General features: G+C 74.9%; 31 protein-coding genes and 1 pseudogene (2 of these 32 cut by a window edge). 9 read left to right on the top strand and 23 right to left on the bottom strand.

Going from position 1 to position 57671, the window contains the following annotated elements:
• The 4 genes from ACFVUY_RS07775 to ACFVUY_RS07760 all read right to left on the bottom strand — a co-directional run.
• On the bottom strand, positions 1-19969 hold the 5' portion of the coding sequence (locus ACFVUY_RS07775; protein ID WP_387728106.1) for a type I polyketide synthase. The gene continues 4904 nt to the left of window position 1, outside the view; only the first 19969 of its 24873 coding nucleotides appear in the window; it begins with the start codon at positions 19967-19969; the stop codon falls past the left edge of the window.
• 256 nt (positions 19970-20225) lie between these two features.
• Positions 20226-21479: a crotonyl-CoA carboxylase/reductase gene (ccrA, locus tag ACFVUY_RS07770; protein ID WP_359898534.1), complete on the bottom strand. Its 1254-nt coding sequence runs from the start codon at positions 21477-21479 to the stop codon at positions 20226-20228.
• Between the two features lie 164 nt (positions 21480-21643).
• Positions 21644-22381, bottom strand: a complete 738-nt coding sequence (locus ACFVUY_RS07765) for a thioesterase II family protein (protein ID WP_387695580.1) — start codon at positions 22379-22381, stop codon at positions 21644-21646.
• 758 nt (positions 22382-23139) lie between these two features.
• Positions 23140-24294 (bottom strand): transposase domain-containing protein, encoded by a 1155-nt coding sequence (locus tag ACFVUY_RS07760; RefSeq protein ID WP_387728104.1) that lies wholly within the window; start codon positions 24292-24294, stop codon positions 23140-23142.
• Positions 24295-24593: 299 nt separating this feature from the next.
• Between ACFVUY_RS07760 and ACFVUY_RS07755 the strand changes: the two genes are divergently transcribed.
• Positions 24594-27590 (top strand): AAA family ATPase, encoded by a 2997-nt coding sequence (locus tag ACFVUY_RS07755; protein WP_387728102.1) that lies wholly within the window; start codon positions 24594-24596, stop codon positions 27588-27590.
• Between the two features lie 81 nt (positions 27591-27671).
• On the opposite strand, the gene ACFVUY_RS07750 is transcribed toward ACFVUY_RS07755, so the two are convergent.
• The 3 genes from ACFVUY_RS07750 to ACFVUY_RS07740 form a co-directional block, all read right to left on the bottom strand.
• A complete protein-coding gene (locus ACFVUY_RS07750; RefSeq protein WP_387728100.1) occupies positions 27672-28106 on the bottom strand; it encodes a glutaredoxin domain-containing protein in 435 nt (144 codons plus the stop codon).
• 11 nt (positions 28107-28117) lie between these two features.
• Entirely contained in the window at positions 28118-28591 is a 474-nt protein-coding gene (locus ACFVUY_RS07745) for a very short patch repair endonuclease (protein WP_387728098.1), read from the bottom strand.
• A gap of 63 nt (positions 28592-28654) precedes the next feature.
• The gene (locus ACFVUY_RS07740) at positions 28655-29932 is read right to left on the bottom strand and encodes an MFS transporter (protein WP_387728096.1); all 1278 of its coding nucleotides are present in this window, start codon (positions 29930-29932) and stop codon (positions 28655-28657) included.
• A 192-nt stretch (positions 29933-30124) separates the two neighbouring features.
• Between ACFVUY_RS07740 and ACFVUY_RS07735 the strand changes: the two are divergent.
• Both ACFVUY_RS07735 and ACFVUY_RS07730 read left to right on the top strand, forming a co-directional pair.
• A pseudogene (locus ACFVUY_RS07735) lies at positions 30125-30409 on the top strand (HxlR family transcriptional regulator); the annotation flags it as partial.
• Positions 30410-30723: 314 nt separating this feature from the next.
• Positions 30724-31380, top strand: a complete 657-nt coding sequence (locus ACFVUY_RS07730) for a hypothetical protein (RefSeq protein WP_387695586.1) — start codon at positions 30724-30726, stop codon at positions 31378-31380.
• Positions 31381-31504: 124 nt separating this feature from the next.
• Here ACFVUY_RS07730 and ACFVUY_RS07725 read toward each other — a convergent pair whose 3' ends face one another.
• On the bottom strand, positions 31505-32374 hold the full coding sequence (locus ACFVUY_RS07725) for an NAD-dependent protein deacetylase (protein ID WP_387728094.1): 870 nt from the start codon (positions 32372-32374) through the stop codon (positions 31505-31507).
• Positions 32375-32904: 530 nt separating this feature from the next.
• Positions 32905-33708, bottom strand: a complete 804-nt coding sequence (locus ACFVUY_RS07720) for a class I SAM-dependent methyltransferase (protein ID WP_387728092.1) — start codon at positions 33706-33708, stop codon at positions 32905-32907.
• 271 nt (positions 33709-33979) lie between these two features.
• On the opposite strand from ACFVUY_RS07720, the gene ACFVUY_RS07715 reads away from it, so the two are divergent.
• Positions 33980-34666 (top strand): Tat pathway signal sequence domain protein, encoded by a 687-nt coding sequence (locus ACFVUY_RS07715; protein WP_380630408.1) that lies wholly within the window; start codon positions 33980-33982, stop codon positions 34664-34666.
• Between the two features lie 87 nt (positions 34667-34753).
• On the opposite strand, the gene ACFVUY_RS07710 is transcribed toward ACFVUY_RS07715, so the two are convergent.
• From ACFVUY_RS07710 to ACFVUY_RS07680, 7 genes are read right to left on the bottom strand one after another with little or no spacing between them, the layout of a single operon-like run.
• Positions 34754-35527 (bottom strand): methyltransferase domain-containing protein, encoded by a 774-nt coding sequence (locus tag ACFVUY_RS07710; RefSeq protein WP_387728090.1) that lies wholly within the window; start codon positions 35525-35527, stop codon positions 34754-34756.
• Between the two features lie 3 nt (positions 35528-35530).
• Complete coding sequence (locus ACFVUY_RS07705; RefSeq protein ID WP_380540500.1) at positions 35531-36289, bottom strand: SDR family oxidoreductase; 759 nt, start codon at positions 36287-36289, stop codon at positions 35531-35533.
• Positions 36290-36312: 23 nt separating this feature from the next.
• Positions 36313-37176 (bottom strand): TauD/TfdA family dioxygenase, encoded by an 864-nt coding sequence (locus ACFVUY_RS07700; RefSeq protein ID WP_387728087.1) that lies wholly within the window; start codon positions 37174-37176, stop codon positions 36313-36315.
• Between the two features lie 12 nt (positions 37177-37188).
• Positions 37189-38463, bottom strand: a complete 1275-nt coding sequence (locus ACFVUY_RS07695) for an aspartate aminotransferase family protein (protein WP_387728224.1) — start codon at positions 38461-38463, stop codon at positions 37189-37191.
• A gap of 11 nt (positions 38464-38474) precedes the next feature.
• Positions 38475-42926, bottom strand: a complete 4452-nt coding sequence (locus ACFVUY_RS07690; protein ID WP_387728085.1) for an AMP-binding protein — start codon at positions 42924-42926, stop codon at positions 38475-38477.
• Positions 42923-43501, bottom strand: a complete 579-nt coding sequence (locus ACFVUY_RS07685) for a DUF6309 family protein (RefSeq protein ID WP_387728083.1) — start codon at positions 43499-43501, stop codon at positions 42923-42925. The genes ACFVUY_RS07690 and ACFVUY_RS07685 overlap by 4 nt, the downstream gene beginning before the upstream one ends.
• An 11-nt stretch (positions 43502-43512) precedes the next feature.
• Complete coding sequence (locus ACFVUY_RS07680) at positions 43513-44340, bottom strand: phytanoyl-CoA dioxygenase family protein (RefSeq protein ID WP_380540512.1); 828 nt, start codon at positions 44338-44340, stop codon at positions 43513-43515.
• Between the two features lie 374 nt (positions 44341-44714).
• On the opposite strand from ACFVUY_RS07680, the gene ACFVUY_RS07675 reads away from it, so the two are divergent.
• The 3 genes from ACFVUY_RS07675 to ACFVUY_RS07665 all read left to right on the top strand — a co-directional run bounded on the left by ACFVUY_RS07675 (position 44715) and on the right by ACFVUY_RS07665 (position 46448).
• Positions 44715-45377: a TetR family transcriptional regulator gene (locus tag ACFVUY_RS07675; RefSeq protein ID WP_387728081.1), complete on the top strand. Its 663-nt coding sequence runs from the start codon at positions 44715-44717 to the stop codon at positions 45375-45377.
• Between the two features lie 127 nt (positions 45378-45504).
• Positions 45505-45699, top strand: coding sequence for a DUF1918 domain-containing protein (locus ACFVUY_RS07670; RefSeq protein ID WP_359898515.1), 195 nt, complete (start codon positions 45505-45507; stop codon positions 45697-45699).
• 44 nt (positions 45700-45743) lie between these two features.
• Positions 45744-46448 (top strand): DedA family protein, encoded by a 705-nt coding sequence (locus ACFVUY_RS07665; RefSeq protein WP_387728079.1) that lies wholly within the window; start codon positions 45744-45746, stop codon positions 46446-46448.
• A 7-nt stretch (positions 46449-46455) separates the two neighbouring features.
• Here ACFVUY_RS07665 and ACFVUY_RS07660 read toward each other — a convergent pair whose 3' ends face one another.
• The 6 genes from ACFVUY_RS07660 to ACFVUY_RS07635 form a co-directional block, all read right to left on the bottom strand.
• Entirely contained in the window at positions 46456-47196 is a 741-nt protein-coding gene (locus ACFVUY_RS07660) for a PIG-L deacetylase family protein (protein ID WP_387687950.1), read from the bottom strand.
• A gap of 252 nt (positions 47197-47448) precedes the next feature.
• Positions 47449-48654 (bottom strand): MFS transporter, encoded by a 1206-nt coding sequence (locus ACFVUY_RS07655; RefSeq protein ID WP_387687952.1) that lies wholly within the window; start codon positions 48652-48654, stop codon positions 47449-47451.
• Between the two features lie 5 nt (positions 48655-48659).
• On the bottom strand, positions 48660-49232 hold the full coding sequence (locus ACFVUY_RS07650; RefSeq protein WP_387687954.1) for a GNAT family N-acetyltransferase: 573 nt from the start codon (positions 49230-49232) through the stop codon (positions 48660-48662).
• Positions 49229-50443: a type III PLP-dependent enzyme gene (locus ACFVUY_RS07645; RefSeq protein ID WP_387728222.1), complete on the bottom strand. Its 1215-nt coding sequence runs from the start codon at positions 50441-50443 to the stop codon at positions 49229-49231. Before ACFVUY_RS07645 ends, ACFVUY_RS07650 begins: the two co-directional genes overlap by 4 nt.
• A gap of 159 nt (positions 50444-50602) precedes the next feature.
• A complete protein-coding gene (locus ACFVUY_RS07640) occupies positions 50603-51916 on the bottom strand; it encodes a DUF6271 family protein (protein WP_387728077.1) in 1314 nt (437 codons plus the stop codon).
• On the bottom strand, positions 51898-52992 hold the full coding sequence (locus ACFVUY_RS07635; protein ID WP_387728075.1) for a phytanoyl-CoA dioxygenase family protein: 1095 nt from the start codon (positions 52990-52992) through the stop codon (positions 51898-51900). Before ACFVUY_RS07635 ends, ACFVUY_RS07640 begins: the two co-directional genes overlap by 19 nt.
• 432 nt (positions 52993-53424) lie before the next feature.
• Here ACFVUY_RS07635 and ACFVUY_RS07630 point away from each other — a divergent pair, with 432 nt between their 5' ends.
• Positions 53425-55386, top strand: coding sequence for an FUSC family protein (locus tag ACFVUY_RS07630; RefSeq protein WP_387728073.1), 1962 nt, complete (start codon positions 53425-53427; stop codon positions 55384-55386).
• 84 nt (positions 55387-55470) lie between these two features.
• Here ACFVUY_RS07630 and ACFVUY_RS07625 read toward each other — a convergent pair whose 3' ends face one another.
• Positions 55471-56874, bottom strand: coding sequence for an amidase (locus ACFVUY_RS07625; RefSeq protein ID WP_387687962.1), 1404 nt, complete (start codon positions 56872-56874; stop codon positions 55471-55473).
• Between the two features lie 308 nt (positions 56875-57182).
• Between ACFVUY_RS07625 and ACFVUY_RS07620 the strand changes: the two genes are divergently transcribed.
• Positions 57183-57671, top strand: the 5' portion of a protein-coding gene (locus ACFVUY_RS07620) for a cytochrome P450 (RefSeq protein ID WP_387728071.1). Its footprint extends 861 nt past the window's final position; the window shows 489 of its 1350 coding nt (coding positions 1-489); its start codon is at positions 57183-57185; its stop codon lies beyond the right edge, outside the window.

Below are 57671 nucleotides of genomic sequence, written 5' to 3'. Positions count from 1 at the left end.
GCATCGCCACCAGGGAGGAGGAGCAGGCGGTGTCCACCGTGACGGCCGGGCCCTCCAGGCCGAAGGTGTACGCCACCCGGCCGGAGACCACGCTCATCGAGGTCCCGGTCAGCAGGTAGCCCTCCGCCCCGGGCGGGAGCTGGGCGCCCACACCGTAGGTCGAGGCGTACGCCCCGACGAACACACCGGTCGGGGAGCCGCGCAGCTCCGGGGCGACCAGGCCGGCGGCCTCGAAGGCCTCCCAGGAGGCCTCCAGCAGGATGCGCTGCTGCGGGTCCATCACCAGGGCCTCGCGCGGCGAGATCCCGAACAGCTCGGCGTCGAAGCCCGCGACGTCGTCCAGGAAGCCGCCGCGCGGGGCGTAGGACGCGTCCCCGACCCGCCAGCCGCGGTCCGCCGGGAACGGGGTCACCCCGTCGAAGCCCTCGGCCAGCAGGCGCCACAGCTGCTCGGGGTCGTTGGCGCCCCCGGGGTAGCGGCAGCTCATGCCGACGATCGCGATCGGCTCGTCGGCGTTCGCGGCGAGGACGGGCGCGGTCGGGGCGGGGGCCTGCGCCACCCGCTCGGACAGCGCCTCGGCGAGGTGGTCGGCCAGCGCGTCCGGGGTCGGGTAGTCGAAGACCAGGGTCGCGGGCAGTCGCAGCCCGGTCGCGGCGTTCAGCCCGTTGCGCAGCTCCACGGCGGTCAGCGAGTCCAGCCCGAGGTCCTTGAAGGCCTGCTTCGCACCGACCGCGTCCACCCCGGCGTGGCCGAGCACGGTCGCCACATGGGCCCGCACCAGGTCCAGCAGTCGGGCACGGCGCTGCTCGGCGTCCAGGCCCCGCAGTTGCTCCAGCACCGCGGCCCGGCCGCCGGCACCGCGCTCGGCGGCGCGGCTCCTCGGGGCCCGCACCAGGGCGCGGAACAGCGGGGGGATCCCGCCCGTCCGGGGCGCCCGGAGGTCGAGGGTCACCGGCAGGAGGTGCGGTACGGGCAGGGTGATCGCCCGGTCGAACAGGGCCAGCGCCTGCGCGGTCGGCAGACCGGAACCGCTGCGCGCCGAGGAGAGATGGCCGGTCAGCTCACTGGCCTGCTCCCACAGACCCCACGCCAACGACTGACCCGCCCGGCCCTCAGCCACCCGGCGGGCCGCCAGCGCGTCCAGGAAGGCGTTCGCGGCCGCATAGTTGGCCTGACCACCCGAACCGAACGTCGCCGCCACCGACGAGTACAGCACGAACAACGGCAGCTCCAGATCCGCCGTCAACTCGTCCAGATTCAGCGCCGCCTCCACCTTCGGACGCAGCACCGCCGCCACACGCTCCGGCGTCAGGGCGCCGAACACCCCGTCGTCCAGCACACCCGCCGCATGCACCACACCCACCAACGGACGGGAAAGACCGTCCAGCACCCGGGACAGGGCCGTCCGGTCGGCCGCATCGCACGCGACGACCTCGGCCTCGGCACCCAACTCGCCCAGATCGGCGAGCAGTTCGCTCACGGCCGGACTGTCCGCACCACGACGGCTCAACAGGGTCAGGTGCCGCACACCGTGCACGGCCGCCAGATGCCGGGCCAGCAACCCGCCCAGCGTCCCCGTACCACCCGTGATCAGCACCGTGCCGTCGGCATCCAACTCCATCGGAGTCTCCGCCAGTTGCAGGGAGGAGGCCCGGACCAGACGCGGCACCGACACCTCGCCACCCCGGATCGCCGCCTGCGGCTCACCACCGCCGACGACCGCCGGCCACAACTCCTCCGAACCATCCAGCGCATCCGGATCCAGGTCCACCAGCACGATCCGGTCCGGATTCTCCGTCTGCGCCGAACGCAGCAGACCCCACACCGCCGCCTGCACCGGATCAGCCCCACCAGCGGCAGGAACCGCAACCGCCCCACGCGTCAGCACCACCAGGCGCGAAGAGCCGAAACGCTCCTCCGCCAACCACTCCTGCACCACACCCAGCACCCGGGCCGTCAGCGCATACACATCACCCTCGACCGGCACCGGCAGCACCACCACCGGCGGCACCGCCGACCCACCGGCCTCCAACTCCCCCACCAGGCCCGCCACATCGACGAACCCCCGCACACCGGCGACCTCACCGATCGCCACCCAACCCGACGAACCCGCACCCTCCGGACCTGCCGGAACCGGCACCCAGTCCACCGCGAACAACGCCTCCGGCCCACCCTCACCGACCGGCCGAAGCGCCTCCGCCGAAACCTCCCGCAGTACCAGGGAACCCACGGACGCGACAGGAACACCGAGTTCGTCGGCGGCCAGGATCGCCACACCGTCGGCCGCCGGACTCACGGCGACGCGCAGCGCGGATGCCCCGACGGCATGCAGCTGGACGCCGGTCCAGGCGAAGGGCAGTCGTGTCGCCCCGCCCTCGGCCTCGACCAGACCACTGACGTGCAGTGCCGCGTCCAGCAGCGCCGGGTGCAGACCGAAACCGCCCGCCTCACCCGCCACCGCCTCGGGCAGCGCGACCTCCGCGTAAACGGTCTCACCCACCCGCCAGGCCGCACCCAGACCCCGGAACACCGGACCGTAGCCGTACCCGACCTCGGCCAGAGCCTCGTAGAAACCCTCCAGCGACAGCACCGTGGCACCGGCCGGCGGCCAGACGGCCAGATCGAACTCCGGCGCCCGCTCCTGCGCGGTCAGGGTTCCCACCGCGTGGCAGATCCACGGCGCGGCCCCGCCGGCGTCCGGCCGGGCGTGGATCTCCACCCGGCAGTCGCCCTCCTCGCCCGGGGCCGCCACCCGCACCTGGAGGTGCACGCCGCCCTGCTCGGGCAGCGGCAGCGGCGCCTGGAGCACCAGCTCCTCCAGGACCGGGCGGTCGATCTGCTCGCCCGCGCGCAGCGCCATGTCCACGAAGGCCGTCCCCGGCACCAGCGCCTGGCCCTGGACCGCGTGGTCCGCGAGCCACGGGTGGATGGCGAGCGACAGCCGTCCGGTCAGCAACAGGCCGTTGTCTCCGGCCAGTTGAACCGCAGCGCCGAGCATCGGGTGGCCGGCCGACAACTGGCCGACCGAACCGGCGTCCCCGGACCGAACGGCCGGGCGCGGCCAGTAGCGCTCGCGCTGGAAGGCGTACGTCGGCAGTTCGAGCCGTCGACCGGCCGGCAGCACGGCCGGCCAGTCCACGTCCACGCCGGCCGTCCAGAGCCGGGCCAGGGCGGTCAGCGCGGTGCCCGACTCCTCCCGCTCACGGCGCAGCAGCGGCGCGAACACGGCCTCGGCAACCGCCTGTCCGGCCAGGCCGGTCAGCACCGCGTCCGGGCCCAGCTCGACGTAGCGGGTGACGCCCTGCCCGTCGAGGTGGGCGACGCCGTCGGCGAAGCGGACGGCCTCGCGGACCTGGCGCACCCAGTAGTCGGGGGTGGTGAGCAGCCCGGGCTCGGCGATCCCGCCGGTCAGATTCGACACGATCGGAACGCGCGGCTCGGCGAAGGTCAACCCGGCCAGCACCGAAGAGAATTCGGACAGCATCGGCTCCATCAGCGCCGAGTGGAAAGCGTGCGAGACCGTCAGCCTGCGGGTCTTGCGACCCTCGGCCTTCCAGCGGGCCGCGTACTCGTCGACCACCCCGGTCGGACCGGAAACCACCACAGAGGTCGGGCCGTTGACGGCCGCCACGTCCAGGCGGTCGCCGATCGTCTCGCGGATCTCGGCCTCGGTGGCCTGCACCGCCAGCATCGCCCCGCCCTCGGGCAGCGCGTCCATCAGCCGGCCACGTGCCGCCACCAGCGCACAGGCGTCGGCCAGCGAGAACACGCCCGCCACATGGGCGGCCGCCACCTCACCGATCGAGTGCCCGAGCAGGAAGTCGGCCGTCACGCCCCAGGATTCGAGCAGCCGGAACGACGCCACCTCGACCGCGAACAGCCCGGCCTGCGCCCACACCGTCCGGTCCAGATCCTCGACGCCGTCGAGGACGACCTCGCGAACCGACCGCCCGAGCCTCCCGTCCAGCTCCGCGCAGACCGCGTCGAAGGCCGCCGCGAACACCGGGAACCGCGCGTACAGCCCGGCCCCCATCCCGACCCGCTGCGCACCCTGCCCCGTGAACAGGAACGCCGTCCGGCCCTCGACCGCCGTACCCGAGACCACGCCCTCGCCGGGCCGGCCCTCGGCCAGCGCGGTCAGGCCTGCCCCGATCGCGGCAGCCGTGTCACCGACGGCCACCGCGCGGTGTTCCAGCGCCGCCCGGGTGACGGCCAGCGCGTGCCCCGCGGCCGCCGGGTCGGGCCCGGTCGCCGCGAACTCGGCCAGCCTCGCCGCCTGTCCGCGCAGCCCCTCCGGGGTCTTCGCGGAGACCGGCCAGAGCACCGGGCCGTTGTTCTCCACCGGTTCCGGCGCGGGCGACGGGTCGCCCTGCTCCAGGATGACGTGGGCGTTGGTGCCGCTGATACCGAAGGAGGAGACGCCCGCGCGACGCGGGCGACCGTCCTCCGGCCACGGCCGGGCCTGCGTCAGCAGTTCCACCGCACCCGCCGACCAGTCCACGTGCAAGGTCGGTTCGTCCACGTGCAACGTAGCCGGGAGGACGCCGTGGCGCATCGCCTGCACCATCTTGATGACGCCCGCGACACCGGCCGCCGACTGGGTGTGGCCGATGTTGGACTTGATCGAGCCCAGCCACAGCGGCCGGTCGGCCGGCCGGTCCTGGCCGTAGGTCGACAACAGCGCCTGGGCCTCGATCGGGTCCCCGAGCGGAGTGCCGGTGCCGTGCGCCTCCACCACGTCCACCTCGGACGGGGCGAGCCGCGCGGAGGCCAGCGCCTGCCGGATCACCCGCTCCTGGGAGGGGCCGTTCGGCGCGGTGAGCCCGTTGGAGGCGCCGTCCTGGTTGACCGCGCTGCCGCGGATCACCGCGAGCACCCGGTGGCCGTCCCGACGGGCGTCGGAGAGGCGCTGGAGCACCAGCACGCCGACGCCCTCGGACCAGACGGTGCCGTCCGCCCCGGCGGAGAATGCCTTGCAGCGTCCGTCCGAGGCCAGGCCGTCCTGCCGGTCGAACTCGGCGAACACCCCCGGGGTGGACATCACGGTCACACCGCCGGTCAGTGCCATCGCGCACTCGCCGCGCTGCAGCGCCTGGATCGCCCAGTGCATCGCCACCAGGGAGGAGGAGCAGGCGGTGTCCACGGTGACGGCCGGGCCCTCCAGACCGAACACGTACGAGACGCGGCCGGAGAGGATGCTGGTGGCGGCACCCGTCATCAGGTGCCCCTCCGACTCCGGCAGGTCCATCCCGGCGCCGTAGCCGAACGCCGAGGCGCCGACCAGGACGCCGGTGGAGGACCGGTGCATGGACATCGGGTCCAGGCCGGCGGCCTCGAAGGCCTCCCAGGAGGCCTCCAGCAGCAGCCGCTGCTGCGGGTCCATCGCCAGCGCCTCGCGCGGCGAGATCCCGAACAGCCCGGCGTCGAAGTCGGCGGCGTCGTGCAGGAAGCCGCCGCGCGGCGTGTAGGTGGCGTCGGCGACCTCGATCTCCCAGCCGCGGTCGGCCGGGAAAGCGGTCACGCCGTCGAAGCCCTCGGCCAGCAGTCGCCAGAGCCGCTCGGGGTTGTCCGCGCCGCCGGGGAAGCGGCAGCTCATGCCGATGATCGCGATGGGCTCGCCGGTGTCCACGGCTGTCTCGACGAGCGGCGCCACGGGGGCTGCCCGCTCGAAGAGCAGCTCGTCGAGGTGCTCGGCCAGTACGGCCGGGGTCGGGTAGTCGAAGACCAGGGTCACCGGCAGCCGCAGCCCGGTGACGGCGTTCAGCCCGTTGCGCAGCTCCACGGCGGTCAGCGAGTCGAAGCCGAGCTCCCGGAACGCGTGCCGGGGGCCGACCGCGTCGGTGGCGCCGTGGCCGAGCACGGTGGCCGCGCTGCCGCGGACCAGCTCCAGCAGCTGCGCGCGCCGTTCCTCGGCCGGCAGCGGCCGCAGCCGGGCCAGAAGTCCGGACTCCGCGCCCGCGCCCCGGTCGGCGGCCCGCCGGGCGGACGGCCGGATCAGGCCGCGCAGCAGCGGGGGCACCCCATGGGTGGAGACGGCCTGCGCGGCGGCCAGGTCCAGGACCGTCGGCAGGAGGTGCGGTACGGGCAGGGTGATCGCCCGGTCGAACAGGGCCAGCGCCTGCGCGGTCGGCAGACCGGAACCGCTGCGCGCCGAGGAGAGATGGCCGGTCAGCTCACTGGCCTGCTCCCACAGACCCCACGCCAACGACTGACCCGCCCGGCCCGCAGCCACCCGGCGGGCCGCCAGCGCGTCCAGGAAAGCGTTCGCGGCCGCGTAGTTGGCCTGACCACCCGAACCGAACGTCGCCGCCACCGACGAGTACAGCACGAACAACGGCAGCTCCAGATCCGCCGTCAACTCGTCCAGATTCAGCGCCGCCTCCACCTTCGGACGCAGCACCGCCGCCACACGCTCCGGCGTCAACGCACCGAACACCCCGTCGTCCAGCACACCCGCCGCATGCACCACACCCGCCAACGGACGGGAAAGACCGTCCAGCACCCGGGACAGGGCCGCCCGGTCGGCCGCATCGCACGCGACGACCTCGGCCTCGGCTCCCAACTCGCCCAGATCGGCAAGCAGTTCACTCACGGCCGGACTGTCCGCGCCACGACGGCTCAACAGGGTCAGGTGCCGCACACCGTGCACGGCCGCCAGATGCCGGGCCAACAGCCCGCCCAGCGTCCCCGTACCACCCGTGATCAGCACCGTCCCGTCGGCATCCAACTCCACCGGAGTCTCCGCCAGTTGCAGAGCAGAGGCCCGCACCAGACGCGGCACCGACACCTCGCCACCCCGGATCGCCGCCTGCGGCTCACCACCGACGACCACCGCCGGCCACAACCCCTCCGAACCATCCAGCGCATCCGGATCCAGGTCCACCAGCACGATCCGGTCCGGATTCTCCGTCTGCGCCGAACGCAGCAGACCCCACACCGCCGCCTGCACCGGATCAGCCCCACCACCGGCGGGAACCGCAACCGCCCCACGCGTCAGCACCACCAGACGCGAAGAGCCGAAACGCTCCTCCGCCAACCACTCCTGCACCACACCCAGCACCCGGGCCGTCAGCGCATACACATCACCCTCGACCGGCACCGGCAGCACCACCACCGGCGGCACCGCCGACCCACCGGCCTCCAACTCCCCCACCAGGCCCGCCACATCGACGAACCCCCGCACACCGGCGACCTCACCGATCGCCACCCACTCCGACGAACCCGCACCCTCCGGACCCGCCGAAACCGGCACCGGAACCGGAACCCAGTCCACCGCGAACAACGCCTCCGGCCCGCCTTCACCGACCGGCCGAAGCGCCTCCGCCGAAACCTCCCGCATGGCGAGCGATGCGACGGTCGCGACGGGCTCGCCCACGCCGTCGGCGAGGAGCAGCGAGACGCCGTCCGCCGTACCCTCGACCCGCACCCGGAGCACCGAAGCACCCACCGCGTCCAGTCGGGCACTCGTCCAGGCGAACGGCAGCCGGGTGCCCCCGGCCTGGGTGGCCGGGGAGAGCCCGACCGCGTGCAGTGCCGCGTCCAGCAGCGCCGGGTGCAGACCGAAACCGCCCGCCTCACCCGCCACCGCCTCGGGCAGCGCGACCTCCGCACAGACGGTCTCACCCACCCGCCAGGCCGCACCCAGGCCCCGGAACACCGGACCGTAGCCGTACCCGACCTCGGCCAGAGCCTCGTAGAAGCCCTCCAGCGGCAGCGCCGTGGCACCGGCCGGCGGCCAGACGGTGAGGTCCGGTGCGGCGTCGGCGGCGGCGGCCTCGTCGGCCAGGAGTCCGGCCGCGTGGCTGATCCAGACGGCGTCGCCGGTGCCCTCGGGCCGCGAGTAGACCTCGACGGTGCGCTCACCGGTCTCGCCGGCGGCGCTCACGCTCACCTGGATCTGCACCCCGGCGTGCTCGGGCAGCACCAGGGGCGTGCGCAGGACCAGCTCCCGGATCGCCGGGGAGCCGGCCCGGCGGCCGGCCGCCCAGACCATCTCGACCAGTGCGGCGCCGGGCACCACCACCCGGTCCAGGATGACGTGGTCGGCCAGCCACGGGTGCGTGGCCACCGACAGCCGTCCGGTCAGCAACAGGCCGTTGTCACCGGCCAGTTGGACTGCGGCGCTGAGCAGCGGGTGGCCGACGGGCTCCAGGCCGACCGTACCCGGATCGCCGACCGGCGGGACCGCCTCCGGCCAGTAGCGCTCGTGCTGGAAGGCGTACGTCGGCAGTTCGAGCCGTCGGCCGGCCGGCAGCACGGCCCGCCAGTCGACGTCCGCGCCGGCGACCCAGATCCGGGCCAGCGCGCGCAGCGCGGTGTCCACGTCCTCCCGGTCGCGGCGGGCGACGGGGGCGAACACCCCTTCGGACACGGACTGTTGCGCCAGCCCGCTCAGCACGCCGTCCGGCCCCAGCTCGACGTAGCGGGTGACGCCCTGCCCGTCGAGGTGGGCGACGCCGTCGGCGAAGCGGACCGCCTCACGGACCTGGCGCACCCAGTAGTCGGGAGTGGTGAGCAGCCCGGGCTCGGCGATCCCGCCGGTCAGGTTCGACACGATCGGAACGCGCGGCTCGGCGAAGGTCAACCCGGCCAGCACCGAAGCGAATTCGGACAGCATCGGCTCCATCAGCGCCGAGTGGAACGCGTGCGAGACGGTCAGCCGGCGGATCCGGCGCCCCTCGGCCTTCCACCGGGCCGCGAACTCCTCCACCACCTCCGCCGGCCCGGAAACCACCACCGAGGTCGGGCCGTTGACGGCCGCCACGTCCAGGCGGTCACCGATCTCCGAACGCACCTCCGCCTCGGCGGCCTCGACCGCCAGCATCGCCCCGCCGCTCGGCAGCGCGTCCATCAGCCGGCCGCGCGCCGCCACCAGGGCGCACGCGTCCGGCAGCGAGAAGACCCCGGCGACGTGGGCGGCGGCGATCTCGCCGATCGAGTGCCCGAGCAGGAAGTCGGGGACCACGCCCCAGGATTCGAGCAGGCGGTACGAAGCGACCTCGACCGCGAACAGCCCGGCCTGCGCCCACACCGTACGGTCCAGGTCCGCCGCCCCGTCGAACACCACGTCCCCGACCGGCCGGTCGAGGAGCAGGTCCAGCTCCGCGCAGACCGCGTCGAAGGCCGCCGCGAACACCGGGAACGCCTCGTACAGGCCCCGGCCCATGCCGACCCGCTGCGCGCCCTGTCCCGTGAACAGGAACGCCGTCTGGCCTTCGACCGTCGCACCGGCGACCACGTGCGCCGACGGGGTGCCCGCCGCCACGGTGTCGAGCCCCTCGGCGAGGTCCGCCGCGTCCGCTCCGAGCACCACCGCGCGGTGGGCGAGCGCGGCCCGGCCGAGCAGGGCGTGGCCGAGGTCGGCCGGGTCCGGCTGCGGCCGACCGTCGGCCCCGTCGCCGGAGCCGAGGAAGGCCGCGAGCCGCTCGGCCTGGGCCCGCAGGGCGGGTTCGGTCCTGCCCGACAGCAGCCAGGGGACCACCGGCGGCGCCGCCGCCGTCCGCTCGGCCGGGGCGGGGCTCGGCACGGCCTCGATGATGACGTGGGCGTTGGTGCCGCTGATGCCGAAGGAGGACACACCCGCACGGCGCGGCCGGCCGTCCTCCGGCCACGGCCGGGCCTGCGTCAGCAGTTCCACCGCGCCCGCCGACCAGTCGACGTGCGGGGTGGGCTCGTCCACGTGCAGGGTGGCCGGGAGGACGCCGTGACGCATCGCCATGACCATCTTGATGATCCCGGCGACGCCGGCGGCGGCCTGGGTGTGCCCGATGTTGGACTTGATCGAGCCCAGCAGCAGCGGGCTGCCCTCCGGTCGCCCCTGACCGTAGGTGGCCAGCAGCGCCTGCGCCTCGATCGGGTCGCCGAGGCGGGTGCCGGTGCCGTGCGCCTCGACCACGTCCACGTCGGCGGTGGTCAGTCCGGCGGTGGCCAGGGCCTGGCGGATCACCCGCTCCTGCGCGGGGCCGTTGGGCGCGGTGAGGCCGTTGGAGGCGCCGTCCTGGTTGACGGCGCTGCCGCGCACCCGCGCCAGCACCCGGTGCCCGAACCGCCGGGCGTCCGACAGCCGCTCGACCAGCAGCACGCCGACGCCCTCGCCCCAGCCCGTGCCGTCCGCCGCGGCCGCGAAGGCCTTGCAGCGGCCGTCCGAGGCGAGCCCGCCCTGGCGGTCGAACTCGCCGAAGGTGGCGGGCGAGACCATCACCGTGACACCGCCCGCGAGCGCCATCGCGCACTCGCCGCGCTGCACCGCCTGGGCCGCCAGGTGGAGTGCCACCAGGGACGACGAGCAGGCGGTGTCCACCGTCACCGCCGGTCCCTCCAGGCCGAAGGAGTAGGCGACCCGGCCCGAGATCACGCTGTTGGCGGTGCCGGAGAGCAGGTGCCCCTCGGCTCCCTCGAAGCCGTGCGCGCCGCCCCCGCCGTAGCCGGAGGAGGAGGCGCCGACGAAGACACCGATCTGCCGGCCGCGCATCGAGCGCGGGTCCAGCTCGGCGGACTCGAAGGCCTCCCAGGCGGCTTCCAGCAGCAGCCGCTGCTGCGGGTCCATCGCCAGCGCCTCGCGCGGCGAGATGCCGAACAGGCCCGCGTCGAAGCGGGTCGCCCCGGCGACGAAACCGCCCTGCCGGGCGTACGAGTCCTCGGCGTCCGCGAACGCCCAGCCGCGGTCGACGGGGAAGCCGGAGATGCCGTCGGCGCCGGTGGCGACCAGCTCCCACAGCTCGTTCGGGGAGGCGATGCCGCCGGGGTAGCGGCAGCTCATCCCGACGATCACGATCGGGTCGTCGGTGCCGGGAGCGGCCCCGCCGTCGACCCGGACCGCCTCCGGGGCGGCTTCCGGGCCGTCCGGGCCGTCCAGGTCGTCCAGCAGTTCACCGGCCAGGTGCTCGGCCAGCTCGCTCGGGGTCGGGTGGTCGAAGACCAGGGTGGCCGGCAGTGCCAGGCCCGTCTCGGTGCCCAGGGCGTTGCGCAGTTCCACCGCGGTCAGCGAGGTGAAGCCCAGGTCCCGGAAGGCCCGGTCCGCTCCGACGGCCTCGGCGGTGCCGTGTCCGAGCACCGTGGCGGCCCGCGCCCGCACCAGGTCCAGCAGGATCCGGCCCCGCTGCGGGACCGGGGCCGCCGCGAGCCTGCGCACCAGGGCGGTGCCGCCCTCGGCGGCGGGCTCCTCCGCGGCCGGCCGCTGGGCCGCCTCGGGCAGGTCGGCCAGCAGCGGGCTGGGGCGGCTGGAGGTGAACGCCGGGGCGAACCGCTCCCAGTCCACGTCCGCGACCACCGCGCAGGTCTCCCGCCGGTCCACCGCCCCGGCGAGCGCGGTGACGGCCAGCTTCGGGTCGAGGGCGGGCAGTCCGCGCTTGCGCAGGAAGTCCTCCGCCTCGCCGCGCACCGCCATCCCGGCCTCGGCCCAGGGGCCCCAGGCCACCGAGAGACCCGCCAGGCCGCGCGAGCGCCGCTGCTGGACCAGCGCGTCCAGGTAGGCGTTGGCGGCGGCGTAGAGCCCCTGCCCGCCGCTGCCCCAGACGCCCGCGATGGAGGAGAAGGTGACGAACAGATCCAGGTCCAGCCCGGCGGTGAGCTCGTCCAGGTGTGCCGCGCCGGTGACCTTGCCACCGGTGGACGAGCGCACGTCCGCGGGGCCGGTCCAGTCCAGCGGTGCGGTCTCGGCGACGCCGGCCGCGTGCACCACGCCGGTCAGCGGGAACTCGGCCGGGATCGCGTCGAGCACCGCCGCCAGCGCCGCCCGGTCGGCGGCGTCGCAGGCGGCGACCGTCACCCGGGCACCGAGCCCGGTCAGTTCGGCCACCAGCGCGTCCACGCCCTCGGCCGCCGAACCGCGCCGACTGGTCAGCACCAGACGGGGAACGCCCCGGCCGGCCAGCCAGCGCGCCACCTCCGCGCCCAGCGCCCCCGTTCCACCGGTCACCAGCACCGTGCCCGAGGGGGTCCACGGCTCGGCCGGGACGTCCTCGACGGCCGCCCGGACCAGCCGGCGGGAGTAGACCCCGGCGGGGCGCACGGCGACCTGGTCCAGGCCCTGGTCACCGGTGAGCACCGAGGCCAGCCGGGCGGCGACCCGGCCGTCCACGGCGGCGGGAACGTCGACCAGCCCGCCCCAGCGGTCCGGGTGCTCCAGCGCGGCGACCCGCCCGGCGCCCCACACCTGGGCCTGGAGCGGATCGCGCAGCGGGTCGGAGCCGCCCACCGACACCGCGCCGCTGGTGACGGTCCAGAGCGGCGCGCCGATCGCGGCGTCGCCGAGCGCCTGGAGCAGGACCACCGAGGCGGTCAGCCCGTCCGGGCCGAGCGCGCTCAGCGACAGCACGCCCGCGTACTCGGCGGGCAGTTCCGCGAGCCGTCCGGCCAGCGCCGCCCGGCCCTCGGCCACCGGGTCGCAGCGGAACTCGACCAGTTCGGCCCCGGCGGCCCGCAGCGCCGCGGGCAGCCCGCCGGCCGGCCCGGCCGCTTCGCCCGCCCCGTCGGTCCCGGCAGCACCGTCGGCCCCGTCCGGCAGCACGACCAGCCACGTTCCGGTGAGCGCGCCCGCACCGAGCCCGTCCGTGACCGGCTTCCAGGTGACGCGGTAGCGCCAGGAGTTGACGACGGCGTCGGCCCGGCGACGGCGGCGCCAGGAGGACAGCACGGGCAGCAGCGGCTCCAGCTCGCCCGCCGACTCGACGGCGAGGGTGCTCGCCAGCTCGCCCAGGTCCGCACGCTCGACCGCGTCCCAGAACCGGGCGTCCAGGGCGTCCACGGCGCCGTTGGCGGGCGCAGGGACGGGGCCCGGTTCGGGCCAGTACCGCTCGCGCTGGAAGGCGTACGTCGGCAGCTCGACCCGCCGGCCGCCGCCCAGCACGGCCCGCCAGTCCAGCGCGACGCCGGCCGTCCACAGCGCGCCGACGGTCTCCGCGACCGCCTCCGCGCCGGTCCGGTCCCGACGCTGCATCGGCACGAACACCCCGTCGGTGACGGTCAGTTGGGCCATGCCGCAGAGCACACCGTCCGGCCCCAGCTCGATGAACCTGCGGACGCCGTGCTCGCGCAGGCAGGCCACGCCGTCGGCGAACCGGACGGTCTCCCGGACGTGGCGCACCCAGTAGTCCGGCGTGCCCAGGGTGTCGGCGTCCGCGAGGGCGCCGGTCAGGTTGGAGACGATCGCGATCCGCGGCGCCTCGAAGGTGATCGTCTCCAGCACCGCGCGGAAGTCCGCGAGCATCGGCTCCATCAGCGCCGAGTGGAAGGCGTGCGAGACCGCCAGCCGCGCGGTCCGGCGCCCCTCGGCCCGCCAGCGGGCGGCGAGTTCGTCGATCACCGCCGCTTCGCCGGAGACCACCAGGTCGGCGGGCCCGTTGACCGCGGCGACGTCGGCCCGGCCGGCCAGGACCTCGCGGACCTCCGCCTCCTCGGCCCGCACCGCGAGCATCGCGCCGCCGCTCGGGAGCGCCTGCATCAGCCGGGCCCGGGCCGCGACCAGCCGGCAGGCGTCCGCCAGCGAGAACACCCCGGCGCAGTGCGCCGCCGCGACCTCGCCGATCGAATGCCCGAGCAGCAGGTTCGGCACCACGCCCCAGGATTCGAGCAGCCGGAAGGTGGCGACCTCGACCGCGAACAGAGCGGTCTGGGCGTAGCCGGTCAGGTTCAGGTCCACGCCGTCGGCCGCCACCTCGCGGACCGGCCGGTCCAGCGCCGGGTCCAGTTCGGCGCAGACCGCGTCGAAGGCGTCCGCGAACACCGGGAAGCGCGTGTACAGCTCCTCGGCCATGCCGGCCCGCTGGGCCCCCTGGCCGGTGAACAGGAAGGCGGTGCCGCCGGGGACCGCGGTGGCGGCCGTCGTGCCGTCGAAGTCGGCCAGCCGGCCGAGGAGTTCCGTCCGGTCGTCGCCGACCAGCACCGCGCGGTGCTCCAGCGCGGCACGGGTGGTGGCGAGCGCGTGGCCGGTGTCGCGCGGGTCGGCGTCCGTGTCGGCGAGGAAGGTGCGCAGCCGCTGCGCCTGGGCCCGCAGGCCGTCCCGGGTGTGGGCGGAGAGCGGCAGCAGCGCGAGCGCGGGGGTCGGGGCCCGCTCGGCCTCGACGGCCGGGGGCTGCTCGATGATGACGTGGGCGTTGGTGCCGCTGATGCCGAAGGAGGAGACGGCGGCCCGGCGCGGCCGGTCCAGCTCGGGCCAGGACCGGGCCTCGGTGAGCAGTTCCACCGCGCCGCGCGACCAGTCCACCTGCGGGCTGGGCTGGTCCACGTGCAGCGTGGCGGGCATGATCCCGTGGCGCAGCGCCTGCACCATCTTGATCACGCCGGCCGCGCCCGCGGCGGCCTGGGTGTGGCCGATGTTGGACTTGATCGAGCCGAGCAGCAGCGGGCCGTCCTCCGGCCGTCCCTGACCGTACGTGGCCAGCAGCGCCTGGACCTCGATCGGGTCGCCCAGCACCGTGCCGGTGCCGTGGCCCTCGACCAGGTCGACGTCCCGGGTGGACAGGCCCGCGTTGACCAGCGCCTGCCGGATCACCCGCTGCTGCGCGGGGCCGTTGGGCGCGGTGAGGCCGTTGGAGGCGCCGTCCTGGTTGACCGCGCTGCCCCGGATCACCGCGTGCACCCGGTGGCCCTCGCGCCGGGCGGTGGAGAGCCGCTCGATCAGCAGCAGGCCGACGCCCTCGCCCCAGCCCGTTCCGTCGGCGGCGCCCGCGTAGGAGCGGCAGCGTCCGGTCGAGGAGAGCCCGCCCTGGCGGTCGAACTCACCGAAGGCCGCCGGGGAGACCATCACTGTCACGCCGCCGGCCAGGGCCTGCTCGCACTCGCCGCGCTGCACCGCCTGCACGGCCAGGTGCAGGGCGACCAGCGAGGAGGAGCAGGCGGTGTCGACGGTGACGGCGGGCCCTTCGAGGCCGAAGGTGTACGCGACCCGGCCGGAGATGACGCTGTTGGCGGTGCCGGACAGCAGGTGCCCCTCGGCGCCCGCCAGCCCGAGGCCGCCGGTGCCGTAGCCGGAGTTGGACGCTCCGGCGAACACGCCGATCTGCGCGCCCTGGACGGAGCGCGGGTCCAGCCCCGCCGATTCGAGGACCTCCCAGGCGGCCTCCAGCAGCAGCCGCTGCTGGGGGTCCATGGCCAGCGCCTCGCGCGGGGAGATGCCGAACAGCGCCGCGTCGAAGCCGGTCGCCCCGGCGACGAAGCCACCCTGCCGGGCGTACGAGCCCTCGTCGTCGGTGAGGTCCCAGCCGCGGTCGGCGGGGAAGCCGGTGACGCCGTCCTCGCCCTCGGACACCAGCCGCCACAGGTCGTCGGGGGACTCCACCCCGCCGGGGTAGCGGCAGCTCATGCCGACGATCACGACTGGGTCGTCGTCGGCGTCGACGGCGTCGGCCGCGGCACGGGTGGGCGCCGCCGGCGCGTCCGGCTCGTCGAACAGTTCGCCGAGCAGGTACGCGGCCAGGGCGGTCGGCGTCGGGTGGTCGAAGACCAGGGTGGCGGGCAGCCGGAGGCCGGTCTCCGCGTTCAGCAGGTTGCGCAGTTCGACGGCGGTCAGCGAGTCGAAGCCGAGGTCGCGGAAGACCTGCTCGGGGTCGACCGCCTCGGCGGTGCGGTGGCCCAGCACGGCGGCCGCGCGCTCCCGGACCAGGTCCACCAGCACCTGGTGGCGCTGACCGGCGGGCCCGGCGGTGAGCCGCTGCCGCAGCGCGGTGCCCAGCTCGAAGTCGGAGCCCTCCCCCTCGACCGGCTGCGCCGCCTCGGGCAGGTCGGCCAGCAGCGGGCTGGGGCGGCCCAGGGTGAAGGCCGGGGCGAACAGCCCCCAGTCGACGTCGGCGACGGTCACGCAGCCCTCGCCGTGGTCCACGGCCCGCGCCAGGGCGCGGACGGCGAGGGCCGGGTCGAGCGCGTTCAGCCCGCGGCGGCGCAGGAAGTCGGCCGCCTCGCCGCGGACGGCCATCCCGGCCTCGGCCCAGGGGCCCCAGGCGATCGAGGTGCCGGACAGGCCGCGGCTGCGGCGGTTGTCGACCAGCGCGTCCAGGTGGGCGTTGCCGGCCGCGTAGGCGGCCTGGCCGCCGCTGCCCCAGGTCGCCGCGATCGAGGAGAAGGTGACGAACAGGTCCAGGCCGTCGGTGAGTTCGTCGAGGTGTGCGGCGCCGGCCGCCTTGCCGTCGACGACGGCGGCCAGGTCGGCGGGGCGCAGCTCCTCGATCGGGCCGTGCGCCGCCACCCCGGCGGCGTGCACCACCCCGGTCAGCGGGAGGTCGGCCGGGATCCGCGCGAGCACCGCGGCCAGCGCCTCCCGGTCCGCGACGTCGCAGGCCTCGACGGTGACCCGGGTGCCGGTGGCGGTCAGCTCGGCGACCAGGTCCTCGGCGCCCGGGGCGGCGGCGCCGCGCCGGGCGAGCAGCAGCAGGTGCGGCGCTCCGCGTTCGGCCAGCCAGCGGGCGACGGCCGCGCCCAGGGCGCCGGTGCCGCCGGTGACCAGCACCGTGCCCGAGGGGGTCCACGGCCGTTCGGCGGTCCGGGTCGGCTCCGGGCGGGTCAGCCGGCGTCCGTAGCCGGCGGAGCCGCGCACGGCGACCTGGTCCTCGCCCGTGGCGCCGGCCAGCACCGCGGCGAGCCGGGCGCCGGCCCGGGCGTCCAGGGTGGCCGGAAGGTCGATCAACCCGCCCCAGCGGTCGGGGAGTTCCAGGGCGGCGACGCGGCCGAGCCCCCACACCCGGGCCGCCGACGGGTCGCTCGGCGGGTCGAACCGGCCCACCGAGACGGCGCCGGAGGTGAGCAGCCACAGCGGTGCGTCGATGCCCGCCTCGCCGAGGCCCTGGACGGCCGCCAGCGCCTCGGCGGCCGGGTCGGCGCCGGCCGGCAGCGCGACCACGCCGACCACGCCGGCCGGGCCGGCCGTCGGCCACGCCCCGGGGGCGCAGCGCAGGACGGTGGCGCCAGCGGCCCGCAGAGCCTGCTCGACGGCCTCCGCCCGCCCGTCCCCGGGGTCGGCGGACAGCAGCCAGTCACCGGTGAGCGGGGCGGTGTCGCCGAGGCCCGTCAGCGGCTTCCAGGTGACCTGGTAGCGCCACGAGTCGACGGTCGACTCCTGCCGCTGGGAGCGCCGCCAGGCGGCCAGCGCGGGGACCACCTCGTCCAGCAGGCCGGGGGCCTCCTCCAGCTTCAGGGTGGTGGCCAGCTCGGTGAGGTCCGCGCGCTCCACCGCCGCCCAGAACCGGACGTCCTGGTCCGAGGCCTCGCGCGGCGGGCCGACCGGCGCCGCCATGCTCTGCGGCCAGTAGCGCTCGCGCTGGAAGGCGTACGTCGGCAGCTCCACCCGGCGGCCCTCGGGCAGCACGGTGCGCCAGTCGACCTCGACGCCGGCCGTCCAGATCCGGGCCAGTGCGGTCAGCGCCGACTCGGCGTCGTCCCGATCGCGACGCAGCACCGGGGCGAACACGCCCTCGGCACCGGCCTGTTGGGCCATCCCGCAGAGCACGCCGTCCGGGCCGAGCTCGACGAAGCGGGTCACGCCCCGGGCGGCCAGGCAGGCGGCGCCGTCGGCGAACCGGACGGCCTCGCGCACGTGCCGCACCCAGTACTCCGGGGTGGTGAGCAGGTCGGGTGCGGCGACGGCTCCGGTCAGGTTGGAGACGATCGCGATCCGGGGGCGGGCGAAGGAGACCGTCTCCAGCACCGCGCGGAAGTCCGCGAGCATCGGCTCCATCAGCGCGGAGTGGAAGGCGTGCGAGACCGTCAGCCGGCTCGTCCTGCGGCCCTCGGCCGCCCAGCGGGCGGCCAGTTCGTCGATCACCTCCGCGGTGCCGGAGACCACGACCGAGGACGGCCCGTTGACCGCCGCGACGTCGGCGCGTCCGGCGATCGCCTCGACGGCCTCCGCCTCGGTGGCCCGGACGGCGAGCATCGCGCCGCCGGACGGCAGCGCCTGCATCAGCCGGCCGCGCGCGGCCACCACGGCGCAGGCGTCCGCGAGCGTGAGGACGCCCGCGCAGTGCGCCGCGGCGAGTTCGCCGACGGAGTGGCCGAGCAGGAAGTCGGGGGCCACGCCCCAGGATTCGAGCAGCCGGAAGCCGGCGACCTCGACGGCGAACAGGCCGGCCTGGGTCCACATCGTCAGGTCGAGGCCGCGGCCGGTGAAGACCGCTTCCTTGACCGATCCGTCGAGGTGGCGGTCCAGTTCGGCGCAGACGGCGTCGAAGGCCTCGGCGAAGGCGGGGAAGGCCTCGTACAGCCCGCGGCCCATCGCGGCGCGCTGCGAGCCCTGGCCGGTGAACAGGAAGGCGCAGCGGCCCTCGCCCACCACGCCGGTCACCGCCGCGGCCGGGTCGCCCCCGGCGAGCGCGTCCAGGCCCGGGAGCAGGTCGCCGAGGACCACCGCGCGGTGGTCCAGGCCCGCGCGGGTGGTGGCGAGCGACCAGGCGAGGTCGACGGGGTCGGGCGCCTCGGTCTCGGCGAGGTGGGCGCGCAGTCGGCCGGCCTGGGCGCGCAGCCCGGCCGCGCCCTTGCCGGAGAGCGGCCACAGCGCCGGCCGGCCGGCGGCGGGCGCGGGCGCCGAAGGGGCCGACGGGGCCGGGTCGGCCTGGGAGGCCTGGGCGGTCGGCTCGGCGTCGGCGTCCGGCCCGGCCTCGCCCTCGCCCTCGGCCTGCGGCTCGGCGGGCGCGGGCGCCGCCTCGATGATCACGTGCGCGTTGGTGCCGCTGATGCCGAACGAGGAGACGCCGGCCCGGCGGGGGTGGTCGGTCTCCGGCCACGACCGGGCCTCGGTGAGCAGCTCGACGCCGCCCTCGCTCCAGTCCACGTGCGAGGTGGGCGCGTCCACGTGCAGGGTGGCCGGCAGCAGGCCGTGGTGGATCGCCTGCACCATCTTGATCACACCCGCCACACCGGCCGCGGCCTGGGTGTGCCCGATGTTGGACTTGACCGAGCCCAGCCACAGCGGGCCGCCCTCGGCACGCTCCCGCCCGTACGTGGCGAGCAGGGCCTGGGCCTCGATCGGGTCGCCGAGCCGGGTGCCGGTGCCGTGCGCCTCGACCGCGTCCACGTCGGCCGGGGAGAGCCCCGCGCCGGCCAGCGCCTGACGGATCACCCGCTGCTGGGACGGACCGTTGGGGGCTGTCAGGCCGTTGGAGGCGCCGTCCTGGTTGACGGCGCTGCCGCGCACCACGGCGAGCACCGGGTGCCCCAGCCGCTGGGCGTCGGAGAGCCGTTCGACCATCAGCAGGCCGACGCCCTCGCCCCAGCCGGTGCCGTCGGCGCCCTCGGCGAAGGCCTTGCAGCGCCCGTTGCCGGCCAGGCCGTCGAGGCGGCTGAACTCCGCGAAGACGCTCGGCGAGGACATCACCGTGACGCCGCCGGCCAGCGCCAGCTCGCAGTCGCCCGCGCGCAGCGCGTGGACGGCCAGGTGCAGGGCGACCAGGGAGGAGGAGCAGGCCGTGTCGACGGTGACGGCCGGGCCCTCCAGGCCCAGCGCGTACGCGACCCGGCCGGACACCACGCTGGCCGCGTTGCCGATGGCCAGGTGGGTGGCGGCGCCCTCGGGCAGGGAGTGGGCGCCCTCGGCGTAGCCGGAGGCGGAGGCGCCGACGAAGACGCCGACCCGGTTGCCGGAGAGCGAGCGCGGGTCGATCCCGGCCCGCTCCACGACCTCCCAGGCGGATTCCAGCAGCAGCCGCTGCTGCGGGTCCATGGCCAGGGCCTCGCGCGGGGAGATGCCGAACAGCGCGGCGTCGAACTCGGCCACCCCGTCGACGAATCCGCCCTCGTCGGCGTAGCCGGACCCGGCCGGCCAGCCGCGGTCCTCGGGGAAACCGGTGATGGCGTCACCGCCGCGGGTCACCAGCCGCCACAGGTCGGCCGGCGAGCTCACGCCGCCCGGGTAGCGGCAGGCCATCGCGACGATCGCGATGGGCTCGCGCTCGCGCATCTCCGCCACCTGGAGCTGACGACGTGTGCGCCGGAGATCGGCCGTCACCCGCTTCAGGTATTCGAGATACTTTTGCTCTTCCCCCACGCAGATCAACCCCTACTCCCGGCCGGCGGTGGACCGCAGCCGGTACCGATTACCCGTGAGACCGCAGCGTTTCGCATCCTAGGGAGATAATCCCCGCGCGATACCCCTAGCCGACCCCAGAAAAAAGGACATCAGATGGCACGGGCCGTTCCGGGCCGTTCGCCGTCGGAGCGGGAACCGCATTCGCGCGGTTCCCGCTCCGTTATTCGCTCCGGAAATCCGCGCCGCCGTGGCGGCGCGGCTCCCGTCCCGTCGTTCAGCCGGTCCGCAGCGAGGTCTGCCCCGGCGCCGCGGCGTTCACCAGGGCGGCCAGGTTGCCGACGCCCTGCTGGTTCGCGTAGAGCATCTGGTGGGCCTCGCCGATCTGGTCGAAGGTGCCGCACCAGGTGATGCACGGGTCGAGCCGGCCGTCCGCCATCAGCCCGATGACCGCGCGGTTCTCCCGGGTGTTCGAGGCGTGCGAGCCCTGGAGGCGCTTGCTGCGCATCCACAGGTAGCGCAGGTCGAGGTCGCCGTTGTAGCCGCTGGTGCCGCCGCACAGCACGACCATGCCGCCGTTCTCGCAGACGAACAGCGAGGTCGGCAGGGTGTCCTCGCCGGGGTGCTCGACGACGATCTTCGGGTTGCGGCGCTCCCCGAGGATCTCCCAGATCTTCGCGCCGAACCGGCGGGCCTCGGCCGTCCAGGCCCGGCCGGCCGCCTCGTCGTCGAGGTCCGGCAGCCGTCCCCAGTGGGTGAACTCCCGGCGGTCGATCACGCCCGCGGCGCCGAGGTCCAGGCAGAACTGGACCCGGTCCGGGTTGGAGACCACGGCGATCGGGATGCCGCCGAGCAGCTTCACGATCTGGATGGCCGCCGAGCCGACGCCGCCGGAGCCGCCCCAGATCAGCACCGGGTCGCCCGGGCGGACGTCGTGCGGGGCCCAGCCGGTCAGCTGCCGGTAGGCGGTGGCGCCGGTGACCAGGTAGCCGCCGGCGTCCTCCCAGGACAGGTTGGCCGGCTTGCGGTGGAGCTGGTGCTCGCGCACCACGGTGTACTGGGCGAAGGAGCCGTAGTTCGTCTCGTAGCCCCAGGCCCGCAGCGACTTCGAGGCGATCGGGTCGACGCCCGTGCGGACGTCCTCCGCCGTCTCGTCCCAGGTCGCTCCGGAAAGGATGACCTCGTCGCCGACCTTGAACTGCTTGACGCCCTCGCCGACGGCCCAGACGACTCCGGAACCGTCGCTGCCGCCGATGTGGAAATCCTCCTTCTCGCCGAGCAACCGCTGTCTCATCGCGATGACGTCGATGGGTTCGCCGAGCGACGCCCAGACGTTGTTGTAGTTGATTCCGGCGGCCATGACGTACACCAGCACTTCGCCGTAACCGGGCTCCGGCACGTCGACGACCTCGGTCTGCATCGCCTTGAGGGGCTCGCCGAAGCGGTCCTGCCGGATGACGGTCGCGTACATCTGCTCGGGCACGAGGCCGAGCGGCGGAATCTCACCGAGTTCGTAGAGCGACTTGGACACGAACGACTCCTCTGGGCAGTTTTCCGGGATTTCCGAGGACCGGCTCGCAGAGCAGCTCTAGAACCGGTTCGAAACCGGCTGCCCTTCAACACGGTCGATTCGCGTGGATGAATGACGCGGCGGAACTTCGCGTGGACGGATGACGCGGCGGAACGGCGGAGCGGTCAGCCGAGCCTGGTACGGATCCGGTCGACGACGGTGTTGGCGTGGGCGTTGAGGTAGAAGTGGCCGCCGCGGAAGACTTCGAGCTCGAACGGACCCGAGGTGTGCTCGGCCCACTTCCGGGCCTCGTCCACGGTGACCTTCGGGTCGTCGTCGCCGACCAGGGCGAGGACCGGCGCGGTGAGCGCGGCACCGGGGGTGGGGCGGTAGGTCTCGGCGGCCCGGTAGTCGCTGCGCAGCACCGGGAGGACCATCCGCACCATCTCCTCGTCGTCGAGGAGGTTGTTGTCGGTGCCGTCCAGCCGCTTGATCTCGGTGAGCAGGCCCTGGTCGTCGAGCTGGTGGAACCGCTCGTCGCGGTGGGCGCCGGGGGCGCGCCGCCCGGAGGCCCACACCGTGTGCGGCACGATGCCGAGGTCCTCCAGCCGCAGCGCCAGCTCGAACGCCACGGAGGCGCCCATGCTGTGGCCGAACAGCGACAGCGGGCGGTCGGCCCACGGCTTGACGACGTCGACCAGCAGGTCGGCCAGTTCCTGCACGGATTCCACGCAGGGCTCCTGGCGCCGGTCCTGACGGCCGGGGTACTGCACCGCGAGGACGTCGACCTGCGGCGACAGCGCGCGGGACACCGGGAAGAAGTAGCTCGCGGACCCACCCGCGTACGGCAGGCAGAGCAGCCGGTGCCGGGCCTCGGGCGCGGGGTGGTAGCGGCGCACCCACAGATCGTCGATAGCTGCCATGGTGACTGGAATCCCTCCGGCGGTCGGCGTGGTGGGACCGCGACACCGGTGAGGCGCCGCCCGCGGACCTGCGGGACCGCGCGTCTCACCTTGATCCGCGGGCGGGAGCGCACGAGGGTTCGTGGCCGGCTCCGGTCGCCCGCTGTCCTGTCGGGACCTCAACGGCTCCTACCGTGACCGGCCCGGCCCGACCGGACAACCCCTAGGCCCTCTCTTTCGGATCACGTCGGACCGCCTGGCGTGATCCGAAAGAGAGGGCCTAACCGCACGGCGCGGGCGCACGCGCGCGTGGTCCTGCGGCCGCCCTGCTAGGGGATGCCCGCCGGCGCCCCGGCACCTTCCCGGGCCGCTGGAGCGCGGCGGCCGCGCGGGTGACCGGGTCGGACCGGGGCACGCCCTATGTCGGCGGCGCCGTCGGGGCAAGGGCGCCTCGTCGGACCGGGGGGGAGGTTAGGGGGCGGTGCCCGGCCAACTTTAGGGGTGCCGGCCGGCGGAACCGATCGAACCGGACGCGCTGATTCCACCGGTGGAACCGCCGCCGGCGAGCGGCCGGGGAATCCCCGGGGCCGGCGGCGGGACCTGCGGGCCTGGCAGGCAGAACGTGTGCGGAACGAACGCCTCCGATCCGTTCCGGCACCACCGAAATGCCCCCGGGCCCTCCGTCCCATCGGATATGCGCACCGATCCGGAATGCGCCGTCACGTTTCGGCCATCACGGGGAAGTGGAACGGCTGATTCAATTTCACCGCACCGGTGACTTAACGACCGGGGCCGGAGACCCGCAGCCGACGCAGGGCGTGATGGACCAGCAGGTGCCCCCAGACCTCCTGCTCGACCCCCTCGGGCGAGCGCGAGCGCAGCACCCGCACGGCCTCCAGCTGATCGGCCGCCAGGTCCCGCAGGGCCCTCGCCCCCGACCTCCACGCGCCGTGCAGCGCGGCCAGCTCCGCGGCGGGGGCCCGCCCCGGGTCGAGGATCGTGGTGAGCAGCCGGCCCGGCTCCCCTGCCGAGGGGTCCTCGACCACCCGCACCACCGGCGCCGCCGCCGACCCCGTCGACCGGCCCGGCCCGCCACCGCCGCGACCGCCCCCGTCGGCGGCGAACCCGGACAGGAACGAGCCGTCGCCCAGCAACTGACGCACCGGCAGCACCGCGTCCGGACCGACCCGCCACAGCAGGTCCGCCCCACCGGCCGAGGCGTCCCGCCACACCGCCGGACCGTCGAACCCGCCCTGGTCGGCGAGCAGCAGATCCCCGCCGCCGAGGCGGTCGAAGAGGCCCCGGGCCAGGTTCGGCACGGCGGCCGCCGACGGGCCGGTGGCCGCCGCGGCGACCGCTCCGGTGCCGCACTCGACCAGGGCCGCCAGCCGCACCCGCGGGTACCCGCCCCCGAGCTCCGGCGGTCCGAAGTACGCCACGTTCTCGGCGCTGTCCGGCACCTCGATCGCCGCACCCTCGACGGCGACCAGGCGCCGCCCCCGGTACCGGACTCCCCCGACCTGCCCGACCTGCCCGGACCGCCCGGCCCGCCCGGCCTCCTCGACCGCCGCCGACCGGACGGCCTCGGCGAACAGCTCCCTGAACGGCTCCGCCCCCAGCTTCACCCGGGCCCGCGAGATCGCCGCCGTACTGGGCACCTGCCCCGGCGCGGCGCAGCACCCCGCCCAGGCGAGGCCCCGGACGAGCCTGCGGGCGACCTCCTGGTACCCGTGGCCCGGGAACAGACACATCGCCAGGACCAGGTAGACCGTCACCTTCGGCGTCAGCAGGCGGTTCCGTTGTCCCTCCCGCCCGCACCGGGCCACCACCCGGTCCACCAGCTCCGGCGGGAACGACCCGGTCAGCAGCCCGACCGCGATGCGGTCGGGCAGTCCCCCGTCCGGTTCCGGGCCGAACTGCCCTGGTCGCGACATCCGACACCTCCTGAAACCACGCTACACGCACGACACTTAAGTCACCGGTGTGGCGCTGAACGGAGTCCCTAGCGGTCGCCGTTGAAGTTCGCCTAGGGTGAAAGTAGATGCAAGCCCGGGCACTCGGTCCCGCCGGCGTTCCCCTCGCGCTGTGTACACCGTGCATCTGAGTGATCACGCAACGTCATGGAGGCTCAAGGCAAAACGGGGGAGTCAGCCTTTCCGTTGCGGTGGATGCAAGGCTTTTACACAACAACTCGGAGGCATTCTTGCTGATTCGAGCCGAACAGCATGAAGCGTTGGAGTATTTACTGGACCTGTTCGAGGGACTGTCCTGCGGGAACGGTCGGGTGGTCCTCGTCAGCGGAACCCTGGGAAGTGGTAAGACCCAACTTCTGCACGATTTATCGGCGCTGGCGGCAAAAGAAGGAGCACTGGTCCTCCAGGCGACCGGTTCGCGGGCGGAACGGGATCTCCCCATGGGGGTCATCGAGCAGCTGCTGCGCTGCGCCGAACTGCCGAACGAACTCGCCGCGGAAATATCCGCCCTGGTCGCGGAGGCATTCGGCGACCACCTGAGCCCCGACCACCGGTTCGAACGGCCGCAGGCCGTCGAGAACGAGACCATCCGCCGGCTCTGCAACGTCCTCCTGGGCGCCTGCGAGGGCCGGTCCGTGGTGGTCGGCATCGACGACGTGCACTTCGCGGACACCGCCTCGCTCCAGGCGCTGCTCTACCTCCAGCGCCGCATGCGCCCCCAGCGCATGCTCATGGTGCTCAACGAGTGGGACCGGCCGCAGCCCACGCTGCCGCTGTTCCGCGCCGAGGTGACCCGCGCGCCGCACAGCAGGGTCCAGCTCAAGCCGATGTCCGAACACACCGTCCGCACCATCCTGGAGCGGACCCCGGACCACGCGATCGCGCCGCAACTCGCCCCGGCCGTCCACCGGCTGAGCGGGGGCAACCCGATCCTGGTCCACGCCCTGATCGAGGACAACCACCTCGAAGCCGCCCACGACCGGGCCCGGCCCGACGACCTGCCGCGCGTCGGCCGGTCCTTCGAAATGGCCGTCCTGGCCTGCCTCTACCGCTGGGAACCGCAGATCCTCGCGGTCGCCAGCGGCATGGCCGTCCTGCGCGAGCACGCCTCCCCGGCGCTGCTCGGCCGGCTGCTCGACCTCGACCAGCGGTGCGTCGGGCACGCGTTGGAGATCCTCACCAACGCCGGCCTGACCGCCGGCGACGAGTTCCGTCACCCGAACGTCGCGGCCGCCGTCCTGGCCTCGCTCTCGCGCACCGAGCAGACCACGCTGTACACCCGGGCGACGAAGCTCCGGCGCGACCTGGGCATGGCCACCACGGTCATCGCCGCCCAGATCGTCGCCGCGGGCGAGGCCGACGGCGACTGGACCGTGCCGATCCTCACCGACGCCGCGGAGCAGGAGCTGGCCGAGGGGAAGACCTCGACCGCGCACCTCTACCTCAACCTGGCGCTGGCCGCGGCCAACGACGACCAGCACCTGGCCACCCTGCGCACGTACGTCCACTCCACCTGGCAGACCAACCCCAGCGCGGTCGCCCCGCACACCAGCGCGCTGCGCGAGGCCCTGGTGGAGGGCAAGCTCACCGGCAAGGACGTCGTCGCACTGATCCGGGCGCTGCTGTGGCGAGGAGACCTCACCACCGTGTCCACCGTCCTCGCGGAGGCGAAGCGCTCGCACCTCACCCTCGGGCACGAGGACGGCGTCGAACTCCTGCACGTCTTCCACTGGTTCTTCGGCCCGTCCTTCACCCGGTCCTGGAACCTCGACGAACTCTGCGGCACCGGGGTCGGGGGCGCCTGCCTGCCCGCGGCCGCGGAGGCGATCGGGGTCTTCTCCCGGGTCTGGGCCCGGGGCGGCGACGCGGAGAGCGCCTCGCACGCCGAACGCGTCCTGTCCTCCTGCCGGGTGGACGGGATGCCGCTGGAAGCGATCACCACGGCGATCCTCGCCCTCGCCGACGGGGACCAGCCCGGCCGGGCCCTGCTCTGGTGCGACGAGCTGATCGGCCACGCCACCCGTCGGGGTGCGACCACCTGGCTGGCCCAGCTCAAGGCGGCCCGGGCCGACGTGTGCCTGCGCGACGGGGATCCCGAGGCCGCCGCCGAACTCGCCTCGGACGCCCTGTCGTTGGCGGGCGAGGAGAACTGGGGGGTGTCGATCGGCTATCCGCTGTCGGTGCTCATCCAGGCCCACCTCGCGCTGGGCCGGACGGACGACGCCGCCAAGGAGGCCGGCCGGGAGGTCCCGAGCGCCATGTTCGAGACCGTGATGGGCATCCGCTACCTGCACGCCCGCGGCCGGCTCGCCCTGGCGGCCGGTCGGACCACGGAGGCGCTCGACGACCTCCGGACCTGCGCCCGCCGGCTCAGGGTCTGGCAACTGGACATCCCCGCCCTGATCCCGCTGACCGCCAGCCTGGTCGAGGCCACCTTCCAGGCCGGCGACCCGGTCGCCGCCCGGAACCTGGCGGCCGGTCAGCTGCGGGAACCGTCCCTGGACGACCGCACCCGCGGCGCCCTGCTCCGGATCCTGGCCGACCACGACGGGGGCCGGGAGAAGCCCGACCTGCTGCAGGAGGCCGTCGACCGCCTGCGGACGCCCGGCGACCGGCCCGAACCGGCCCGGGCGGAGGCGGGGTCCCAGCGGATCCGGGCCGGATTCGCGCCGGCCGTGGAACACGGGCGGTCCGGCGGCGACGGGTTCGGGCCCGACGAGGAACCGCGCGCGGACGGGACGCCACGCAACGGCGCGGACCCGCTCACCGACGCCGGGCTCGGGGACTGCGGCGACCGCCGCCCGGCCGAGGACGGCCCGTGCGAGGACGACGAGCCGGCGCTCCCGCTGGGACCGCCCCCGGTGACCACCCCGGGCGGGGCGGTGGGCTCGCTGCTCACCGGCCTGAGCCGGGCCGAGCTCCGGGTGGCGAAACTGGCGGCCGAGGGCGACAGCAACCGGGAGATCAGCGACAAGCTCTGGATCACCGTCAGCACGGTGGAACAGCACCTGACGCGCATCTACCGCAAGCTGAGCCTGAGCGGCCGGGCCGGCCTGGCGAGCCTGCTCCGCTCGGAGCTGCTCCCGGGCGAGGTCGCCGTCTTCCGCGACGTACCCGGCGGCCCCGCCGACCGGGTCGGGCCCGAAGTCGGCTTCCACGCCGTGGAGATGGCGTGCCGCGCCGCCTCCTCGACGGATGCGCTGAAGGCCGTCGGCAACGCGGCCGGCCTGGGCGCCGACGGAGTCGCCGTCGGCTGACACCTGCCGGGGCGGTGCCACCGAGCGGATCGGTGGCACCGCCCTCCGCGTCGACGGGGTACGGCGGGACGCTGCCGCCGCTCAGGTGGCGGACAGCTGTCCGCGCACCCACGCGGGGTCGGGGTTGGTGTGCGGCCGGCCGTCCACGACGACCGTCGGCACGGTCTCGTTGCCGTCGTTGGCCGCCCGTACGACCGCCGCCGCCTCCGGGTCGCTCCAGATGTCGACCCAGTGCAGCCGCCGGGCCGACCGGCCGAGCCGAAAGCGCAGCCGCAGGCAGTACTTGCAGCCCGGCCGCCAGTACACCACCGGCCGGCCGTCGGCCGCGCTGCGGCGCTGCGCTTCCGCCGCACCGGGCGACTTCGGGAAGACCAGCGGCGAGTTCACGGCCGCGAGCCCGACGAACGGCACCAGGAACAGGGCGGCCGCCCCACCGTTCCCGTCGAGGGCCGGGCCGCTCGCGACGGCCGCACCGCCGAGCACCAGCAGCAGCGGCAACATCCACACACGCATCATGGCGCCCCAGGCTATCCGGCCGCTTCCGACCCGTCAGGCCCCCGCCGGGGCGGGGCGGCCCGGGCGGGGCGCTTCCGTTGGTGGTCCACCGTCTCGGCGACACGCAGCGCGACATCCTCGGGCGTCTCGTGCTCCCAGAAGCGGAGCACCGTCCAGCCCTCGTCCCGCAGATGCTCCGTCGTCTCGGTGTCGCGCTCGATGTTGCGGCCCAGCTTGGTCCGCCACCATTCGGCGTTGCTCTTGGGGTGCGTGGCGTGCTGCGGGCACCCGTGCCAGAAACAGCCGTCGAGGAAGACCGCCACCTTCGGCCCCGGGAAGAGGATGTCCACCGTACGGCGAGGCATGCCCGGCACCGGCCGCTGGACACGGTAGCGGTACCCACCGGCGTGGAGCAGACGGCGGACGGCCAGTTCCTGGGCGGTGTCCCGCGATGCCTGTCGGCTCATGCGGGCGGAGACGGCGGGTGTGGACGGTACCGGCGACATAGTGCCATTCTCGTCCACCGGTCCGACAGTCGTGCGCGGCCCGGGAGACGCCGGTCGCCCGCGTCAGGCGAGGTCGCGCACCCGGCGGATCGAACCGGCCAGCAGGATCGCCGGGCCGGCCAGGCTGCACACCGCCAGCAGGAGCAGCGCCGTGCGCGGGCCCCAGGCCGTGGAGGCGGCCCCGGCCAGGACCGCGCCGACCGGGATGGCGCCCCAGGAGACGAACCGGACGGTGGCCATCACCCTGGGGAGCAGCTCCGGCGGGGTGTGGGTCTGCCGGTGGGTGCGGGTGACGATGCTGGTGACCACCACTCCCGCCGAGAAGCCCGCGTTGCCGACGGCGAACACGAGCGCCGCCCAGCCGGAGCCGGCCGCCGGGAGCAGGAAGGTGAAGAGGGCGGCGATCAGCGCCGCCCTCCGCAGGGCGCCGCCGCTGCCGATCCGGGAGACCACCCGGGGTGTGAGGGCGGCGCCGATCAGGCTGCCCAGGCCGCCGGTGGCCATCAGGGCGCCGACGGCGGCGGCCGGCGCGTCGAGGGTGTCGACCAGGAACACCGGGGTGAGTGTCATCAGCCCGCCGGCGACGAAGTTGACCGCGGTGGCGTCGGCGGCGCACGGCCCGATCACCGGGTGCCGGGTGACGAAGTGCCAGCCCTCGCGGATCTGTTCCCGCATCCCCGCGCCGGCCGGGCGGGCGACGGCGGACCGTTCCGCGCGGGGCAGGCTGCGCAGCAGGGCCGCCGAGACCAGGTAGCTGACCGCGTCCAGCACCATCGCGGCCGCGCCGCCGACGAGTTGGACCAGCACCCCGCCGAGCGAGGGGCCGGCCAGCTCGGTCGCGGCGCTGCTGCCGGAGAGCAGGCTGTTGCGGGCGGTCAGCTCCTCCCTGGGGACGATGGAGGGCAGGAACGTGGAGTTTCCGACGTCGAAGACCACGCTCGCCAGCCCGACCAGCAGCGCGACCGCCACCAGGTGCGGCAGGCCGAGTCCGCCCAGCGCAGCCGCCACCGGAACCGAGGCCACGGCCAGCCCGCGCACCAGGTCCATCACCACCTGGGTGCCGCGCAGCGGGAGCCGGTGGACCAGGACGCCGGCAGGCAGCCCGACCAGCAGCCACCCCAGGTACCCGGCACCGGCGATCAGGCCGACCTGCCAGGCCGTCGCGTGCAGGGTGAGCACGGCGATCAACGGCAGCGCGACACTGGTCACTTGGTCCCCGAGCCGGCTGACCAGCGATCCCGTCCAGTAGCGCCAGAACACTCCTGCCGAAGTCCGGCGTCGCGCCTCGTGCTCCGCTCCCCGGTCCGCCGCGACCGCTGTCCGCGTCGTCACCTTCACCATCGGGCCCACCCCTTCTGTCGCAACCTGTCCACCGCACCGGACTGGGCATCAGCCGCCGCGTCCTCACCGAGCGCCTCAAGGCGCTGATCGCCGCCGGGGCGCCGGAGAAGCGGCCCGCCGCGTGCCCGGCCCGACCGGCCACTGGCTGCCCGAGCCGGAACTCCCAGCCGCCACAGGCGAGTCGACCGACCCCGCGACGCCCGGCTCCACGGCGCCAGCACCCAACGCCCGGACCAGCTCTGCGCGTTCGCCGAGCACGCCCGCATCCCCTTCCCGCTGCTCTCCGACGCCGAAATCCGGCCGACCGCCGCGCTGCGCCTGCCCACTGTCCGGGCGGCGGGCGTCGACCGGCTCAAGCGGCTCACCCTCGTACTGGACGCCACCCGCACTGTCCGCGGGGTCCTCTGTCCGGTGGTCGACCCGGCGGGATCGGTCGAGGACGCCCTCGCTCCGATCGACGGGCTCGCACCACATTGATGGCAGGCCGCAACGGCCCGCCCCGACGCACCGGGCGTCCGCACAGCCGCCCGGGTCCTGACGTGCCCCTGCCCAACTCAACCGACGCCCACACCCCGGGGGGCGAAACGCGCCACGGCCGCACCACGGCGCCCCGGCCGGTCGCCCCGGCCCCGCTCCGGTCGGCTCCCGGCCGCCTCCACCGGAGGGCTACCCGCAGGACTACCCGGAGGGCTCGCTTCCAGATTGTGACGTGCCCCTGTCTAGTTCGTTCCCGTCCTGGTGTGGTGGGATGAGGCCTCACGGGGATGAACCGCTGACGGGGGTGGGTACTGGTGCGGAGTGGATGGCTGCGGGAGCTGGACGGGGACGCGGCGCGCCTGACGGCCGTGGGGCTGGTGCGGCTGGGGGCACAGGACTGGCTGAGTACGGAGGCCGGGGAACCGGCCTGGATGGGCGGACTGCGGGCGGCCTCGTTCGCCGACGCCTGGCTGGCGTTCGGCGACGGACCCGCGTCCGGGCTGCGGGTGCCCGCGCCGGCGCTCCTGCGGGCCCTGGTGGCCCGGGCCGCGGAGCTGGTGCTGCGCTCCTGCCGGGAGGACGGGCCGGCGGCGCTGGAATGGCTGGGGCAGCGCTCGGCGGAGGCTCGTGAACAGGCGCAGCGCGAGGGCTCCTCGCACCCGGCCGAGCCCTGTGCGCTGACCCTGGTGTGGCACGGCGTGCAGGCGCTGACCTCCGAGGACGGGCCGTGCCACGCCCGCCGGATCGAGGAGCGCGGCGAGGCGTACGTACGGGAGCGGCACCGCCGCCAGGACACCCTGGCGCTGGTGCTGTGCTGCACCCGGATCGCCGCGGCCGCGCTGGTGGAGCTGTGCGAGGGCGATCCGGAACGGGTCGGCGGGTGGCTGGAGCAGGACGCGGCGCGTTCCATGCCGCGCGGCGGCCGGGTGCCGCTGTGGGTACCGGGCCGGCCCGCCCTGCCGGCCGGCTGAGCGCACCTGCCTCGGTGGGCCCGGCCCGGTGCGCTGAGCCGGGCCGAGCCGGGCCGGGCCCACCAGGGCTGCGAACAGGCCGTTCAGGGCGCCGTTCGGGCCGCTCACTGCCCGAACAGGCCCGTCAGGCCGCGTCGAGCAGCCGGGCGACCTCCGTCATGGCCGGTCCCAGCGGCAGGTCGAGCCGGAGCGCGGCGAGTTCGTCGCCGCGCGTCGGCCCCTGGTTGACGATCGCGACCGGCAGCCGCGACCGGGCGGCGCGGCGCACGAAGCGCAGCCCGGACAGGACCGCCAGCGAGGAGCCGAGGACCACCAGCGAACTGGCCGCGTCGACCAGTTCGAAGCAGTGCTCGACCCGGGGCAGCGGGACGTTCTCGCCGAAGAAGACCACGTCGGGTTTGAGCACGCCGCCGCAGTCCGTGCAGGCGGCGACCCGGAAGCCGTCCACCACGGGCTGCGGCAGCTGCGCGTCGCCGTCGGGCCGCAGCTCCGCCCCGATCGGCCGGAAGCCGTGGTTGAGCTCCTCCAGCCGCCGGTCCAGCTCGGCCCGGGTGCTGGTGCGGCGACAGTCGAGACAGACCACCCGGCGGAGTCCGCCGTGCAGCTCGACGGCCTCCCGGGTGCCGGCCGCGTGGTGGAGACCGTCCACGTTCTGGGTGATGACCGCCGCGACGTGCCCGGCCCGGCGCAGCCGTTCCACCGCGTGGTGTCCGGCGTTGGGCCGGGCCCCGGCGATCGCGGGCCAGCCGGTGTGGCTGCGGGCCCAGTAGCGGCGCCGGGCGTCGGCGCTGCCGGTGAATTCCTGGTACGTCATCGGGGTGCCGCTGCGGCGGCGGCCGGTGGCGCCGCGGTAGTCGGGGATCCCGGACTCGGTGGACAGGCCCGCCCCGCTGAGCACCACCGTGCCACGCCGCTCCAGCAGCCCTACCAGGGCTTCCAGCCCCTCCCCCGGTGGCACGGCGGCCCGTACGCCCGGGTGTTCGAACGCGTCCATACCGTCGAGGTTAGACCGAGGACGGCCCCCGGTTCCCCGCGCGGCCGGAGGGATCCTCGGCGGCGCCGGTGGCGAAGGCCGTGATCCGCTCCAGGAGCGGGTTCCAGCCCCGGGTGGTGTCCACGGCCCGGCAGGGGGCGTCCAGCGCGATCGGCGTCCAGGACTCGATCGGCCGCTCGCCGCGCGCGATGCAGCGCAGCAGTTCGCCGTCCGTGTGGACGGCCCGGCCGGGCGGCGGTCCGCCGCCGGATTCCGGTCCGCCGTCGGGAGTCGGGGCTCGGCCGGAGGTCGCATCATGACCGGTGAGTCCGCACCGGGCGGTCGCCGCCCGCCACCTCCCCTGCGGATGGCGGACGGCGACCGGCGGGACCGCACCGCCGGAACCTTCCGGAGCCGCCGTTCCAGTGCACCCTCCCCTCGGGAAACCCGGTCGACGCGGAGGTGAACAGGGCCGAACCGCCGCTACAGGAACGGATGTTGCCGCGCCCGGGCGCGGAGCGCGCGGCCGGGGCCGGGGCCGACCACCCACGTCACGGCCGGCGCGCCCAGGCGGAGATCATCGGGGCGGTGGCCAGGTCGAGCCGGCCGCCGGCGACGTTGGCCAGGTGGCGGTCGATCTCCTCGTCCGTCGCGAGCCCTTCCCGCACCAGCAGCCCGCGGATCTGCCGGACCGTCGCGTCCTCCAGGACCGCGCAGGCCGGCGAGGTGATCGGGAAGTAGGCGTCGGCCTGGACGTCGACGAGGCCGGCCTCGCGCAGCGCCCGGGGCAGTGTCCGCCCGTACGCGAGGTCGGCGCCGCGCCCGGCCATCAGGGTGCGGAAGCCCGACCGCAGCCGGTTGGCGAGGCGCTCGTCGGGCCCGGACTCGTCCGGGCAGAGCAGCGGTTGGAGGGCCGGGTCGGCGTCCTCCAGGAGCAGCCGGCCGCCGGGGCGCAGCGCCCGGACCATCCGGCGCAGGGCCTCGGCGCGGTCGGCGACGTGCACCAGGACCAGCCGGGCGTGCACCAGGTCGAAGCCGCCGGGCGGCGGCGGGTCGGCGGCCACGTCGTGGCGCAGCACCTCGATCACGCCGCCGGCGGCGGGGGCGGTCCAGGAGACGTCGATGTCGGTGGCGACCACCGTGCCGGTCGGGCCGACGCGTTCGGCGAGCCCGAGCGGCACCGAGGGGCCGCCCGCGCCGACCTCCCAGCAGCGCATGCCGGGGCCGATTCCGAGGGCGTCGACGTGCCGGAAGGTCACCGGGTCGAACAGCTCGGCGAGGGCGCGGAAGCGGATGCCCGCCTCCGACTGGCGGTTGTCCAGGAGGTAGCCGTGGTCGCTGTCGTGCTCAGCCATGCCGGAATTCTCGCAGGCCGCGGGGCCGCCGGGTGCTCCGGCCCCTCGGGGCGGCGGGGTCGGGTCGGTGAGTAGGCGTTCAACCTGGCTCCGGAGACGGCGAGTTGGGGTTTATTGACGAAAAGTCAGCAAGTTCGTCCCATCGCCTTGACGGCGCACGGACACGGCTGGACCGTAGGGAAACCGGAAACGCCGCGCGCTCCCCGGTCCCCACCGCTCGGGAGCCGCGAGAGGACGTCTTCTCGCCCCTCACCGAGGAAGAGGTTTTCCCATGCGCTTCAGCCGTCACCTCGCCGTCACCGCCGCCGCCGTCTGCGCGGCCGGCGCACTGGCCGCCGCCCCCGCCTCCGCGTCACCGCAGCCCCTCGCCGCCGGTCCGGTGCTCACCACCGGGAGCGCGGGCGGTACCGCCGTCGCCGTGGGCGACGCGCTCGCCGCGCCGCTCGCCACCGGCACCAAGGCCACCTTCTACTCGACCGCGACCAGCACCACCGGCGTCACCTGCGCCACGTCGCAGCTCTCGGCCTCGGTGCTGGGCAACCCGGCGGCGCCGGGCAGCGCGACCGCCTCGCTGACCGGGCTGACCTTCGGCTCGTGCACCGCCAATGTCACCGGGGTCACCTCGGTGCGCAGCCTGACGGTCGGCAACCTGCCGTACGGCGTCACCGTCTCCGACGCGCCCGGACTGCCGGTCACCCTCACCGGCGGGTCCGCCGGGACGATCCAGGCCACCGCCGTCCTGGACACCTGGTTCGGCACCATCACCTGTTCCTACCAGCTGAGCGGCGCCTTCACCGGCAACGCCGACAACGCCGCGCACAGCCTGGCCTTCCGCACCGAGCACTTCGCCAAGAGCGGCGGCTCGACGCTCTGCCCGGCCGACGGCTACTTCTCCGCGACGTACGGCCCGGTGGCCGACACCAGCCAGGCGGGCGGCCCGGCGGTCTTCGTCAACTGACCGCCCCGCGGGACCACCGGGGTGGGCGCGGCAACGCCGCCGCGCCCACCCCGGTTCCCGTCGTCCGGCCCTCGACCGGCCGGCCGCTCAGGCCCCCGGCTCCCGGTGCCGCCACCGCACCGGGTCCACGGCCTCCGCCGCGCCCCGTGCGCCCGACGCGCCCGACACGCCCGGTGCGGTCCGGGCCGACGGCCGGTGGGCGGCGGTGGAGAGCACCAGCAACTCGTTCCCCCCGGGCCGGTACTCGTAGGACACCTGCTCCACCCGGCTCGGGACGCCGAGTTCGGCCAGTTCCCCGCGCAGCCGGTCCAGCCCCTGGTAGCGGACTCCCGTGTCGTACACCACGAGCGGGAAGATCCGGACCTCCCGGCGCGCCACCCGGGCGAGTTCCAGCAGGGCCGCCCGGTGGAAGTCCTCGTCCAGCCGGTTGCCGTAGGAGAACAGCAGGTGCGAGCTGAGCACGAGGTCGAAGGAGTCGTCGGCGAAGGGGAGTTCGGGCAGCGAGCCGGCCACGTAGCGCTCGGGTCGGGCTGCGATGTCGGCGCGGAAGGTACGGGCGTTGGCGGTCCACTGGCCGATCATGTCGTCCGCGTCGGCGTACCAGGACCGGTCCCAGCCCTCGGTCTCCTTCACCAGCAGCTCGCGTTTGAACGCCGTCTCCCGCTCCACCAGCAGGCCCAGCTCCTCGCGGTGCTCGGCGTACTGGAGGTCGACGGCGACGGCGTCGACACCGCGCCGCCCGGCCTCGGCGACGAAGCTCGCCGCGCCGGCCGGGCAGTCCAGGATGCGCTGCTCCAGGTCCTGGTCCCCCAGCGCGAACATCGCCCGGTACTCCGCGAAGGAGCGTGCACTGACCAGCACGGCTCAACCCCGCCCGACGAACGGCATGGTGGTCGGCAGCACCACCAGGGACTGGATGGTGGTGTCCGGCGGCTGCGAGGCCATCAGCACCAGCGCCTCGGTGAAGCGGTCCACCGGGATGGTCGCCTCGACGGCCATGGTCCGGTCGGCCTGCATCGCGGCCGGCTGCGGACCGCCGTCCACCGGGGTGACGTTGCCGACGTCGATCTGCCCGCAGGAGATGCCGTACGGCCGGCCGTCCAGGGCGAGCACCTTGGTGAGGCCGAGGACGGCGTGCTTGGCGGCGGTGTACGCGATCGAGTTGGGGCGCGGCACGTAGGCCGAGGGCGCGCCGTTGTTGATGATCCGTCCGCCCTGCGGGGACTGGGTGCTCATCACCCGGAAGGCCTCGCGGGCGCAGAGGAATCCGCCGGTGACGATGGTGTCCAGCACCCGGTTCCAGTCCTCGAACGGGGTCTCGGCGATCGGCCGGCGCGGGGCGGCGGCGCCCGCGTTGTTGAACAGCAGGTCCAGTCGGCCGTACCGGTCGAGGACGGTGTCGAAGAGCCGGGCGACCTCCTCGGGGCTGCGGATGTCGGTCGGGACGGGCAGCACCCGGTCGGCGGCCGGGCCGGCCAGGGCCGCGGTCCCCTCCAGCGCGTCCTTGCGGCGCCCGGCGACGACCACGGTCCAGCCGGCCGCCAGCAGGGCCAGCGCCGAGGCCCGGCCCAGGCCGCTGCCCCCGCCGGTGACGATCGCCACCCGTCCGTGCGGTGCGGTCACCGCACCGGGATCTCCTCCGCTGTTCACGGCGCCCACTCCTCCCCCTCGTTCACCCAGACCCGCAGCATCCGCCGGGAGTACGGCCCGGGCTCGTCGACGAACGGCGAACGCCCGTGCAGCACCCGGCTGTTGCGGATGATCAGCAGGTCCCCGGCGGCCATCGGCAGCCCGAAGGCGATCTCCGGCCGGTAGAGCACCTCGTCCAGCACGCCAAGCGCCTCCCACTGATGGTCCGTCAGTTCCGGCCCGCCGCGGTCGGGCGAGGAACGGACGGTGCGGGTCTGGTAGTAGCAGCCGACCGTCCCGTCCTTGCGGTCGTACAGGATGGGGGTGACCACCACCTGCGGGCCGGCCCGGCCGCTGCGCTCGAAGGTCCACTCCTCGCGGAGCGTGGCCAGCGCGTCGGGCCGCTCCCGCTGGATCAGGTCGTGCACGTGCCGGGCGCTCGCCAGCTTGGTCAGCCCGCCGCCGTCGAAGGCGGGCCGCAGGCACAGCAGGACCAGCAGGTCGCAGGTGTCGCAGTGGAAGCCGAGTTCGGTGTTGCCGTCACCGTCCTGGTCGTGCAGCACCGAGGTGAGGTCGCCGCGCCCGTTCTGCGGGACGATCCGGCCGAAGTCCCGCAGCAGGAAGGAGAGCACCTCGGTGATCTCCTGCTCCGGGTGGGCCGGGTCCACCAGGCCGCTCACATGGGTGATGCCGACCGAGTCGGCGGCGTTCCGGACGAACTCCCGCAGCCGGGCCCGCACCTCCCCGGCCGCGTCCCACCGCCCGGCCCGCGCGTCGGCCCAGAGCAGCCGCCGGTCCTGCTCCCCCAGCGGGAGCGACCAGAGCTCCCGCCGGGCGTCCAACTCCAGGCTGCTCCAGCCGATTTCGGTCACCGCATCCATGTCCTCTCCTCCCTACCGGTCGCCGGCCGCAACGGCCTTCGCCCACAACTCCAGGCCCTCGTCGATCTGTTCGGCCGTGACGACCAGCGCGGGGATCATCCGGACCACGTTGAGGTGGATCCCGCACAGCAACAGCAGCAGCCCGTGCTCGGCCGCGGCCTGCTGGGCGCGCCGGGCCGCCTCCGGGTCCGGCGTGCCGTCGGGACGGCAGAACTCGCTGGCGGCCATCAGCCCGAGCCCGCGGACGTCGGCGATCCCGGGCGTCCCGGCGGCCACCGCCCGCAGCCCGGCCAGCAGCCGGACGCCCTGCTCGGCCGCGTTCTCGACCAGCCGCTCCTCGCGCAGCACGTCCAGGGTCGCCAGCGCGGCGGCGCAGGCCACCGGGTTGCCGCCGTAGGTGCCGCCCTGCGAGCCCGGCCAGGCGCGCCCCATCAGCTCGGTGGGCGCGGCGATCGCGGACAGCGGGAAGCCGCTGGCCAGCCCCTTGGCGGTGATCAGGACGTCGGGACGGACGCCGGCCCCGCCCGGGTGGACGCTCTCGTGCTCGTGGGCCCAGAACCGGCCGGTACGCCCGAAGCCGGTCTGCACCTCGTCCACCACCAGCAGGAAGCCGTGCCGGTCGGCCCGCTCGCGCAGCCCGGCCAGGAAGCCGGGCGGGGCCGGGACGTAGCCGCCCTCGCCGAGCACCGGCTCGACGAACACGGCGGCCGTCTCGGCGGGCGCGGAGACGGTGGCGAGCACCTCGTCCAGTCCGCGCAGGGCGTGCGCCACGGCCTCGTCCTCGGACAGGCCCAGCCGGAACGCGGCCGGGAAGGGCGCCACCGCGACCCCGGGCATCAGCGGGCCGATACCGGCCCGGAACCGGGTGCCGGCCGTGGTCAGCGAGGCCGCGCCCATGGTCCGGCCGTGGAAGGAGCCCTCGAAGACGATCACGTTCTGCCGTCCGGTGGCGTGCCGGGCGAGCCGCAGCGCGGCCTCCACCGCCTCGGTGCCGGCGGTGGCGTAGAACAGCGAGTCCAGGCCGGGCGGCAGCACCTCGCCGAGCCGCTCGGTGAGCGTGAGGAGCTGGTCGTGCAGCACGGTGGTGTACTGCCCGTGGATCAGCCGGCCGGTCTGCTCCCGGACGGCCTCGACCACCTTCGGGTGACAGTGGCCGGTGCTGGTCACCCCCACTCCGGAGGTGAAGTCGAGGTAGCTGCGGCCGGCGGCGTCGTAGAGGTGGAGGCCTTCGCCGCGTACGGCGACGACCGGGGTGGCCTGCTTGAGCGCCGGGGAGAGCTGGGACACGGGGCCTGCCTTCACGGGTTGGTCCTGCCTTCACGGATGTCGTCACGACGTCGGTCGCGACGTTCGTCACGGATGTCGTCACGGGTGTCGTCACGGATGTCTTCACGGGTGGGTGGGATCGGGCCGGCGCCCGGCAGGTAACCGGCCTCGGCGGCCCAGGTGAGCGCGGCCGACCACCACTGCGGGGTCGGCGCGGCGAAGCGCACACCCAGCCGGTCGAGCACCGCGGTGGTGTACGCGCTGTCCACCAGCACCCGGCGCTCCTCCTGCGCCGCCCACGCGGCGGCCACCCGGGCGGCCGTCGGGTGGCGGCGCTCGGCCCGGGCCAGGGCGGCCGCGAAGCCCTCCTCGTCGGTGAGCCGCACGGAGTGGCCGTGCCCGGCCAGCCACCGCACCAGCTCGTCGTGCGGGACGGCGTGCGGCGTCTCCACGTGGTACGCGCCGGGCGCGGTGTACGGGTCGAGGGCGATCGCGGCGATCCCGGCGGCCACCGTGTCCACGTACGAGAACGCGAACGCGGTGTCCGGCCGGCTCGGCGCGGCGCCGGCCAGCAGGTAGCCGCGGATCAGTTGGTAGATCCGGTTGTCGCCGGCGTTGGCCTGGAACGCGCCGGTCCGGCTGTGCGCCGCGATGTGGCCGCTGCGATGCAGGTGGGCGGTGTGCCCGCGGGCGGCCCAGGCCCGGACGGCCTGCTCGGCCCGGTACTTGGTCCGCTCGTACGGGGTGCGGAAGTACTGGCCGATCTCCAGGTCCGCCTCGCTGAAGCGGCGCGGCGGGCCGTCGACGCCGCCGGAGACGGCGAGCGTGGAGACGTGGTGGAGCCGGGCGTCCGGCGCGTTCTCCCCGACCCAGTCGAGCAGCCGCCGCACCGCCGTGTGGTTGGTGCGCTCCAGCTCGTCGGGCGAGGCCACCAGCCGGACGTCCGCCGCCGCGTGCACCACCAGGTGGGCGCCCCGGGCGAGTTCCAGCCCGGCCGGGGAAAGGCCGAGGCCGTCCCGGTCGATGTCCCCGGCGAGCGCGCGGACGGGGCCGGCCGCCCCGGAACCGAGCCGCTTCAGCGCCTCGGCGTCGTCCGCGGCCCGCACCAGGCAGGTGACCTCGGCTCCACGGCGGAGGAAGGCCTCCAGCAGGTGCCGCCCGAGGTAGCCGGTGGCGCCGGTGAGCAGCACCCGGGCGGGTTCGCGCACCCTCGCCCGGGCCGCCGGGGCGACGCCGGGGTGCAGCAGCTGGCCGGAGGTGGACAGCGGCGCCCGGACGACCGGTGCGGCCTCCGGGGCCCGCGCCTCGGCCGCCACCACCCGGGCGAACCACCCGGTGATCCGCTCGGCGGCGGAGTGCGGCAGGCCGGGCTGCCCGTACACCAGGTCGGCGACCAGCCGCTGCTCCACCACCCGTGCGGTGAGGCGCAGTTCGTACAGCGGGTCGCCCCCGGTACAGCGGGCCGTCCCGGCCTGTTCGGCGGCGACCGTCCAGTCCAGCGCGGGTTCCTCGGGCAGCCGGAAGGTGCCGAGGAAGTTGAAGCCGACGGCGGGCCGCCCGCCGGGCGCGTCCATCGGCCGGACGGGTGCCTCGCGCAGCCGCCGCGCCACGGCGTCCGGGGTGGCCCCGGCGTCCAGCGCGACGTGCTTGACCGCGGTGAACCAGCCGACGGTGTCCAGGAATTCGCCCTCGTCGCCGACCGCGTCCCGGCCGTGGGTCTCGACCTCCACCGCGAGCCGGGGGCGGCCGCTGTCGCCGGTGACGGCCCCGGCGAAGGCGGCCAGCAGCACGGCCTCCAGCCCGGACCCGGCGCCGTGCCGGGCGATCAGCCGGGCGGTGGCCGCCGGGTCGAGCGCCCAGCTGAGCGCGCCGGGCTCCCCGGCCTCTGCGACGGCAGGTTCTCCGACGGCGCCCGCCCCGACGGCGGGCTCCCCGACCGCGGGTTCCCCGGCCTCCCCGGCGGCCGGCTCGACAGCGGGCGACGCGGCCGCCGCCCAGGCGTAGAAGTCCGCCGTCGGCGGCAGATCGGCCGGCTTCCGGTCGAGCACCGCCCGGTACGCGTGCGCCAGGTCGTCCAGCAGGATCCGCCAGGACAGCCCGTCGACCACCAGGTGGTGCGCGATCAGCGCGAGCCGGTCGTCGGTGCCGGGCGGACCGGTGAACAGGTGGGCGCGCAGCAGCCGGCCGGCCGCCGGGTCGAGGCTGCGGTGGAGTTCGGTGCAGACTCCGGCGACCGTGTCGGCGATCTCCCCGGCCGCGCGCGGGATCCGGGAACAGGAGACCGGGTCGAGGCCGGCCACCTCCCGGAGCTCGCCGCAGCCGTCGGGGGTGACCGGGCGGCGCAGCGCCGGGTGCCGCTCCAGGACGGCCGCGACGGCCGCCGAGAGCGCCTCCGGGTCGACGGCGGTGCGGCAGCGCAGCAGCACGGACTGGTTCCAGTGCCGCGGCTCCCGCAGCGACCCCTGCCGGTACAACCAGCGCTGCGCCGGGGCGAGTCGGTAGCCGCCGGCGTCACCGCGCGGGGCGGGGACGGACGGCGCGGCCGGGACCGCGGCCGCTGCCAGGCCCTCGGCCGTCGGGTGCCGGTAGAAGTCCTCGTAGGCGACCCGCAGGCCGGAGCGCCGCAGGAAGGCGATGGTGCGCATGGCGAGGATGGAGTCCCCGCCGAGGGCGAGCACGTCGGCGCGCGGACCGACCGCGGGCAGGCCGAGGGCGCCCGCCCAGAACCGGGCGATCTCCCCGGCCGGGCCGCTCCCGGCGGTGCCGCTGGACTCCGCCCGGGCCTCGACCAGTTCGGCCGCCAGCTCGGCCAGCCGCTGCCGGTCGAGCTTGCCGTTCGGCCCGACCGGGAACTGCGGCAGTACCAGGATCGGCTGCGGCACGGAGTAGCCGGGCAGCCGGTCCCGCAGGTGCGCGCGCAGGTCCTCCAGCATCTCCTCCACCGCCGACCCCGCCGACTCCGCCGGCCCTGTTGCCCCCGTCGGCCCCTCCGAGTCACCGGCTCCACCCAACAGCCGGACGACGCCGATCAGTTGGTTGCCGAGTGCGGTCTCCCGCAGCAGCGCCGCCGAGCGGGCGACGCCGGGGTGGCCGTCCATCGCCCGCTCGACCTCGGCGAGGTCCACCCGGTAGCCGCGGACCTTCACCTGGCGGTCCACCCGGCCCAGGAAGACCAGGTCGCCGTCCGCCCGCCGGCGGCACAGGTCCCCGGTGCGGTAGACGAGTCGGCCGTCGTGCCGGACGAAGCCGCGCGCGGTCTCGGCCGGCCGGCCGTAGTAGCCCGCGGTCACGCCCCGGCCCCCGATGAGCAGTTCGCCGACCGTGCCGTCCGGTACCGCCCGGCCGGCGCCGTCCACCACGGTCAGCAGCACCTCGCCGATCCCGGTGCCGATCGGTACGGTCGGCTCCTCGGCGGGCAGTTGGCCGGCGGAGGTGACGAGCAGGCAGGTGGCGCCGACGGTGGTCTCGGTCGGGCCGTAGTGGTTGGCCAGCCGCGCGGTGGTGCCGCGGTCGAGCAGGGCGGCGGCCAGCGGACGGGGCAGCGGCTCGCCGCCGAGCAGCACGGTGTGCAGCGGCGGGGAGTCGGCCGGGCGGCCCTCCAGCAGGGCGGTCAGGTGCGAGGGGGTGGTCTTCAGCACGTCCACCCGGGCCCGGCGCAGCGAGGCCCAGAACGCCTCCGGGTCGCGCACCTCGCGGTCCGGCACGAGGTGCACCGAGCCGCCGGTGGCCAGGGCGAGCAGCCAGGCGGTGTGGCCGAGGTCGGCGGCCAGGGTGGTGACGTGCGCGGCGCACGGGGCGTCGGCCTCGGTGAGGCCGAGCCGCCCGGCCAGCTCCCGGGCGTAGTGCACGGCGTTGGCGTGGGTGACGGCCACCGCCTTGGGCTCGCCGCTCGACCCGGAGGTGAAGGAGAGGTAGGCGAGGTCCTCGCCCCGTACCTCGACGGTCGCCGACCGCGGCCCCGGCAGCGCCTCGACGGCCGGCGCGACCCCGACGCCGGTGCCCGGCGTCTGCCCGGTCCCGGTGCCGGGCGCCTCGGCGTGCTCGGCGCCCGGCGTCCGCCCGGCCCCGACGTCCACCACCTCCCCGCCGAGCCCGCCCTCGGTGGCCAGTACCCGGGCCACCCGCACGGACGCCAGCCGCCGGGCCAGGTCGGCCGCCGACCAGTCCGGATCGGCCAGCACGGCCGCCGCGCCCGAGCGCAGCACCCCGTACAGCAGCACCAGCATCCGGGCGTCCCGGGGCCCGACCAGGGCGACCCGGTCGCCCCGGCCGGTGCCGGCGGCGGCCAGCCGGGCGGCGATCCGGCCGGCCGCGGCGTCGACCGTGCGGTAGTCGAAGCTGCGGACCCCGTCGCCCAGGGCGGGCCGGTCGGGGTGGGCCCGGGCGAGGTGCGCGAGAAGTTCGGGCAGCGAGCGGGCACCGCGGACGGGGTCGGCCGCGTGGCCGCGGGACGCGGAGCGGAGGTGCTGCGTCGCGGGGGTCACGCCGACTCGCCCCCCGTCCGGCCCGTCCGGCCCGCCCGGGCCGGCCCGGCGACCACCCCCGGGTCGCCCACCAGGTATCCGTCGAGCAGCGCCCGCTCGGGCAGCCGTCCGGCCAACTCCCAAGCCATCATGCGGTGCAGGCCGTCGAGGTGGATCAGCCCGGACCGGACCGCGAGGTCCCCGTAGTCGGAGTGGTCGACGGGCGCGGTGCTGAGGAAGACGGGCGTGAACGGTGCCCACCGCAGCAGCCGCAGCTTGGCCGCGCAGACCGGGTTGGCGACGGCCCAGGCGGCTCCGCCGGCGCGGACCCGCTCGGCCGCCTCGGCCACCGTCAGCCCGGAGCGCGGCACCGTTTCGAGCTCCCCGCCCTCGCTGAGGTGCCAGGGCAGCACGACGCCCAGGACGTCCGCCCGGGAGAGCCGGATCCGCCACCAGCCGCCGGGGATGCGGTCGGCACGTTCGAGGTTCTCCTCGCCGTACATGTTGCTGTTCGCCTCGTGGGCCCGCTCCACCGGGTGGTCCCGCAGGTAGGCGTCGTGGACCTCGGGGAAGGCGACGGCGGTGACGATCTCCACGGCAGTGCTCCTCAGACGGTTCCGGTGTACTCGGTGCGGGCGTGTTCGCCGGCGGTGTACTCGGTGAAGTGCCGCTCGGCGAACAGCTCGGGCCACTGGCCGTCGGCCAGGTCCAGTTCGCGGGCCCGGGCGAGCATCTGCCGCCAGTAGGGCTTCACCGGGCGCCAGCGCGCCCCGACCTGGCAGTAGGAGGCGTCGACGAAGTACCGGGGGTGGCCCGGCCCTTCGGGCGCCGGTCTGCGGGTGTGGAACAGCGCCGAGTTGAGCAGCACCGTGGAGCCGGGCGGCAGCCGGTCGAGGACCACCTCGCCGGGCAGTTCCGCGGTGCCGTGGTGGGCGAAGGCGGACTTGCCGACGGTGCGCAGGTGCGAGCCGGGCAGCACGGCCAGGCTGCCGACCCGCTCGTCCAGTCCGCCGAGGTAGTGCAGCGCGTGGACCATCAGCAGCGACGGGTCGGAGCGGTCGTTGGGCTCGCAGTCGTGGTGCCAGGCCTTGCCCGGGATCCCCGGGTCCTGGCGGTCGCTGTGCAGGTGGTGGAAGACGAAGTCCGGCCCGAGCAGGCGGGTCAGGGTGCGCAGCAGCGGTGGGTGGGTGAGGAGTTCGCCGTGGGCGGGCAATTCCAGTTCCAGCAGCGGGGGCGGTCCGTGGCGTAAGGGGTCGGCGCACGCGGCGATCGACCGGGCCCGCAGGCCCTCGTCCACCCACCGGTCGACCTCGGGGGCGAGGCGTTCGCGCAGCGCTTCCGGCAGCAGGCCGGGCAGGACCAGGTATCCGGACTCCAGGAACTGGCGGCGGTGCTCGGTGTCGAGGGCCTCACGCCCTCCGGAGTGCAACGTCACCGAACCGATCCCCTCCTTCCGTCGGGCGGGCACACACAGGGTCGTGACGCCACGGGACGTGGCGCGGGCAGTGGAGGCACACGTGTCGTCCAGACCTCGGGTGGCGGCGGTGCGTCCGTCACAGGCGTCTCGGCCGCCACAGCTGAATCGCGATCACCACGAAGAGGCATGCGTTGATCACGCAAAGTAGTCCGCCCCAGGAGTATGAACCTGTCATCGCGTCCACGACAAGGCCTATACCAGCTCGTGGACACCTTCCCGCCACCGTGCCGTTCAGCTCCGGCCACCAGTCGGCTCCCGCCCCACGGGGAACTCCGGGCCGTTCGCGCCCCGGTGATTCGCCGCCGTCACGGCGGATGCGGCACAGTGAGGTCATGAGCGACAGGAGTCACCCCGCCCCCGGACCGGTCAGGCGCCGCCCGGTCCAGCAGCGCAGCCTGGAGCGGTACGGCCGCATCCTGGACGCCTGCGCCGGGCTGCTGGACGAGGTCGGGGCGACCGCGCTCACCACCAAGGAGGTCGCCCAGCGCGCCCAGGTGCCGATCGGCACCCTCTACCAGTTCTTCGCCGGCAAGGAGGACCTGCTGGCCGCGCTCGCCACCCGCAACCTCGACCACTACCTCCAGCGCCTGGACGCCCGGCTGGCCGCCGCCGCGCCGGTCGGCCCCGCCCTCTTCACCGACCTGGCCGTGGAGGAGTTCGTGGCGATGAAGCGCGCGGTGCCGGGCTTCGGCCAGCTGGACTTCGGCTTGGCGGGCCCGGCCGTCCCCAGCGGTGTCCAGGACGACCTGCACCTGCTGGACGCGGGCGTGGACAACAACACCGCCGTCGCGCTGCGGCTCCAGGCGCTCGGCGGCGAACTGTTCCGGGCGGGCGACCCGTCGGCCACCACGCTGACCCTGCGGGTGGCCCTGGAGGCCGCCGACGCGGTGCTCAAGCTGGCCTTCCGGGAGGCGCCCGACGGCGATCCGGCGCTGATCGCCGAGTGCAAGCGGTTGGTCCGCGGCTACCTCGCGCAACAGTCCTCCGCCCGCTGACGCCGGCCCCCGCGCCCCTCGCGCACCCCGTCCGCCCGAGGCGTTGCGCGCCCGCCGCACCCGCAGCACAGTGGATAGCGGGAACGGCCGTGGAGGCGGCCGGGCACACGACCCGAGGGAGCAGACCATGCAGGCAGCGGTAGGTGACCAGCTCCACATCCACAGCAGGTCGGTGGGCATGGTGGACCAGAAGGGCGAGATCGTCGAGGTGCGCGGCACCGACGGACAGCCGCCGTACATGGTCCGGTTCGAGGACGGCCACGAGGGTCTGATCTACCCGGGCCCCGACTGCAACATCGAGCGTCGCGAGGCGAACCTCTGACCGACACCCCCGTCACCCCGCCCCGCGCGAGGTGGTGAGGAGCGGTGTCCGCTCCCCCGACCCCGCTGCCCGGGGCACTCGCCGGGCTCGCGCCACTGCTGGACCACTACGGGTACCTCGCGGTGGCGCTGCTCGTGCTGCTCGACAACTGCGGCATCCCGGTGCCCGGACAGACCGTGCTGGTGCTGGCCTCGGTGTACGCCGGCGCCGGGCACCTCGACTTCGCCGCCGTCCTGCTGGTCGCGGCCGGCGCCGCCGCGCTCGGCAACAGCCTCGGCTACCTGATCGGCCGCACCGGCGGGCGCGCCTTCGTCCACCGCTGGGGCCGCTACGTGCTGCTCACCCCCGCCCGGATGGACCGCGCCGAGGACTTCTTCGCCCGGCACGGCGGCAAGGTGGTCACGGTCGCCCGCTTCGTGGACGGGCTGCGCCAGTACAACGGGATCATCGCCGGGACCACGGAGATGCCCTGGCGCCGGTTCCTGCCGTTCAACCTGCTGGGCGCGGTGCTGTGGACGGCGGTCTGGGGCACCTTCGGCTACCTCGCCGGGGCCAACATCGGCGCGGTGTACCGCACGGCGCTGCGCTACCAGGTCTGGTTCGCGGTCGGGCTGGGCGTGCTGGTCGCCGCCGTCCTGCTCCGGCAGGTGCTGCGCCACCGGCGCCGGCGCCGCACGGGCACAGGCACCGGCACGGGCACGGGCACCGGCACAGGCACAGGCACGAACACCGGCACCGGGCCCGAGTAGCCGCCGGTCAGCCCAGCGGGAACACCTCGAACGGCACCGCGAAGCGCGTCCCCAGCCGGCTGCCCGCGCCCCGGCCGAAGCCCTCCAGGAACTCCCGCGGCTCCGCCATCGCCCCGCCCAGCCCGGCCAGGTATGCCTTGTGCTCCTCCAGCGAGGCGACGCCCCGGTCGAAGTGCGCGGTGGTGTCCACCGCGTGCCCGGCGTCCGGCGAGGCCACCGCCCAGATCTGCCGCACGCCGTTCCACGGCTCGTGGCCCTCGGCCAGCAGCTCGCGGAACACCCAGCGGTTCCCGGCGTCCCGGACCCCGTCCAGGGTGGCCCGGCCGACCGCGATGTGGTCGGCCTGGTTGAGGAACTGCCCGCCGTAGGTGTCCCGGAAATTGCTGGTGATCACGATGTCCGGCCGGTGCCTGCGCACCACCCGGGCGATGTCCCGGCGCAGCGGCAGCCCGTACTCCACGACCCCGTCCGGGTGTCCGAGGAACTCGACCGTGTCGACGCCGACCACGCGCGCCGAGGCGATCTGCTCGGCCTCGCGCAGCGGGCCGCACTCGGCCGGGTCCAGCGAGTCGATGCCCGCCTCGCCGCTGGTGACCATCGCGTAGACGACCTTCTTGCCCTGCGAGGTCCAGCGGGCGACGGCCGCGGCCCCGCCGTACTCCATGTCGTCGGGGTGGGCGACGATCGCCAGCGCGGTCTGCCAGTCCTCGTCGACGGGCTCGAAGGGCTCGGGGGCCTGCTCGGTCATGCTGCTCGTTCCTCTCGGTGCGGCTCACGGTCGTACGGACGCACCACAGTCGCACGGCCGTACCACCCGTGACTCTAGAAGACCCGCATCCCCCACGCCCCGTCAGACACCTTCGCCCCCGGTCGGCTTGCCCCTGACGCGGGCTTCAGGGGTTGGCGTCCGGGCGTCCCTCGGCGGCACCGGCCCGCCCCGGGACCTCGCGACGGGTGTGCCGGAGGTCCCGGGCGGTCCCGGGCGGGTGTGCGGGAGGGGTCAGCTCGGGTCGGCGGCGAGCAGAGGATCGGCGGGGGCGGCGGAGGTGTCCTGGCCGGGCCAGCGGATCCGGGTGGCGCAGAGGGAGACGACGGCCGCCGAGGCGGCGACGGCGGCCATGCCCCAGAGCAGGCTGGTGGCACCGGCGATGAAACCGATCATGGCGGGGCCGGCCAGCAGGCCGGTGGTGCCCATGGCGGCGACCAGCGAGAGGGCGTCGGCGCCCTGCCGGGCGGCGGCGACGTAGACGCACGGGGTCACCGCGGCCACGCCGAGGCCGACGCAGGCGAAGCCGAGCAGGGTCGGGACCACGCCGCCGACCGCCAGGGCCAGGGCGAGTCCGAGGCCGGCCAGCAGGCTGCCGGTGCGCACGATCCGGCCGTCGCCGAAGCGGGTGCGCCAGCCGTCCGCGAAGATCCGGGCGCAGACCATCATCACCGAGACCACCGCGATGCCCAGCGGGGCGAGCCCGGCGCCGGCGTGCACGTAGTCCTTGAGGTAGAGCGCCGACCAGTCGTTCATGGCGCCCTCGGTGACGGTGCCGAACACCATCGCCAGGCCCATCCAGAGGGTCGCGACGGTCGGCAGCACGAAGCCGCGGCGCCGCTTCCTCTCCTCCGGTTCGGCGGCTTCGGCCGGCCGGTCCGCCAGCAGCCCCGGCCGGGCCGTCACGACCAGCACCGCGAGCAGCGCCGCGGCCACCCCGAAGTGCACCGCCAGGGTGCCGGTGACGGAGGTGACGCCCGAGGCCAGCAGGGCGGCGAGCAGCGAACCGGCGCTGAAGGTGGCGTGCAGCCGGGACATCGTGGCCCGCTCGAAGCGGGCCTCCAGCGCGGCGCCCTGGGCGTTCATCGCGACGTTCAGGCAGCCGACCGCGACGCCGTCGAGGAACAGCACCAGCAGCATCACGGGGTAGTTCGGCACCACCGACAGGGCGAGCAGGATCACGCCGAGGGCGAGCGCGGACAGCACCGAGAGCAGGCGGGAGCCGAGCCGCCGGGTCAGCACCGCGACCAGGGGGAAGGACACCGCCGCGCCGATTCCGCAGGTCATCAGCAGCAGGCCGATCTGGGCCTCGCCCAGATCGAGCCGGGCCTTGAGCGCGGGCACCCGGGAGACCCAGGTCGCGTACTGGAATCCGAGGACGAAGAACAGGGCGCCGATGGCCACTTGGGACCGGCGGAAGTCGTCGCGAACGGGGGACATCGGTATCAGCCCACTTCGGCTCTGGAGTACGGCCCGCGGATCGCGGTGGAGTGCGGCAGCGGCCGGACCGGGACGGCGTCCAGCGGCATCGCCATGTAGACCGCCCGGGTGCCGTAGCTCTCGGGCAGGTCGATCTCGGGCCGGGCGCGGTAGCCCAGCGGGGTCCACAGCACGTGCGAACCGCGGACGGCGACCAGCGAGGCGCTCCGGTAGCCGGCCGTCCGGGCGGTGTGCTCCAGGTGTCGCAGCAACCGCAGGGACAGGCCCCGGCCGCGCAGGTCCTCGGAGATCACCAGGTCGTGGGCGTGCATGTTGGTCGGCCGCTCGCCCGCGTCGGCCCCGTCCTCGCCGCGGCCGAGGTCCGGGCAGCGGAACAGCGGGTACGGCAGGGCGAGCAGGTAGCCGCCGAGGCCGCCCGGGTGCTCCAGCACGAAGCAGGTGTCCGGCGAGGCCCGGTGCCGGGAGCGCAGCGCCTCGCGGCCCTCGGACAGGCCGCTGGCGGCGTAGGCGCGCTCCTCCAGCGCGACCACGGCGTCCCAGTCCTCCTCGCGGAGCAGCCGGATGCGGTACTCGCTCATCGCTCTCCTCCGTCGCGGCGCCCGCCGATGCAGCTGTACGGCAGCGGCGCGAAGCCGTTGAACCCCTGGGTGGCGTAGGCGGTGGCGTACGCGCCGCAGGAGTGGATCCAGACCGGTTCGCCGGAGCCGATCGCGCGCGGGACGCGCACCAGGCCGCCCTCCTGCGCGTACGCGTCGTCGCTGTCGCAGGTCGGGCCGGCCACCACGGCGTTGACGAACTGACCGCCCGGGTGGGTGGGGAACTCCAGCCGGTACTGGAGCTGGTCCATCTCGTACAGGCCGTTGAACTTGCCGCAGCTGAGGTAGAGCCAGTCCTCCCGGGTGCCGTCGGGCCGGTGGCGGGAGGTGAGCCGGGAGACGTGGGCGCGGATCGCGCCGTGGTCGGCGACCAGGTGCCGCCCGGGCTCCAGCAGGAACTCCAGCGGCGCGGCGTTGACGGCGCTCAGCCGCTCCATGCCCTCGCGGATCACCGCGAACATCTTGTCCAGCGGCGGGTCGAGCGGGCGTCCGCCGCGGTCGAGGACGCCGAGGGCGGGCAGGCCGCCGCCGAGGTTGATCCGGGTCGGGGTGATGCCGCGCCAGTTGAGCGCCTCCAGTACGGCGGCCAGCGACTCCACGGCGGCGCTCCAGGCTTCGGCGGTCATCTGCTGGGAGCCGACGTGCACCGACAGTCCGGACGGCACGAGCCCGGCGGTGCGGGCGGCGTCGAGCACCCGCACGGCGTCCTCGGGCGAGCAGCCGAACTTGTGGCTCAGGCCCCACAGCGCGCCCTCGCCGGTGGTCGCGATGCGGCAGAACACCCGTGCGCCGGGGGCGTGTTCGGCGATCGCCGCGACGTCCTCCAGGCTGTCGGTGGCGAAGTCCCGCACGCCCAGCCGGTGGGCCTCGGCGATGTTGCGGTCGGACTTGACGGTGTTGCCGTAGTGGATCAGTTCGGGCGGCACGCCGGTGCGCAGCGCCTGGGCGATCTCCTGCGGGCTCGCCGCGTCGAAGCCCGAGCCGAGGGCGGCGAGGTGGTCCAGCACCTCGTCCACCGGGCAGGCCTTCATCGCGAAGCGGACGGCCACGCCGGGCAGTTCGGCGCAGAGCGCGGCGTACTGGCGGCCGATGCCGTCGAGGTCGTAGATGATCCGGTCGTCGGTGGCGGCGGCGAGTGCGGCGCGCAGCGCGGTGCGGTCGTACTCGTCGGCGCGGCGCGTCTCGGTGTGCACCGCGGAGACGGCCGGGGCCCGGTGGGCGGGCGGGTGGGCGGCGCTGTGGCCGCCGGCGCGGCCGCCGGGGTGGCCGGCGGCATGGCTGGTGGCGTGACCGGTGGTGTGGCCGGTGGCATGGCTGGTGGTCTGGCGTATCACGTGGAGTTCCCCGTCCGGCTAGCGTGGCCGCCGGTCGACGGGGGTGGCCCTGCTCGCCCGCACCAGCGGGCCCCACGCGTCGATCAGCGCTGCGAAGTCCTCGATGTCCGTCTGCGCCTCGTCGAGCAGGCGCGCCCGCAGGGGCGCCAGGTGGTCCGCGAACTCGGCGTACTTTCCGCCGAGGCGTCGGTAGCAGCGGTCGAGTTCGGCGAGCCTGCGGTGGTTCTCCGCGCGGTCCGTCGCGGCGCTGCGACGGGCGGATTCGGCGATCGGTTCGGGGCGGACGCGGTGCTGTTCGTCCAGCAGGGCGCCGCCGGCCGCCTCCATCTCGGAGTAGACCGGGTAGAGGTAGAGCATGGAGAGCAGGAACTTGGCGTAGCGCAGCTGGTAGGCGGTGAAGCCGGGGCCGGTACGCCGTTCCGGGGTGTGGTAGTTGACGATGTGGCGGTTGTGGGTGACGCCCGGCAGGGTCGCGTCGCGCACCAGGTGGTGCAGGAAGTAGTCGCTGCCGATGGTGTCGGTGGCGGGCGGCAGCGGCACCCGTTCGTAGACCTCGTGGTGGAGGCCGATGTTGCACATGTCGATGTGCCAGATGTCGGGCAGGTCGAGCACCGCGCGGTCGGCGGTGAACGGCTCGGTGCCGCCTCCGGTGAAGGAATCGGCGACGAGTTCGCGCTTCTCCTCCTCGCTCGCGCCGGTGGGCGCCCAGAGCGCGACCACGTCGTGGTGGACCTCGGGGTCGAGTTCACGGATCCCGCCGATGTCGACGGAGAGTTCACCGACGAAGGAGGCGCCGACCAGTGCGACCGGCTTGTCCGCGTGCGCCGCGTCGAGGGTGTTCTCGGTGACGGCGGCGGCCGCGTCGGCGGCCTTCAGTCCGAGCGTGGCCAGCTCGTGCTCGATCGGGAACACCGGTTCGCCGTCGAGCAGTTGGTACCGGCTGTCGGAGTCCCGGCGGTGCACCGACTCGCAGCCGAGCGCGGCGGCCAGCAGGAACGCCCGGTTGGTGCAGGCGCCGTAGGAGACGGCGTCGGGCAGCATCAGGCGCAGCAGCCGGCCCCGGTCGGCCTCGCCGGATCGGTCGATCACCTCGCGCAGGAAGGCGCGTTGGGCGTCCTCGTCCAGGTGGTGGACGACCACGCCGTCGACGGCCGGCAGGCCGGCGAGGGACCCGGCGTGCCGGGCACGGTCCGCGGGCTCGGCGGAGTCCAGCACCAGCAGGTGCACCCGGACGCCGAACCGCCGTACGGCGTAGGCGGCTTCGGCGCCGATCGCGGTGATGGTGTCCGCGCACGCGCGGTTGGTGGGCAGGGTCAGGCAGACGTCGCGCATTCCAGCTCCCCGGTGTCCCCGCATTCGTCGAACGGCTTGCCGCGCCAGGACCGCAGTCCGAGCAACTTCTCCCCCAGTTCGGTGAGTTCGGCGGTTCCGTAGCGCTGCGCCTCGGGCCGGTCGGCGTCGCCGACCAGCGTGCGGTTCCAGTCCGGCGTGCCGAGCGTGCGCCAGGACTCCACCCGGGAGCGGCGCAGCTTCTCGGACTCCTCCAGCGCGGGCATCATCGACAGGTACTGCACCGCGCGCACGCCGTCGGCCGAGGTGTTGCGCTCGACGCCGTGGGCGAGCAGGCCGTTCCAGATCAGCAGGTCGCCGGCCTTCAACTCGGGCCGGACGACGGGGAACTCGGCGCGGTCGACGTCCGGGCGGATCGGGTCGCGGTCGGCCGGCTGGGCGGCCCGCCACTCGTCGAAGCGGCGGAACAGCTCCGGGTCGCACTGGAAGCCGCCGTGGTCGGGGGCGGTGTCGTTGAGCGCGATGATGCCCTGGACGCGCTGCGGCAGTATGTCCCGGGTGGTGTCGACGTCCCAGTGCAGCTCGATGTCGAAGCCGCGGTCGGTGGGCTCGATCAGCGCGCGGTCGCGGTTGCGGACGTTCGGCGGGTTGAGGTTGAGCCGGTCGAGGGTGACCCAGAGCTCCTCGCAGTCCCACACGTCCACGAAGGCGTCGTAGACGCGCTGCGACTGGCGGCTGTCCCAGATGAGCTGGTGGTGGTAGGCCTCGACGAAGCCGTAGACGTGCAGGTGCCGGTCGAGTTCGTCGCGGTACTCGCGCTCGCGGTACCAGTCCTCGGGGCGGTCCGGCGACAGGCCCTGGAACTCCCAGGCGAAGTCGAGCAGTCGGCGCGCGGCTCCGGCCGGGATCGCCTGCTTCACCACCACGTAGCCGTAGGTCCGCCAGAACGCGTGGTCCTCCTCCGAGAGCACCCGCAGCGGGTGCTTCTTGCGGACCTCGCGCAGCGCGGTCGGGGCGAGGTAGCTCTCGGTGTCGGCACTGAAGTAGGGGCGCTGCGACGCGGCCCGGTACAGGTATTCCCCGTCGGGTCCGTCGGGGTGTTCGGCAGGGCTCGGCATGGGCAGTCACTCCATGGTTCGTAGTCGACGCAGCGCTTCCTCGCGGGCTCGATGCGGGCACGGCGAGTCGACGGCCGGCCACCGGCCGCAACAGGAATTCGAGTGCGGCCCGGAGGGCCGTCCGCATACGGTCCTTCTCGCCTCGGCCCGCGGGCGCGGAACAGCGCCACGTCAGAGGGCCAACTCTCCCGCCCGGCAAGGCACCTCACCCCGCATCAGCCTTTGCCGAACCGCGCTCCCCATACGTTGGACTAGACCAACTAATGGTGTCAACCCTTTCCTGCGGGTTACCGATTGGGAAATCAACGCAGCTCACGACGCCTCTCGGGGTTCGCTTTATGTTTCGGAGACTGACATAAGAGCGGGTATGTTTCTGGAATTGACATATTCGCGCGCACGGTGAACCGGTCGGCCCGGCCGTACGTTGGGCTCATGGCACCCGCGCTGACGGCTCCCCCGTGGCTGACCGAGGGTCTGCGGCCCCGGGCCGCGCCCGTCCCGTGGGCCGCGGTCGCCCGCGCGTCCGTCGCCCTCTCCGCGCCGCTCGCGGTGGGCACCGCCACCGGGCGGCCCGCCTACGGCGCGCTGGTGTCGATGGGCGCGCTGTCCGGAGTCATCGGGGACACCGCCGACGCGTACCGGATGCGGGTCCACAACATCGCCGTGCCCCAGCTGTTCGGCGCCCTGGGGATGCTGCTCGGCACCCTGGTGTTCGGCGCCGGCTGGACGGCCGTCGCGACGGTGACCGTCGTCGCGCTGGTCTCCGGCATGATCTCCTCGATCGGCGCCGTCGCCTCCGTCTCCGGGCTGCTCCTGCTGCTCAACGCGGTCGTCGGGGCCGGGCTGCCCCTGCCCTCCCCCTGGTGGCTGCCGCCCGCCCTGCTGCTGCTCGGCGGCCTGGTGGTGCTCGCCCTGACCCTGCTCGCCTGGCCGCTGCGGGTGGGCGTCCCCGAACGGGCGGTGGTGGCCGGCACCTACCGGGCGGTCGCCGACCTGCTGGAGGCGGCCGGCACTCCGGAGTACGACGGACGCCGCCGCGAACTCACCCGCTCACTCAACCAGTCCTACGACCTGCTGCTCGCCCGGCGGGCCCGCCGGCACGGCCGCTCACCCACCCTGGTACGGCTGCTCGCCCAGCTCAACGCGGTGATCCCGGTGGTCGAGGCGGCCTCGGCGGCCCAGCTGCGCCCGCCCGAGTTCGGCCCGCTGGCCGCCGGCTACCCGGCCGCCGTACGCGCGCTGGCCGACGCCGTCGAGCAGAACCGCACCGGCCCGCCCCCGCCGCTCGGCCTGCCGGTCCCGGCCGGCCCGTCCACCCGCGCGCTGGTCCAGGCGATCGGGCACGCCGCCGTCGTCGTGCACGAGGCCGCACCCGACCCGTACGCCACCGGCGACCGGCTGGGCCGCCCCGCCGGGATCGAGGTCCGGGCCCGGCGGGCGACCAGGGCACTGCTGCTGTCCGGCGCGTCCTGGCGGTACGGGCTGCGGCTGGCACTGTGCATCGGGCTGGCACAGGTGCTGGTCTCGGTGATCGCGGTGCCCCGCTCGTACTGGGTGACGCTGACCGTGACCTTCGTGATGAAGCCCGACTTCGGCTCGGTGTTCTCCCGCGCGGTGCTGCGCGCGCTCGGCACCGCCGCCGGGCTGCTGATCGCCGTCCCGGTCCTGGCCGAGGTGCCGCACGGCTGGTGGGACGTCCCGGTGATGGCGGCACTGGCGGCCCTGATCCCGGCCCTGTCCGCCAAGGGGTACGCCTTCCAGACCGCGGCCATCACCCCGGTGATCCTGCTGCTCTCCGACCTGCTCAACCACCAGGGCTTCCGCCTGGTGCCGCCCCGGCTCTACGACTCGCTGATCGGCTGCGGCATCGCGTTGCTGGTCGGCTACCTGCTGTGGCCGGACTCCTGGCACACCCGGATCGGCGACCGGCTCGCCGACGCCGTCCAGGACACCGCCTCGTACGTGTCGCTGGCCCTCGCCACCGCGCCCGGACGGGACGAACCGGCCCGCGCCCGCTACCGGCGCCGCCTCTACCGGGACCTGTCCACCGTGCGCAGCGAGTTCCAGCGGGCGCTCACCGAGCCGCCGCCGGTCGGCACCCGGGCGGAGGCCTATTGGCCGGTGGTGATCGCGGTCGAGCGGATCGTGGACACCACCACCGCCACCCGGGTGCGGATCGAGCACGGCGCTCCGGTGCCGACCGCCGCCGAGGTCGCCACCGTCACCCGGGAGCTGACCGGCCTCGCCGAGGCGCTGCGCACCGGTGGACCGCCGCCGGGGGCGGAGCCGGACGCGCTGGCGCCGGACTGCGCGCTGGCCCGGCTCCACCACGAGGTGCGCGCCGCCCGGTCGGTGGTGGCGCCGATGACCCGAACCGCTGCGCCGGCGCCCTGAGCGCGGCCGGTCCCGGACGCTCGGCGTTCGGTCCCCGCCCCGCGGGTTCGGTCCCGGCCCCGGGTGCGCCCCGCCCCGCTGGGCTCAGTCCTGGATCCGCCGCCAGGGCCGGTCCGCCTCCAGCGCGAAGGCCAGCTCCAGCAGCAGCCGCTCCTGCCCGTGCGCCGCCGACAGGTGCACCCCGACCGGGAGCCCGCCGGGCTCGGAGCCCGCCGGCAGCGCGATGCCCGGGCCGCCGGTCACGTTGTTGACCGGGGTGAAGGCGACGTAGCGCATCAGCCGGTCCATCAGCTCGTCGAAGTCCACGTTCGGGCTCAGGTACCCGATCGGCGGGGCGGTGTGGGCGAGCACCGGGGAGAGGATCACGTCGTGGTCGCGGAAGATCCGCGCGTACACGCCCTCGGCCCGGCGCAGCCGCCGCAGCACGCCAGGGGTCTGCGGGAACTCCGCCCGGAACCGGCGGCGCAGTCCGGTGGTCAGGCCGTCCAGCTTCCCGGCCCGGAAGCTCGGGTCGATCAGCAGCCGGCCGGTGGCGGCGATGGCCCAGGCGATGTAGCCCCAGTAGCTGACGAAGTCGCGGGAGAACTCCTCGCCGAAGGGCAGTGCGGTCGGCTCGACCAGGTGGCCCATCGCCTCCAGCCGGGCGGCGGTCTCCTCGACCACCTGCCGGGTCGGCCCGTCGGTCTTGGCGATCGGCGAGTCCACCACCAGGCCGATCCGCAGCCGCCGATCGCCCGGCCCCTCGACCAGACCGAGCGGAGGAAGCCCGGGGTTGCCGCGGTGCCGCTCGGCGGCGGCGAAGAAAGCGGCGGTGTCGCGCACCGAGCGGGTCAGCACGCCGTCGGTGACCAGGTCGATCGGCAGTTTGCCGCTCTGGGCGTTGGTGACCAGCCGGCCCCGGGTGGGCTTGAGCCCGACCAGCCCGCAGCAGGCCGCCGGGATGCGGATCGAGCCGCCGCCGTCGTTGGCGTGCGCGATCGGCACCACGCCGGCGGCCACCAGGGCCGCCGCGCCGCCCGAGGAGGCGCCGGGCGAGTGCGAGGGCTTCCAGGGGTTGCGCACCGGCTGGGCGGTGGCGAACTCGGTGGAGGCGTTGAGGCCGAACTCGGGCAGTCTGGTCTTGCCGAGGACGGCCAGGCCGGTGGAGAGGAACTGGTCGGTGAAGCGCGCGTTGCGGCGGGCCGGGCGGGCGCGGTAGGCCTCGCTGCCCATCGCGGTCGGCAGGCCGCGCAGGTCCACGTTGTCCTTGAGGTAGGTCGGTACGCCCCAGAGCGGACCGCCGATCCCCTCCCGGCTGATCCGCGGTTTGTCGTACGAAGCATGGGCGACGGGCAGCAGCGCGCCGTCCACCCGCGCGGCCCGGTCGACGGCCGCGCCGACCAGTTCCCTCGGGTTGACCGCGCCCGCCCGGACCAGCGCGGCGAGCGCCACCGCGTCGTGGGCGCCCAGGGCGTCGTCGGCGAACGCATGGACCCGCTCGTCGGTCATCCGAACTCCCCACTCCCTGCCGGACGTTCCACCGTCCGGCGATCACACCGGTTGGTCGTACCTGCCCGGTTCTACTGACCGGTAATCTCGCAGGGCTTCGAGTGTAGGCACGACCGGCGGCCGTCGCCCGACCGGGGTCGACCCCGGCGGGTAAACGCTCCATCAAATCTTCGAGGGCGCACGACCGTTCGGCCCGCGCCCCCGCGTTCACCCCGTCCGCCCGTCCACGATCGTTTCGCCGCACGCCGCCGGGAAAGATCACGTTCGCGATTCGTCCCGGTCCTCCCGCCCCAACCAAGGTGACGCCCGTGCCGACCCCCTTTTTCCCGACCACCCGGTTCACCGCGGCCACCGCCCCCGGCGGCCTCCCGCTGCTCGGCCACGCCCCCGCCCTCCTCCACCGCCCGCACGAGTTCGTCGCCGGCCTGCCCGCCCACGGCGACCTCGTCCGGCTGCGGCTCGGCCCGCTCCACGCGTACGTGGTCTGCCACCCCGAGCTGGTCCGCCGGCTGCTCACCGACGACCGCACCTTCGACAAGGGCGGGCCCCTCCTCGACAAGGCCCGGGAGGTCCTCGGAAACGGCCTCGCCACCTGCCCCGCCGCCGCCCACCGGCGCCAGCGCCGCATGCTGCAGCCCGCGTTCCACCGCGACCGGCTGCCCGGCTACGCCGCGCTGATGGCCGAGGAGATCGGCGGCGCCACCGCCCGCTGGCGCGACGGCGACGTGATCGACGTCCCCGCCGCGATGCACCGCCTCTCCACCGCCGTCACCGCCCGCTGCCTGTTCGCCGCGCAC

The sequence above is a fragment of the Kitasatospora sp. NPDC058063 genome (assembly GCF_042885395.1).
GTDB classification, from domain to species: domain Bacteria; phylum Actinomycetota; class Actinomycetes; order Streptomycetales; family Streptomycetaceae; genus Kitasatospora; species Kitasatospora lactacystinica.
This window is presented reverse-complemented; position numbering and strand designations above follow the sequence as displayed.

Coding starts and splice junctions, on each gene's coding strand:
- ACFVUY_RS07765 (WP_387695580.1), bottom strand. CDS start 22,381: ATGGCAGCTATCGACGATCTGTGGGTGCGCCGCTACCACCCCGCGCCC.
- ACFVUY_RS07760 (WP_387728104.1), bottom strand. CDS start 24,294: ATGTCGCGACCAGGGCAGTTCGGCCCGGAACCGGACGGGGGACTGCCC.
- ACFVUY_RS07750 (WP_387728100.1), bottom strand. CDS start 28,106: ATGATGCGTGTGTGGATGTTGCCGCTGCTGCTGGTGCTCGGCGGTGCG.
- ACFVUY_RS07745 (WP_387728098.1), bottom strand. CDS start 28,591: ATGTCGCCGGTACCGTCCACACCCGCCGTCTCCGCCCGCATGAGCCGA.
- ACFVUY_RS07740 (WP_387728096.1), bottom strand. CDS start 29,932: ATGGTGAAGGTGACGACGCGGACAGCGGTCGCGGCGGACCGGGGAGCG.
- ACFVUY_RS07725 (WP_387728094.1), bottom strand. CDS start 32,374: ATGGACGCGTTCGAACACCCGGGCGTACGGGCCGCCGTGCCACCGGGG.
- ACFVUY_RS07720 (WP_387728092.1), bottom strand. CDS start 33,708: ATGGCTGAGCACGACAGCGACCACGGCTACCTCCTGGACAACCGCCAG.
- ACFVUY_RS07715 (WP_380630408.1), top strand. CDS start 33,980: ATGCGCTTCAGCCGTCACCTCGCCGTCACCGCCGCCGCCGTCTGCGCG.
- ACFVUY_RS07700 (WP_387728087.1), bottom strand. CDS start 37,176: ATGGATGCGGTGACCGAAATCGGCTGGAGCAGCCTGGAGTTGGACGCC.
- ACFVUY_RS07675 (WP_387728081.1), top strand. CDS start 44,715: ATGAGCGACAGGAGTCACCCCGCCCCCGGACCGGTCAGGCGCCGCCCG.
- ACFVUY_RS07670 (WP_359898515.1), top strand. CDS start 45,505: ATGCAGGCAGCGGTAGGTGACCAGCTCCACATCCACAGCAGGTCGGTG.
- ACFVUY_RS07660 (WP_387687950.1), bottom strand. CDS start 47,196: ATGACCGAGCAGGCCCCCGAGCCCTTCGAGCCCGTCGACGAGGACTGG.
- ACFVUY_RS07655 (WP_387687952.1), bottom strand. CDS start 48,654: ATGTCCCCCGTTCGCGACGACTTCCGCCGGTCCCAAGTGGCCATCGGC.
- ACFVUY_RS07650 (WP_387687954.1), bottom strand. CDS start 49,232: ATGAGCGAGTACCGCATCCGGCTGCTCCGCGAGGAGGACTGGGACGCC.
- ACFVUY_RS07640 (WP_387728077.1), bottom strand. CDS start 51,916: ATGCGCGACGTCTGCCTGACCCTGCCCACCAACCGCGCGTGCGCGGAC.
- ACFVUY_RS07635 (WP_387728075.1), bottom strand. CDS start 52,992: ATGCCGAGCCCTGCCGAACACCCCGACGGACCCGACGGGGAATACCTG.
- ACFVUY_RS07630 (WP_387728073.1), top strand. CDS start 53,425: ATGGCACCCGCGCTGACGGCTCCCCCGTGGCTGACCGAGGGTCTGCGG.
- ACFVUY_RS07625 (WP_387687962.1), bottom strand. CDS start 56,874: ATGACCGACGAGCGGGTCCATGCGTTCGCCGACGACGCCCTGGGCGCC.